The organism is Xanthomonas sp. LMG 12462 (assembly GCF_009192885.1).
Taxonomy (GTDB): domain Bacteria; phylum Pseudomonadota; class Gammaproteobacteria; order Xanthomonadales; family Xanthomonadaceae; genus Xanthomonas_A; species Xanthomonas_A sontii.
Genome location: NZ_NMPP01000001.1, coordinates 1 through 57,671 on the forward strand (window position 1 = coordinate 1; position 57,671 = coordinate 57,671).

Sequence of the window (57,671 nt, forward strand, 5' to 3'; positions counted from 1 at the left end):
GAAGTGGTCGATGTCCAGCAGGGCGATCAGCAGCGGTTCCTGCGTGCGCTCGGGCGTCGCGGCGGCCTCGCGCGCCTGCAGCCAGGCGGTGACGTAGCGGCGATTGCGCAGGCCGGTGAGGGCGTCTTCCTCGCTCTGGCGACGGATGGTGGCGGCGAGCTGTTCCAGTTCGCGGTGCTGCGCCTGGATCTCCTCGTTCTTGCGCGCCAGTTCCGCGTTGATGCGCCGGCGCGCGCGGCCTTCGCGCACCTTGAGCAGGAAAAAGCCGGCCAGCGCCAGCAGTGCGGCCAGCAGACCGTAGAGCACGCTGCGCTGGCGCTGCGCGCGCGCCTGCAGTTGCGCATACGCAACCTGTTCGGCGACACGGGTGCGGGCAAGTGCGGCCAGTTCGCTGTTCTTGCGCGCCAGGTCCACCGCCGATTCGAGCTCGGCGATCCGGGTCTTGGATTCGACGTTCACCGCCCTGTCGTTGACCGCCTTGTACTCGCGCATGAGGGCAAGCGCCTCGCGGTCGCGGCCGAGTGCGTCGAGGTTGTCGATCATGCGCGGGTACAGTTCCAGCCGCCGGGGGACGTTGTCCCACTGCGTGAACATCTGCCGCGCGCGCTCGAACGCGGCGGCCGCGGCGTCGCGTTGGCCGAGATCGGCCAGCACGTTGCCGAGCGTGGAATAGACGATGCCTCCCTCGCCATGGTCGCCGCCTGGCGCCGCCCCCTCCAGCATCGCGGCCGCTTCGCGCAACAAGGGCAACGCCTCCCGCGGGCGATGCTGCAGCGCAAGTACGTTGCCCAGGTTGTTCAGCAGTCCGATCAGCGACGTCTTGCCATCGGCACGCCCCGCCGCCAACGCCTGCCGGTAGATCGCTTCGGAGCGTTGCAGTTCGTTTGCGCCCTGATAGGCCGTGCCCAGGTTGTTGAGTATGTCCGCGCGCGTCAGGTCCTTGTACGGCATCGCATCGTAGGCAGCGAGCGCACGCTGGCCATAGGCGATCGCCTTTTTCCATTCGTGGGCATAGATGAACACGCCGGTGGCGTTGTGCAGCATGGAGACGTCGTCGGGCATGCCCAGCGCCTTGACCACACGCTCCGCCTCGAGCAGGGCGGCGATGGCATCGGGCATGCGCCCCTGCTGAGCCGACACCAGGAACACGGTCTGGTTGGCCTTGTACTCCACCGGATCCGGATGCCGACGTACTCTGGACAATGCGATGCGGGCGACCCGCAAGGCGTCGTCCTGCGCACCCATCTTGTAGTAGGAACGGGCCAGCAGTCGCCACAACTCGGCGATGTGCGGATCGTGCGGCAGTTCCGTTTCCAGCCGCTTCATCTCGCCTTCGAGCTGCGCGATGCGGAGCGCGTCGCGCGGCCGCCAGATCTCGGCATTGAGTTGCGTGAACAGGCGCACGCGCTGTTGCGGCGACAACGGCTGGGCGAGCAGCGCCGAGCCGATGGAAACCACCCTGTTCGGCTGGCCCGCGGCGGCAGCCGCATCGACCAGTTCCAGGCCGAGCGCGATCGAGCCTTGCTTGTCGGCCGCGGCGTCCCAGGCCGGCATGCCCATCTGCAGCGCGGCCGCCGGGTCTGCGGCACGCACCGCCGCCAAGCAGGCCGGCAACGCCTGCGCCGGTGCGCACCGCTGCATCGCGGCCGTGTGTGCCACCGCGGACGACACCAGCACACTCCCACACAGCAGCATCCTGAGCGACTGCAAGATCAAGCGACTGCGCACTGCCGTTCTCCCCAAGATGCCGCAGCACACGCCGGATCCGTGAATGCGGCGGATATCGTCGCAATCCGGTCCCACGCGCGCCGTTGCCAGCGTGCAGCGACGCCGACCCGTGCAAGGCTATCGGCCACACGGGCAATTTCTTGAGCTCTATCCCATGCAAGAAGCCACGTTACTCACGCTACGCCTGCACTCGCCTTTACCAGCGGTACCGCAACTAGCCCTTCTCCCACCGGAGAGGGGTTGGGGTGAGGGTCCGAGCACGCAGCACATCCATGCGTCCCCAACTCCAATCCCCAAGTCACATCACAGCGGCGTCAGCTGCCTGAGCTGCGCATCATCGGGAAACGCCCGCACGCGGTAACGCGGCGGATACAGCGGCGGCTGCGGCTCCATCAGGTCGCCGAACGCGGCAACAGCCTCGTCCCAGGACACCAGGACGACCGCTTCCTCCTCGGCGTCGTCGTGCGGGACGACCAGGGCGATCCGGTCGACCCTGGGCAGCAAGGTATCCACGCCCTTGGTCCAGGTGCAGAGCGAAAACTGCCGCGCGCCGTCGTCGCGCTCCTGGTAGACGCTGAACGATGCGACGAAGATGTCCTGGTCGGTCGCGTCGTGGAGCTTGTCCAGCGCCGCCTTCTGATCGGCATAGGCAGGCGCGTCCAGCAGCCGGCGCAGATCCGCCTGGCGCTGGCGATGCTCGGGCAACACCAGCGCGAACGGCACCATGCGGCGTGCCTCGTCGTAGGTGAACACCAGCGCGGAGACGTTGCGACCTTGCGCGGCCGCTTCCACGCTCAGTTCCAGCATCGCGCCGATGGCGGCGGCGTCGCGATCACCCACCACCAGCAGGCAGTCGCGCGCCGGCAGCATGAACAGCGGATTGCCCGCCACCGGTACGCGGTACAGCACGTCGGGCAGCAAGGCGCGGCTGGTGTCGTAGGCATCCTGCCATGCGCCACGGAACACGCCGGGTGCGACTTCGACGAAATGGTCGGCGGTCGCGTCACGCAGATTGTCGCGGGCGATCGCCAGGCCTTCGTCCAGGGTGATCCCCCATGCCGCGCGCGGCCCCTGGAACAGCGTGGAGATCGTATCCGGCAGATCCAACGCCAGCAGCTCGACGCAATCCTCGGCGATGTCGCGCCATGCATATGGGAATGGCGCATCGAGGCCTTTCTCCAGCAAGTGCTCCAGCCGCAGCTCCTCGAACATGCCGCGATTGCGGATCACCGGCATCAGCGTCGCGCGCACCTCGTCGAATGTCTTTTCCCGGCCACTCTCTTCCTGCGCGTTGAGCGAGGACGTCACATAGGCGCGCAATGCCTCGGCGCGGCCTTTGCGCGTCGCGGTCCTGTAGGCCTGATAGGCGTTGTGCAGATAGATGGTGTAGCCATTGCCGCCGACCAGTCGGAACGCGTCGGGCTGATAGACCAGACCCTCGCGATAGCCGCGCGCGCGCAGGGCATCGGTGTACAGCCTGGCGAAGGCGTCGGGGCTGGGCGTGCGGCGGAACAGCGTGTCGAACAGTGCAGAGAACATCGGCGGTCGTCCTTGTCGAGTGGCGGCATGCGGGCGCCGCGCGGAATGCTAGCGCAGCTTTGCGGCAGCCGCAGATGGACGCGGACTGCAGTGTCCGCAACGGCACTCCGGCAACTCCGATTGCATCGAGCAACCAGAAAGCGCGCGCACGCTGCTCGGTCAGCCGTCCCTCCCACGTGCATGCACGGCGCACCACATTACGCGTATCAGTGTGCGGCGCGAAATAAAAAGCCCCGCTGTCGCGGGGCTTTCTGGAGACTCGGCACTTCCTTCTCCCGCATGCGGGAGAAGGAGTCGCGTGCTGCCCGCCTCAGGCGAACGGATCCTGCAGCACCATGGTGTGCTCGCGGTCCGGGCCGGTGGAGACGATCGAGATCGGGCAGCCGGCCAATTCCTCCAGCGCACGCAGGTAGGCGCGGGCGGCGGGCGGCAGTTCGTCCCACACGGTGATGCCGTGGGTGTTCTCGCTCCAGCCCGGGAACTCCAGGTACACGGGGGTGCACTCTTCCCAGCCCTGCGCGTCCAGCGGCGCGTATTCGGTGCGCTTGCCGCGGTATTCGTAGGCGATGCACACCTTCAGCTTCTCCATGCCGTCGAGCACGTCGAGCTTGGTGATGCACAGGCCGGAGATGCCGTTGATGGCCACCGCGCGCTTGAGCGCGACGATGTCCATCCAGCCGCAGCGGCGCGGACGGCCGGTGGAAGCGCCGTACTCGGCGCCGCGGTCGCGGATGCCCTGGCCGATCTCGTCGTCCAGTTCGGTCGGGAACGGGCCGCCGCCGACGCGGGTGGCATAGGCCTTGGCGATGCCCAGCACGTAGTCGATGTCCTGCGCGCCCACGCCGGTGCCGGCCAGTGCGCCGCCGACGGTGGTGTTGGAACTGGTGACGTAGGGATAGGTGCCGTGGTCGATGTCCAGCAGCGCACCCTGCGCGCCTTCGAACAGCACGCGCTTGCCCTGCTTGCGCAGGTCGTGAAGGATGCCGGCGACGTCGGACTTCATCGGCTGCACGTACTCGCCGAAGGCCAGCGCTTCGTCGAAGGTCTTCTGGAAGTCGACCGCTTCCACGCCCAGGTACTTGGTCAGCACGAAGTTGTGGTAGTCCAGCGCGGTGCGCAGCAGCTCTTCCAGCTGCGGCGGGTAATGCAGGTCGGCGACGCGGATGCCGCGGCGCGCCACCTTGTCTTCGTAGGCCGGGCCGATGCCGCGGCCGGTGGTGCCGATGGCCTTGCCGCCAGCGGCCTTCTCGCGGGCCTGATCCAGGGCGATGTGGTACGGCATGATCAGCGGCGCGGCCGGCGAGATCTTCAGGCGCGACCGCACTTCCACGCCGGAGGTCTCCAGCTCCTCGATTTCCTTGCGCAGCGCGGCCGGGGAGATCACCACGCCGTTGCCGATCAGGCACAGCGCATCGTCGCGCAGGATGCCGGACGGGATCAGGTGCAGGACGGTCTTCTTGCCGTTGATGACGAGGGTGTGGCCTGCGTTGTGGCCGCCCTGGAAACGCACGACGGCACCGATTTCCTCGGTGAGCAGATCGACGATCTTGCCTTTGCCTTCATCGCCCCACTGGGCGCCGAGCACGACAACTGACTGACCCATGGCTGGGTAACTCCTGGTTTGCTGCGCGACCGTCGGGGCCACGCGGATGTGGTGGCCGTGCGGGGACCGGCCGACACCGGTGCGGCCGCTCCATCGGGGAGCGTCCAGGCGGCGGCAGGACCCATACACGGAAAAAGCCGGTCGAGACGCTCGCGTGGAGCGGGCCCGGCCGGCTTTTGTGCATTATCCGGGTTTTGGGTGGCGGTCACCACCCCTTCCCCTGCCGCGTTCAGCGACCTGCCCCGACAGCAGCGATGGCAGACGGGGTCAGGCGCGAACCCACAGCAAGGCCATCAATCCCACCGCCAGAGCTACGCCGCCAGCGATCCGCAACTGCGTGGTCGGCATGGCCAGCATCTGCTGCACCATCCGCTTCCAGGCCTCCGGCGCGACCAACAGGATCAGACCTTCGAAGACGACGACCAGGCACACCGCGGCGATCAGATCGTGCATGGGGGTCTCGGCAAGCGGGGATGGGTGGGCCGCGTCGACACTGAAGCGGCTTGATCGTTCAGGAGCGGCTGAAGTGGCGCAAGCCTTCCCGGTGAAGCCCGTCGCGACTGAAGTCGCTCCCACATAGGCTTCCTGCGCCGGGTACCGGCGTCTGCAACCGGCCATCCTGCACGCCGTCAGAGACCGGGGACCCGCCTTTGCGAATCCCCAATCCCGACTCCCCAATCCCGCCCTCAGCGATCGCTCTTGAGGTATTGCAGGAACGGATCGTTTTTGTCGAGCACGATCACGCCGTTGCCGTCGGCCATGGCGCCGCGGTAGGCCTCCAGGCTACGGTAGAAGGCGTAGAACGACGGGTCGGCGGAGCCGGCCTTGCCGTACACGCTGGCGGCCTCGGCATCGCCTTCGCCGCGCAGCTTCTGCGCGTCGCGCTCGGCCTCGGCGACCAGCACCGTGCTCTCGCGGTCGGCCTGGGCGCGGATGGTCAGTGCCTGCTCCTCGCCTTCGGCGCGCAGCTTGGCTGCTTCCTGCTTGCGCTGCGCGCGCATGCGTTCGTACACGTCGGTGATCACCTGGCTGTCGGTCGGCAGGTCGATCTGCTTGATGCGCAGATCGACGATCTGCATGCCCAGGGTCTTGCTGGCCGCGTTGATCGCCACCAGCTGCTTGGCGATCAGTTCGCTGCGATCGCCGGACACCAGCTGCTGCAGGGTGCGCGAGTTGATCTGGTTGCGCAGCGAGTCGGTGATGATCGGCGCCAGCAGGCTGTTGGCCACCTTCTCGTCGCCGCCGGTGGTGGCACGGTAGAAGGCGCGCACGTCGGAGATGTAGCCGATGGCGAAGAAGCTGACGCTGACGTCCTTCTGCTCGGCGGTGAAGTAGCGCGCCGGGTTGGTGTCGATCACCTGGAAACGGCGGTCGAACATGCGCACCGACTCGACCAGCGGCACCTTGAAGTGCAGGCCCGGCTTGAGATCGGCACGCACCACGCGGCCCAGGTTCAGCACCATCGCCGCCTTGTCCTCGGGCACCACGAACACCGAGCTGAGCAGCGCGAACAGCGCGACGACGGCAATGCCCGCCCACAATGACAGTTTCATCGCTGGATCTCCTCACGGCCGGTCGGGCGCGGCGTGCGCTCCGGGTTGCGGACACTCTCGGCCGAACTGCTGTTCAACGCCGGCATTAACACGTCCTGCGGCACCGTCGGCAGCGACGTGGTCGGCGCCGGCGGCGTCGCCGCGGCCGGCGCCTTGCTGTCGGCCGGCATCGGCACGTAGATCAGCTGGCGGCCGTCGCCGCCGATGACCTTGCGGTTCTCCGCCAGCACCTGCTGGATCGTCTCCAGCCACAGCCGCTTGCGGGTGACCTCCGGCGCGTTCTGGTACTGCTGCTGCAGCAGGGTGAAGCGCTCGGCGTCGCCCTGCGCGCGGGCGATCGCCGCTTCCTTGTAGCCTTCGGCGACGGTGCGGGTGCGTGCGGCCTGGCCACGCGCCTCCGGCACCACCTTGGCGGCGTAGGCCTGGGCCTCGTTGATCAGCCGCTCCTTGACCTGCTGGGCGCCGTTGACCTCGTCGAAGGCCGATTTCACTTCCTCCGGCGGACGCGCGTCGGGCAGGGTCAGGCCGGTCACGATCAGGCCGGTGTGATAGGCCTTCAGCGCGGCCTGCAGGCGCTCGCGCGCGGCCACCGCCATCGGCCCGCGGTTGTTGAGCACCGTATTGAGATCCGAGCGGCCGATCTGTTCGCGCACCGCGCTCTGCGCGGCCTGCTCCAGCACCAGGTCGGCGTTGCGCGCGCCGAACACGTAGGTGCGCGGGTCCTCGACCCGGTACTGCACATTGAGCGAGACGTTGACGATGTTCTCGTCGCCGGTCAGCACCGGCAGTTGGCTGTCGAAGGTCTTGATGCGGGTGGCATCGACCTTGCGCACGGTCTCGATCGGCCACGGCAGCTTGAAGTTCGGGCCCGGCTGCAGAATCCGCGAGAACTGACCGAAGCGCAGCACCACGCCGCGCTGCTGCTCGCCGATCAACTGGAAGCTGCTGAACAGCAGCACCAGCACCACCGCACCCAGGATCCAGCGGCCGATGCCGCCGCCATCGCCGAACAGGTCCTTCAACGGACCCGGCAACCCGCCCCACCTGCCTCCCCCATTGCCGCCACGCGGCGGCCAGGGACCGCGCCCGTGATTGTCGGGGCCGTCTCCGCCCTTGCCGCCAGGTGTGTTCCAGGCCATGCATGCTCCAAGAAGGAAGGTGGCGCCGCGTCGGTCACGCGCCGGTCACCGGATAATGAGTCGCCGATTCTACAAGATGGGGCAGACCCGCCGTTTCGAAAGGGTATCTTGGTGCATTCCTGCGTGCCGACCAAGGTGTTCCATGTCCGTTCCCGCCCAGTTCTCCGCCTTCCGCATCCACCAGGACGCCACCGGCTACCACGCCGGCCTCGCCCCGCTGTCGCTGGAGCAGCTCAGCGACGGCGAAGTGGTGATCCGCGCCGCCTGGTCGTCGGTGAACTTCAAGGACGCGCTGGCCGGCACCGGCCAGGGCAAGATCCTGCGCCGCTTCCCGCTGGTCGGCGGCATCGACGTGGCCGGGCACGTGGTCGCCTCCCGCGACCCGGCGTTCAAGGAAGGCGACGCGGTGCTGGTCACCGGCTGCGGCCTCAGCGAGACCCGCGACGGCGGCTACAGCGACTACGTGCGCCTGGAGTCCAAGTGGGTGGTGCCGCTGCCGGCCGGGCTGAGCCTGCGCGAGAGCATGGTGCTGGGCACCGCCGGCTTCACCGCGGCGCTGGCGCTGCTGCGCCTGCTCGACAACCGCCAGACCCCGGCGCACGGCCCGCTGTGCGTGACCGGCGCCACCGGCGGGGTCGGCTCGCTGGCGGTCGACATCTTCAGCCGCGCCGGCTTCGAGGTGCATGCGGTCAGCGGCAAGGCAGACCGCGCCGAGCAGCTCAAGGCCTGGGGCGCCACCCAGGTGCTCGGCCGCGAGGCCCTGCAGACCAGCCGGCCGCTGGAATCGGTGCGCTTCGGCGGCGGCCTGGACAACGTGGGCGGGGCGATGCTGACCAGCCTGCTGGCGCAGACGGCGCCGTACGGCAATGTCGCCAGTGCCGGCCTGGCCGCGACCGCGGAGCTGGACATGACGGTGATGCCCTTCATCCTGCGCGGGGTGTCGCTGCTGGGCATCGGCTCGGCCGGCACCGCCCGCGACCTGCGCGACCGCATCTGGCAGCACCTGGGCAGCGACTGGAAGCCGCGCCACCTGGAGACGATCTGCACCCGCGAAGTGGACCTGGCCGGCCTGCCGGAGGTGTTCGCGACGATGCTGGCCGGGCAGTCGTTCGGGCGCACCGTGGTGCGGCTGGATCCAAGCGCGTAGCCACGCCGACGCTTTGTGACACGCAACGCTTTCCGCCTTCGCGCCGCTGCCTCTACACTCGGAGCCTCCTAGGGGGAACTACATGGCACGCATTCTGATCGTCGACGATTCGCCGTCGCAGTTGCTGGGCATCCAGCGCATCGTCGAAAAACTGGGGCACGAAACGATCACCGCCACCGACGGCGCCGCCGGCGTGGAAGCGGCCAAGGCGGCCTTGCCGGATCTGGTGCTGATGGACGTGGTGATGCCGAACCTCAACGGTTTCCAGGCCACCCGCACCCTGCGCCGCGAGCCGACCACGCAGAACATCCCGGTGATCCTGGTCACCACCAAGGACCAGGACACCGACCGCATGTGGGGCATGCGCCAGGGCGCCCGCGCCTACATCACCAAGCCGTTCTCCGAGGACGAGCTGTACGAGGTGATCGAGCGTGTGTTCAGTGGCGAGGATGCGCCTTAAAAGCCGGGAATCGGGATTGGGGAGTGGGGAGTCGTAAGGGCGGGTTTCCGGGCGGCGTTTGCGCGCGCAGCGTGAGGCCGCATTGCACTCGGCGCCCTCCTACGACGCCACAGCGCGAGGGGAGCCCGCTTTTGCGAATCCCCAATCCCGACTCCCCAATCCCGCCTCACTTCACACGGCCTCGCCAAACGCCTTGGCCAACCCGCGATACGCCTTGCGCTGCGCTTCGGTTTCCGGCGCTGGCGCCAGCACTTCCAGTTCGACGATCTGGTCGCCCGGCGGGGTGCCGGGCAGGCCGCGGCCGCGCAGGCGCAGCTTGCGACCGGCGTCGGACTCCGGCGGGATCTTCAGTTCCACCGCCCCGCCCAGGGTCGGCACGCTGATGCTGGTACCCAGCGCCGCCTGCCACGGCGTCACCTGCAGGGTGTAGAGGATGTTGCGGCCGTCCACCTCGAACTGCGGGTGCGCGGCGTACTCGATCTCCAGCAGCAGGTTGCTGCCGCCGTTGCCCTGCCCGCCCAGCCGGATCACCTGGCCGGGGCGCACGCCCTTGGGCACGCGCACGTCCAGCTGCTTGCCGTTGATGGTGATGCGCACGCTGTCGCCGGCGTACACCGCCTCCAGCGGCACCGCCAGCTTGGCGCGGGTGTCGCCGCGCGGCGCGCCCGGTCCCGGACCGGGGCCGGCGCCGCCCTGGCGGGCACGCTGCTGGCGGGCGAACAGACTCTCGAAGAAATCGCTGAAGCCGCCGCCGGCGCCGCCGTTGCCGAACACTTCCTCGAAGTCGAAGCCCTGCCCACCGCCGTAGTTCGGCGGCGCGTGGAACTCCTCGCCCGGCCGATAGCCCTGCGCGCGCAACTGATCGTAGGCGGCGCGCTTGGGCGGGTCGCGCAAGGCCTCGTAGGCCTCGTTGATCGCCTTGAACTTCTCTTCGGCCCCAGGCTCCTTGCTGACATCGGGATGGTACTTGCGCGCCAGCCGCCGGTACGCGGTCTTGATCTCGGCATCGCCGGCGCTGGGTTCCACGCCCAGGGTCGCGTAGTAATCCTTGAATTCCATCCATCACCTCAAAAAGAGTCGGCCCGCCGCCTTGCGGCAACGGGCCGGTTGCATGCACTGCGCCATCGCCCGGCCATTCTACGGCCGGTGGCGAGGGCGCGGCGTCGCGGTGGCGACGCCGCTGCGAGCAGGCGCTTACTGCACGATCGTGGCCCCGGTATCGACCTGGATGCGACGCGGCGTGCTCGCCGGACGCTTGGGGATGCGCACTTCCAGCACCCCATGGTAGCCGGTGGCGGAAATGCCGTCCGGATCGGCGCTGTCGGGCAGCGCGAAGCGGCGGTGGAAGCTGCCGTAGCGGCGCTCGATGCGCGAGAAACGCTCGGTGTCGGCAGCCGATTCGCTCTTGCGCTCGCCCTTGATCGAGAGGATGCCCTTGTCCATCGACACCTCGATCTCCGACGGGTCGATGCCCGGCAGATCGGCGTACAGCACAAAACGCTCCGGCTCCTCCTTGATGTCCACGCGCGGCACCCACTGCGCGGTGACGACGGCCGATTCGTCGGTGCCGCCGTTGGGGTCGAAGAAGCGGTCGAACACCTGCTTGATCTCGTTCTGGAATGCGGCCTGGGCCGGCCACTGGCGATAACGGACGATGCTCATCGTGGTCTCCTGAAACGTGAATGAGGTACACCCCGGAGGGGACGGTTCGCGGCGGCGGGACCGGCCCGCCGTCCATGCCGGTCAGATAGGCCTGCCGCGGCGCTTTTCAAGGCGTTGACGCCACCTTCCCATTTCCGTTTCTAGACTCGGTTCATCCAAGGAGCCCGACATGCCCATCCAGACCGGCGAACGCATTCCCGAAGTGGTGCTGCAGCGCATCCGCGACGGCGTGGAAGCCGTGGACACGCGCACGTTGTTCGACGGCCGCCGCGCGCTGTTGTTCGCGGTGCCTGGCGCCTTCACCCCGACCTGTTCGGAGAAGCACCTGCCCGGCTATGTGGAGCACTTCGAAGAGTTCCGCAAGCGCGGCATCGAGGTGTACTGCATGGCGGTCAACGACCCGTTCGTGATGCAGGCCTGGGGCAAGAGCCAGTTGGTGCCGGACGGTCTGCAGATGCTGTCCGACGGCAATGGCGCCTTCGCCAAGGCGCTGGGCCTGGAACTGGACGCCAGCAGCTACGGCATGGGCGTGCGGGCGCGCCGCTTCGCGCTGTACGCCGACGACGGCGTGGTGCAGGCGCTGTTCGTCGAGGCGCCGGGCGAGTTCAAGGTCTCCGCCGCCGACTACGTGCTGCAGCACCTTCCCGACTGATCCCCTTACCCACCACAGGAAACGGCCAGCCATGTCCAACAAGCCAGCCACCCCGAAGACCGATGCCAAGCCGCTGCAGCACACCGCCGGCCTCACCGACACTGCCACGCTGCGCGCCAACGCCCGCCAGAGCATCGAAGACGGCGCGATCACCAAGAGCTACAGCGCCGACCGCGAGGCGGTGATCAAGATGCTCAACGACGCGCTCGCCACCGAGTACGTGTGCGTGCTGCGCTACTACCGCCACTACTTCATGGCCGCCGGCATGCTCGCCGATGCGGTCAAGGCCGAGTTCCTGGAGCACGCGCAGCAGGAGCAGGCGCACGCGCACAAGCTGGCCGAGCGCATCGTGCAGCTGGGTGGCGAGCCGGACCTCAATCCGGACACGCTGACCGCGCGCTCGCATGCCGAGTACAAGGAAGGCGAGGATCTGCGCGACATGGTCAAGGAGAATCTGATCGCCGAGCGCATCGCCATCGACAGCTATCGCGAGATGATCAATTTCGTCGGCGACAAGGACACCACCACCAAGCGCATCCTGGAAGACATCCTGGCCCAGGAGGAAGAGCATGCCGACGAGTTTTCGGACATGCTGGAAGGCTGGATCGGCAAGTAAGCCGGTTCCGCATTCAAGCGCTTTCGTGGGAGCGGCTTCAGCCGCGACAGGCCGTCTCGATGGCGCCTGCCGCGGCGGAAGCCGCTCCTGCTTTTTTTCTTTTCGCGCGATACGCAAATCTCAAGCGAAAGCGAAGGCTTTCGCCCTTGCGGGCGAGTCACTTTTCTTTGCTTGTGCAAAGAAAAGTAACCAAAAGAAAGCACACCCTGCCTCGCGCCCTCCGCGCTGACGCGCTCCGGGTCCGCGTCCAGCCCGGGGATCCGCGGAAGGGGCATCCTGCCCCTGCCGCGGACGGCGCACATCCTTGTGCGCCGCCCTTCGGGTGTTTCCCCGCGCTGGCCGCCGCTTCGGAAGGGAACCCGGCAAGTCAAAAGCAACAGCAAGAGCGACAGCAACAGCCAAAGCCGAAGCCGAAGCCGAAGCCAAGCGACAGCCCCCCAGGGACTCGCGGTTATCGGTGTCCGGGAGCGATTGTGGGAGGAACTTCAGTCCCGACTGCTTCCGAGGTCGGATCGCCCGCCTACTCTGATCGTCGTCGTTGCGTGACAGTTGGCTTCTACGAGCGCGCGCCACCGCTGCTCAACGCAACACCCGGAACCGCACCTGGGTCCAGGCGCCGTTGCTGGCCAGGGCGGTCAGGGTGTGGTCGCCGGCGTCGGCGAAGTCGCGCTGGAAGGTGCGTGCGCCCTCGGTGCGGGCGATCCAGCGGCCGTCCAGCAGCCAGTCCACCGGGGTGCTCGTGCCCAGCGCGCGTACCTGCAGACGCACCGTGGTGCTGCCCGGCGCGCGCGCCAGGGTGGCGCGGTCGTTGAGGCCTTCGATACGCAATACGTCGCTGCGGCCACGGCCGTCGTCGCGGCAGTCCGGCGACAGCGCCGGCAGTTGCCCGGCCTGGCGCTCGCTGGCGTGCAGCCACGGGGTCAGCAGCGCCGGCCAGCGCGCCAGGTCGCGGGTGACCGCCTCATGCGGCTGCGCGCAGTCAGGCGACAGGCGCAGGCCGCTGTGCGCGTCCACCTGCACGGTCTCGCGGCCGGCGCTCCACAGCCGCGCGTCGCGCTCGGCGAAGGTCGGCGGCACCGCGCCATCCAGCGCATAGGCGGAGAAACGGCGCTGGCACAAGGCCGGCGGCGTCTGCTCGGCGGCGATGCCCAGCGGCCAGCATACGTCCACCTGCTGCACCGTCGCCGGCATCGGCCGCGGTGCGTTGTCGCCGCGCAGGCGCGGCAGGCTGTCGATGGTCTCGAACATCAGCGGCAAGGCGGTCACCGCGCCGTATTGGCCGGGCAACGGCGTGCCGTCGGGACGGCCCACCCACACGCCGACGGTGTAGCGGCGGGTGCTGCCGATCGCCCAGGCATCGCGGTAGCCGTAGCTGGTGCCGGTCTTCCACGCTACCCGCGGGCGCGTCCCGACATCGAAGGTGCCGACGCCGTAGCCCGGACGCGGATTGGCCTCGAGCATCTCGCGCACGATCCAGGCCGCGCCGGGCGACATCAGGCGCCGTTCGATGCGCTTGTCGGTTGCGCTGTAGCGCACGTGGCCGGCGATGCCGTCGCGGTTGAGCGCGGCGAAGGCGCCGACCAGTTCCTCCAGCTTGGCGCCGGTGCCGCCGAGGATCAGCGCCAGGTTGGGCGTGCTGCCGCGCGGGAACTTCAGGCCGATGCCGGCGTTGCTCAGGCGCGCGGCGAAGCGCGCCGGGCCGACCCGGTCGAGCAGGTCCACCGCCGGCACGTTGAGCGACAAACGCAGGGCGCTGGCCGCGCCGATCGGGCCGTTGAAGGCTTCGTCGAAATTGCCCGGGCGGTAGTCGCCGAAACTCTGCGGCGCGTCGACCAGCAGGCTCTCCGAATGGATCAGGCCATCGTCCAGGGCCATGCCGTACAGGAACGGCTTGAGCGTGGAGCCTGGCGACCGCCAGGCCTGCACCATGTCCACGTCGCCGAGCCGGCGGCGGTCGCCGAACTGCACCGAGCCGATGTAGGCGCGCGCCTGCAGGTCGCGATTGTCCACCACCAGCAAGGCCGCGGAAGTGCGCTCGGGCAACTGCGAGAAGTAGGCGCTGACCCGGTCCTCCAGCGTGCGCTGCAGGTCGGCGTCGAGGGTGGAGACGATGTGCGCGGTATGCGGGTGCTGCTGACGCAGGCGCTCGGCCAGCAGCGCGGCGTGCAGCGGCGTCTGCAGCGAGCGCGCCACCACCGGTTCGATGCGCGCATCGTCGACCTGCGCGCGCGGCCACACGCGCAGCGCGACCATGCGTTCGAGCACCTTGTCGCGCGCGGCGCGCGCCGCCTCCGGATGCCGGTCCGGACGCAACCGGCTTGGCGCCTGCGGCAGTACCGCCAGCAACGCCGCCTCGGCCTGCGACAGACGCGCGGCCGGCTTGCCCAGGTAGGCCCAGCTCGCCGCCTCCACGCCTTCGATGGTGCCGCCGTAAGGCGCGCGCTCCAGGTACAGCTGCAGGATCTGCCGCTTGCTCAGGTGCGCTTCCAGCTGCAGCGCACGCAGCGCCTGCTGCGCCTTGCCCCACGGCGTGCGCGTACTGACCTCGGGCGGCATCAGGATGCGCGCCACCTGCATGGTCAGGGTGGAACCACCGGAGACGATGTGGCGCGAGAACAGCCACTGCTTGGCCGCGCGCAGCAGCGCCCAGGGATTGACCCCGGGGTGCTGCCAGAACCAGCGGTCCTCGTAGTTCAGCAGCGCCTGCAGGTACAGCGGCGAGACGCTGTCCGGGGTGGCCGGATAGCGCCAGACGCCGTTGCTGTCGGCGAAAGCACGCAGCGGGGTGCCGTCGGCGGCCACCACCAGGGTCGAGGTGTCGCGCGACTTCGGCAGCGGCAGCGGAAACGCCAGGTCCAGCAACAACAGACTCGACAGCAGCGCCACCGTGCCCCAGCGCAGCCACGGCAGCAGGCGCGTCCAGCGCCGGGGGCGCCGCGCGACGTGCGAGGCGGCGGTGTCGTCCAGTGGCATGCGGGCTCCCGATGGAAGCGGCCATTTTGCCTGTTGCGGCGACGGCGCGGCGAGCGGGATATCCCCTGCCCGTTCGGTATCGCCGACGATGGGTGCCCAACTGCTCCGGGGCACCAGCAACAAAGCGCTCCTTCTGCCACTACGCCAGCGGCAATCGCAGCGTCGCCACGCTGCCTTGCGCGTCCGTACGGGCCTCCAGGCTCAGGCTGCCGCCCTGCGCTTCCAGGATCTGCCGCGATAGCACCAGGCCGATACCCGAACCGCCGGGCTTGGTGGTGAAGAACGGCACGAACAGATTGTCGCTGGGCGGCAGGCCGGCACCGCCGTCGCACACCTCGATCGACACGCTGGCGCCGTCGGCACTCGTGCGCAGCGTCACCGGCGCGCTGCCGCCAGCTTCCAGCGCGTTGCGCAGCAGGTTGATCAGCACCTGTTCGAGCTGGTCGGCGTCGGCGCACGCATGCAGCGACGGCGCGACCTCGACCTGCACTCGTGCATCGTCCAGCAGCCGCTGCACACGCGCGCAAAGCGGCGCCAGCGCCACTGGCGCCGGGACCGGCGCGGGCAGCCTGGCCAACCGCGCGTAGCCGCCCAGGAAGCGCTGCAGCGCCGCGCTGCGCTGTTCGATCACGCCCAGTCCGTTGTGCAGATCGGCCTGCAGCTCGGCGTCGAGCGCCTGCGGCGCGGCCGCCAGCAGCCGCGCGAGCGTGTCGGCGATCGAGGCGATCGGCGTCAGCGAGTTGTTGATCTCGTGACTGAGCACGCGCAGCAGGCGACGGAAGGCCTGCGCCTCCTCCTCGCGCAGTGCGCGCTCCATCGGCTGCACCAGCAGCAGGCGCCCGGCCTGGCTGCGGCTGCGCAAGGCGGCGTGGCCGATCTGCCAGCGCCCCTGCTGTCCGGCGAACGCATGCGCCTGGATGCTGCCCGACGGCACATCGAACAGGGCGGCCAGTCCCAATGCCTGCGCGGATTGCCCGATCGCCTGCTGCGCGGCGACGCCGAGCAGGCGCTCGCCGGCCGGATTGACCAGGCGCAGGCGCTGGTCCTGTTCGAAGGCGAACACCGCCCCGTCCAGCGCCGCCAGGGTCTTGCTCAGCAGTTGCAGGCTCTCGTGCGAATCGCGCTGTTCGTCCTGCAGGCGTTGCGCCAGGGCGTTGAACCGCGCCAGCAGGCCGTCGGCATCGCGCGCGTCCTGCGCCGCACGCACGCTGTAGTCGCCCTCGCGCAGCGCGTCCAGCAGGCCACCGAGGGTGCGCAGACGCTGCCCGGCGTCGCGCTGCTGCCAGCGCCACAGCGCAGCGGTCAGCAGCAGCACGCACAGCAGCAACAGCAACGCCTCGGGCCACCGCGGCGCGCCGGCGGCGAGCACCAGCACCAAGGCCAGCGCGGCCGGCGCCACCAGCCACAGCGGCCGGAAGCGCTGTCGCTCAGCCGGCGTCATCGCTGCGCAGCCCGTGCTTGCCCAGGCGCCGGTACAGGCTCTGCCGGGTGATGCCGAGCTGGTCGGCGGTGCGCTGCAGGTTGCCCTGGTGCTGTGCCAGCGCCTGCTTCAGCAGCAGCGCCTCGGCTTCTTCCAGGGTGAGTTGCGTCGACAGTGCCGGCGCGGCATTCGTCGCCGGCTGCAGGCGCAGGTCGTCGCTGCCCAGGGTGCTGCCATCGGCCAGCAGCGCCGCACGCTCCATCGCATGCGCCAGTTCGCGCACGTTGCCGGGCCAGGCGTAACCGAGCAGCGCGCGCTCGGCGTCGCGCGCCAGCGTCGGCAGCGGCCGCCGGTAGCGGGTGCAGGCGGCGGCCAGGTAATGCCGCGCCAGCGGCAGGATGTCGGCGCCGCGCTCGCGCAGCGGCGGCACGCGTACCTGGAAGGTGTTGAGCCGGTACAGCAGATCCTGGCGGAAGCGGCCGGCCGCCACGTCCGCCTCCAGATCGGCATTGGTCGCCGCGACGATGCGCACGTCCACCCGTTGCGTGCGCGAGGAGCCGAGCCGCTCGAACTCGCCGTCCTCGATCGCGCGCAGCAGCTTGGGCTGCTGCTGCAGCGGCAGGTTGCCGATTTCGTCCAGGAACAGGGTGCCGCCGTCGGCCAGTTCGAAACGGCCGGCGCGGTCCTGGCGCGCGTCGGTGTAGGCGCCGCGCACGTGACCGAACAGTTCGGCCTCGAACAGGGTGGGCGCCAGGCCGCCGATGTTGACCTTGACGAAGGCCTGCGTGCGGCGCGGCGACCACTGGTGCAGCAGCTGCGCCAGCAAACTCTTGCCAGTGCCGTTCTCGCCCAGCAGCAGCACGTTGGCGCCGCTGCCGGCGATGCGCAGCAGATCCTCGACCAGCTGCTGCATCGGTGCCGATTCGGCGACGAAGCCGGCGGCGCCGTCCTGCAGCAACAGCGCCTGCGCCTCGCCCAGCCGTTGCGCAGCGCGGCGGCTGCGATCCAACGCGATGCGGCTCTCCAGCACCGCCAGGACCCGCGCGTTCTGCCAGGGCTTTTCGATGAAATCCACCGCGCCCTCGCGCATCGCCGCCACCGCCAGTTCGATGCTGGCCCAGGCGGTCATCGCGATCACCGGCAGCCCCGGCCACTGCGCGGCGATCTGCGCGATCAATGCCAGGCCTTCGGCGCCGGAGGTGGTGTCGCGGGCATAGTTCATGTCCACCAGCACCGCGGCGAACGCGTCGCCGCGCAGGCAGGCCAGCGCCAGCTCCGGCGACTCGGCGCCGACCATGCCGTAGCCGGCGCTCTTGAGCAGCATGCGCAAGGCCTCGCGTACGTCGGCCTGGTCGTCAACGACGAGGATGCGCGGCAGCGGCGGTGTGCGGGCGTCGGTCATGGCGCAGAGTCTAGCGGCCAGGCGTGGCGGACAGGCGCCACGGCGCCTGTGGTGGCGTACCCGCATCGGAACGCAAAGCGCATCATTCGGCGCGCAAGGCCTGCATCGGCGGCACCCGCGCCGCGCGCCGCGCCGGTGCCAGCGCGGCGAGCAGGCCGGCCGCGGCCAGCACCAGCAGCACCGCACCGATCGCCAGCGGGTCGGCCACGCGCACCTCGAACAAGTACCGCTGCAACAGTCGCGACAGCGCCATCGCCACGCCCAGGCCCAGCAGCAGGCCCACCCCGATCTGCACGCCGGCCTCGCCCAACACCTGCCGCCGCAACCGCGCCGGCGGCGCGCCGAGCGCGGCGCGCACGCCGAACTCATGCTGGCGCGCGGCCACCGCCACCGCCATCACCGCATACAGGCCGACCGCCGCCAGCAACAAGGCCAGCCCCGCGAACAGGCCCACCAGCAGCAGGTTGAGCTTCTGTTCGCCGGTGGTGCTGGCGACCAGCGTCTGCATCGGTTGCAGCTCGGCGATCGGCTGCTGCGGCGCCACTTCGTCGATGGCGGCACGCAGCGTGCGATCGTCGGCACCCAGTGCGCCGGCTCGCAGATGCACCGCATAGGTCAGCGCGCAGAAGCCGCGGAGGATCTGCCACATCGGCTCGCTCATCTGTGCCAGCGGCTGGTACACGGTCGGCTCCGGTGGCTCGGCCGGGCTGGTGTGGCGCACGTCGCCGACCACGCCGACCACGCGCATCGACATGCGGTGGTCGCCGCCGTCGTCGGGCAAGCTGACGATCTTGCCGAGCGCCTGCCCGTGCAGGTAACGCGCAGCGAAGCTGGCGCTGACCACGCAGACACGCTCGCCTCCGGCCACATCGCTGTCGGCAATCCCGCGCCCGGCCAGCAAGGGAATGCGGAAGACCTCCAGGAACTGCGGCGTGGCCAACCGGTACTGGCTATCGACGGACGGCGCGCCATCGATCTCCACACTCCAGCTCAACCGCGTCGCCGTCGGCGGATTGGTCGACACCCCCACGCGGTCGATGCCAGGCACCTGCTGCAAGCGCGCGACGATGCGCCGGGTCTGCTCCACCGCATCGGCCGCGGTGACGTAGCGCTCCTTCACCGGCGCCAGAGTGAACACCACCGCCGAGCGGCTCTCGAAGCCCATCGGCACCTCCGCCAGCTTCTGCAGGGTGCGGGTGAACAGGGCCGCGCCGATCAGCAGCACCACGGCGATGGCCACCTGCGCGATCACCAGGACGCGGCCAAGACGGCCGGCCTGCAGGCTCCAGCCGCCGCGCCCACCGCCAGCCAGTTCAGTCACCAGATTGCGGCGGCGGCCGCGGACGATGCCCAGCGCTGCGGCCAACAGCGCCGTCGCACCGCCGGCCAGCAGCGCAAACAGCACGCTGGCGCCGCTCAGATGCGGCGCCTCGCCGCGCATCCACATCAGCGGCACCCAGCCGCCGAGCAGACGCAGCCCCAGCCAGGCCAGCACCAGGCCGGCCAGGCTGCCGAGCGCGCCGATCAGCACGCCTTCGGCCAATGCCGGCAGGCTCAAGCGCAGCCACGAGGCGCCCAGTGCGGCACGCACCGCGCTGTCGTGGCTGCGCCCGAGCGCGCGCAACAACATCAGGCTGGTCAGGTTGATCGCGGCGATCAGCAGCACGCAGGCGGCCGCGGCGAAGAACAGCCACAGGGTGTTGCCGCTGTTGGCGTCGTACAGGCTGTCCTGCAACGGCAGCGCATTGGGCGGCCGTCGCTGCAGCGACGCCCACCACGACGCGTCCATGTGCGGGCTGTTGCGCAACAGGGCCTGGAGCGTCGTCGCGGTCTGCGCGGACGCGGCGGCCGCGCTGACGCCGGGCCGCAACCGCGCCACCACGATCTCGTTGGTGGACAGGTTGGTCGCGGCCAGGTCCGGCTGCATGTTGCGGATCAGATCGAACGGCTCGGCCCAGGGGAAGGCCGCCGGCAGCACGCCGACGATCTGCACCGGCTTGCCTTCCACCTGCAGGGTGCGTCCCACCGCAGACGGGTCGCCATCGAAATAGCGCTGCCAGAAGCGGTGGCTGAGGATCACCGCCTGCGGCCCGCCAGGCCGGCTTTCCTCGTCGTTGAAGTTGCGCCCGGCCGCCATCGGCAGGCCGAGCGTGCGCAGGAAGCCGGCATCGGCACTGATCGACGCGACCACCTCGCTGGCAGCGCCGCGGGCGACGTTGGCCGGCACCGGGAACCCGCGCGCGATGCCCACCGACTGCAGGCTCGACATGCGCCGCAACACCGGGTAATAGCCGGGCGCAGCGACATTGCGGCCAGGGTCGCTGGACAGGCCGAGGGTGACCAGTCGCTCCGGCTGCGGGAACGGCAGCGGCTTCAGCAAGGCCTGGTCGAGCAGCGCGAACACCGCGGTGGTGGTGGCCACGCCCAGCGCCAGGGTCAGCACCGCCAGCAGCAGATAGCCCGGCTTGCGCGCGAGCGTGCGCCAGGATTGCCGCATCTCGGCCCACTGCAGGGCGGCGCTCATCGTGCCTGCCCCACAGCGCGCGCCGGCAGCGCCACGTCCTGTTCGTGGCGCAACCGCTCGAAGGTGTCTTCGTCGACGATGCGGCCGTCGAGCATGTGCACGATGCGCTGCGCGCGCCGCGCGAACGCCGGATCGTGGGTGACCATGCACAAGGTGGTGCCGTGGTCGTGCAGTTGTTCCAGCAACTGCATCACCGCCTCGCCGTTGCGGCTGTCCAGGTTGCCGGTCGGTTCGTCGGCGAGCAGGATCGCCGGGTTGCCGGCCAGTGCGCGCGCCACCGCCACGCGCTGCTGCTGGCCGCCGGACAACTGCCCCGGATAGTGCTTGTGGCGATGCTGCATGCCGACCAGCTCCAGCACCTCGCGCACGCGCTGGCGGATCTGGCCGCGCTGGGCGCCCTCGCGGTAGGTCAGCGGCAGCGCCACGTTCTCTTCCACGGTGAGGTCGGCGATCAGGTTGAAGGCCTGGAAGATGAAGCCGATCTCGGCGTTGCGGATGCGTGCGCGGCCGACCGTGTCCAGCTCGGCGACGCTGCGGCCGTTGAGCCGGTAGGTGCCGCCGCTGGGCGCATCGAGCAGGCCCAGGATCGACAGCAGGGTCGACTTGCCGCAGCCGGACGGGCCGGTGATGGCGACGAAATCGCCAGGCGCCACGTCCAGTGCGATCTCGGCCAGGGCGTGGGTTTCCACTTCCTCGGTGTGGAACACCTTGCTGAGCCCGTGCAGGTGGATCAGCGGCGCGGCGGATGGTGCGGGAACTGCGGTCATGCGGGATCTCTCCTGGTGAGGCTAGCGTAAGCGCAAGGTGGCGTCGGCATTCCACTGGCTGGTGTCGGACAGCACGACGCGGTCGCCGGCGCGCAGGCCGGCGCGGACTTCGATACGGTCGCTGGAGGCGGCGCCGAAGCGCACGCGGATGCGCTGCGCGGTGTCGCCGCCGTCGCGCAGCACGAACAGGCTGCCGGCGGCGTTGGGCACGGCCAGCGCCGGGCGCGGGATGCTGACCACGTCTCGCAGCGTGCCGAGCACGATGCGGCCATCCACCGACAGGTCCGGGCGCACGCCGGGCGGCAACGGCGGCGTCAGCCGCACGTCGACCGCCACGCTGCCGCTGCGCACCGCCGGATCGATCCGCGCCACCTGCCCGCCGACCACACCGTTGTGCGTGTCCACCGCCACCGGCAGGCCTTCGATCACGTCCTTGGCCAGGACTTCGGGCACCTGCAGGCGCGCCAGCAGATCGTCCGGGCGCGCCACCCGCGCCAGCTTGGCGCCGGCCTCGACGCGCTGACCGGGCTCCACGTCCACCTGCTGCAGGATGCCGTCGCTGCCGGCACGCACCTGCAGCGAGTCGGCCTGTTGCGTGGCGATGGCCAGCGCACTGGCGGCCTGCTCGCGCCGTGCCTGTGCCGCACGCAGTTGCGCCGCCATGTTCTGCCGGAACGCGGCGACGCGCTTGCGTTCGATATCGGCACGGCCGCGTTGCTGCGCCTCGACGATCTGGCTCTGGGTCAGGTCGATCGCCGAGATCGCGCCGCCGTCGTGGCCGCGCCGGTAGGCCTTGGCCTTGATCTGCGCGATCTGCAACTCGGACTCGGCCTGCGCCTGCAGCGCCTGCTGGTCCAGCAGTTGCGAGGCCAACGCGGCGTGCAGTGCGGCCAAGTCGGCATCGGCGCCGGCCAGCGCGGCGCGTGCGCGATCCAGGCCGGCCTCCAGTTCCGGGTTGACCAGTTGCAGGATCGGCGTATCGGCCAGCACGCGCGCGCCGGCCTCGACCCGTTGCTGTTGCACGGTGGCCGGCGCCCCGGCGGTGATCCAGCGGATCTGCCGTGGCACCAGCACGCCGTTGGCGCGGACCTCGCGACGCATCTCGCCGCGCGTGGCCGCATCGATCCACACTTCGCTGCGCGCCACCCTTGGTGCGGCGCGGCCGCTGCCGAGCAGCGCAACGCCCAACAGCACCACGCCGATGGCGGCCGCCACCAGCCAGCGGCGGCGGCGGTGCCAGAACGAACGGTTCGGGGATTTCGCGATATCCATGCCTGCTGTACAGCAGGCCGCATGCCAATCGGCGAACCGCGCTAACCCATTGAATCCGTTGCGCCGCGACCGCTGCGCGCGCGGTCGCGGCGTCCGCAAGCGGTCGCGCAGCGACCGATTACGGACAGTTGAACGGCCATGCGCCGGTCAGGGCTTTTCCAGCGACGCGCGATAGCGCAGCAGCGCTTCCGGTTCGTCGGTCTGGAAGGCGCCGATGCCGGCGCGGTACAGCCGCCCCCACACCGCCTCCGGATCGCGCACCGCATCGGCATCGCCACCGACGTCGGCGACGAAGCCCTCCCACAGCGTATTGACCAGCAGCCGCACCTGTCGCTGCCTGGCCAGCGCTGTCACCGCCGGCAACTGGGCCAGACGCATCCGCGGCAGTTCGATCGCCACCGGCCGCACCTTGCCGTCGGTCTGGGTGCGCACGGTCTGCACCAGGTCGTCGGTGCCCGGCGGGTTGAGCAGCACCGGGGTGAAGTTGATCCGGTCGAACGGCGGCATCGACGCCAGGTCCTGGCTGGCGACGCCAACTTCGGTCTTCACCACCACCTGCCGCTCCATGCCGGCGCGGCGCACCGCGTCGACCACCTCGGCGTAGATCGGCGCCTTGACGTCGAGATTGAGCATGATCCGGCCCTTGGCCGCGGCCAGCATCTGCTGCAGGGTCAGCGGATGCTGGTCGGTGAGCGGCGCGTCGGCGCCGCCCTCGTCGTCGCGCAGGCGCAACCGCGACAGTTGCGGCCAGGTCAGTTCGGCGACCTTGCCGGTGCCGTCGGTGGTGCGGTCGACGGTGGCGTCATGGAACATCACCAGGGTGCCATCGCCGGCGCGGCGGATGTCGGTTTCGAGCATGTCCACGCCCAGCGCCACGCAGCGCTCCAGCCCCAGCAGCGAGTTCTCCGGTGCGTGCCCGGGAAAGCCGTGCGCCGGCGCGGGATTGTGGCAGCCGCGGTGGGCGACGACGAAGATGCCGCCGTCGGGTGCGGCCAGGCGCGCCTGGATCGGGGCGATGGCGGCGATGGCCGGGGCCGTCGCGGTCAGCAGTGCGGCAATGATCGCGCCGCGCGAGAAAAGCAGGTTCATGGAAGGTCTCCGGCAACGGTCACAGCGACGGGGTGAAGCGCAGGCCGAGCCAGTAGGTGGTCGGCATCGAATAACTGTCCTTCAGCAGGTTCTCGCCGGGGCCGGTGAAGCTGGTGAGGCGGCTGTGGGTGACATTGCTGATCTGGCCGACCACGCTGAGCTGCTTGCTCACCGCCCAGGTCGCCGACAGGTCCAGCTGCGAACGCGGCGCCCAGTACAGATCCTGCCAGGCGATGTTGCTGACGATGGCGCGCAGCGCCTTGCCCTGGCGGTTGTAGGCCGCACGCAGTTCGACGCCGCCGACGGTGTAGAACAGCGAGGCGTTGGCGGTGTAGTCCGGCTGCCCGACCAGGCGATCGACGGTGCGCTGGCTCTGCACCAGGTTGGGCGCGCCGCCGCTGGTGAACGGCACGTCCATGCCGCCATCGAGCAGGGCCAGGTTGGCGCTGGCGCCCAGGCCGGACAGCGCCGGCACGCCCGGGAACAAGGTGTTGAACACTGCGCTCAGTTCCAGGCCGCGCACGTGCGCCTTGGCGGCGTTGGCCGGAGTGCTGATCAGCACGTTGGAATAGGTGGTGCCGTTGAAGCTGAACTGGTCGGTGCGCGAGAGGGTGAAGATCTCGTCCTGGATGCGCTTGTCGAACAGTGCCGCGGCGAGCATGCCGTCGAAATCGTCGGGCAGGCGCCATTCCAGCGACAGGTCCAGGTTGGTGGACACGCGCGGCTTGATGTCGGGGTTGCCGATGGTGACGGTCACGCCCTGCGCGTTGGGATTGCCCATGTCGCTGCTGTTGACGAAGCCGATCGAGGTGCGCGCGGCGTAGGCGTCGTAGGGCGGGCGGCCGAGCGTGCGGCTGGCGCCGGCGCGCAGGTCGAGGCGGTCGTTGACGTGGTAGGTCATCACCGCCGACGGCAGCACCTTGGCATAACGCGACTCGGTCGGCGCATCGACGTAGACGTAGCTACCGGTGGCCGCGTCCAGTTGCCGCTGGCGGCCGACGGTGGACTGGTCGGTATGGTCGTAGTGCAGGCCGGCTTCCACATCGAAATCGTCGGCGCGATAGCCGACCAGGCCGTAGGCACCGAAGATTTCTTCGCGATGGCTGAAGTTGTCCTGGTTGCTGAAGGCGCTCTGGTCGGTGCGGTTGAACGCGCTCAGCGGCGTGGCGCCCAGCACCTGGTTGGCCTTGTCCGGATCGATCGCGATCAGGTTCAGGCCCAGGTAGCGCATCGGCGCATTGGACGGCGCCAGCACGTCGGCGATCTTCAGCGGCGGCGCGCTGCGGTTGGGCTGGTATTCGACGCGGTAGATATCGAAACCGGGTTCGTCGCGGGTGTAGCTCAGGCCGCTGCCGAAGCCGAAGCCGCGGTCCATCTCGCCACGGTTGAAGGCGTAGTCCAGGCGCCCGGTGAGCACCTTGTCGCGCGCATTGCGCTGGTAGTCCGGACGCCAGTACAGCAGGCTGTAGTTGTCGTAGTTGTAGTACGCCTGCGCCGCCATCGGGAAGCGCTGGTTGAGTGCGGAGGTGTCGTAGTTGAAGCCATAGGCTGCCGTCGGCACCACGGTGACGCCGGGGCCGGTCTGCCCGGTCGGCACCGCCGCCGGGCGCTGCGCGCCGGTGACGTACTTGATCATCTTGATCGGTTCGGCATAGGTGGCATCGGACCAGGACGCGCGCGCCGACAGCACCTGGCGGTCGTCCGGGCGCCATTCGAAACCGGTCTGGCCGAGCTTGGTGCGGGTGGTGGTGATCTGGTTGGAGTAGCCCACTTCCACGTCGCCGACCGGGTACGTGCCGCTGGTGGCGGTCTGGTTGTAGACGCGGTTGCGGTTGCGCGGATCGAGGATGACCTCGTTGCGCTCCATGTTGTCGCGGAAATAGTAGTAGCCGGCCATGGCGTAGGCCTGCAGGGATTCGCTCAGCCGCGCCTCGAACTTGCCGGTGAGGCCGTAGCGGTCGCGCTTGTCCATCACGTACCAGTACTTGTCCTGCTGCGGCACGGCCCAGCCGTTGCCCAGGTTGGTGCCGCTCTGCAGTGCGCCGCTGTTGTCGTAGAACCCGTAGTGCACCGTGTCGGTGGTCATGTGGGTTTCGGTGTAGCTGCTCAGCGTCTGGTAGTTGCCGGACAGGGTCAGGCCGTACTGCCCTTCGCTGCCGAAGGTGCGGCTGCCGGTGGCGAGCAGGCGATAGCCCGGGTCGTCCTGGTCGCGCGGCTTGCCGACGTCGTTGGCATGGCCCAGCGAGGCCTCGGCGGTGAAGAACGGCTTGCCGCCGTTCTCGAACGCGCTGCGGGTCTTGAGGTTGATCGCGCCGCCGGTGGCGTTCGGGTCCAGGTCCGGGGTGAAGGTCTTGATGACCTGCAGTTCGCTGACCATCGAGGCCGGCAGGATGTCCAGGCGCACGCCGCGGGTGATCGAGCCCAGCGTGCCGTTGGGCGTGCCCGGCGAGGCCACGGTCAGGCCGTCGATGGTGACGTTGTTGTAGGACGGGCCGAGGCCGCGCAGCACCGGGGTGGCGGCTTCGTCGCGCGGATGTTCGTTGTCGGTGGCCGGCAGCACCGACAGGCCGGGGATGCGGCGCAGCGCCTCGACGATGGTGGTGTCCGGCAGCGCACGCACGTCGGTGGAGCTGACCACGTCGGTGATGTTGGTGGCCGCGCGCTTGCTCTCGATCGCGGCGGCGTTGGCCTTGCGCACGCCGGTGACCATCACGCTGGACAGCGTGGTGGTGCCGTCGTCGCTGGCGGCGGCGTTGGGCGTGGTGTCGGGCGTGGCGTCGCCGACGGCCGGTGCGGTGGCGGCCGCGACGGCGCTGGCGTCGGCAGCGAGCGTCGCCGTGGTGGACGCGGCGTCCTGCGCGAGCGCGGCCTGGCAGCTGGCGGCGAGCGCGCAGACGATCAGCGCGCGGCGCCGATGGGTGAGTGGTTGCATGGCGATGTCCCCTGGTTGACCGAATTAAGTAACTTAAAGTTCGTTATTTAATCCCAGGGATATGACGCTGCGATGGCGGCCAGCGGAAAGCCTGGCGACAGCGCCCGCGCGGCAGTGGCCACGGCGTTTCGTACGGCATCGGCCAACGGCCGGCCGCTCGCAGGGCGTGGAGCGGCCAATGGCATCGCTGCCGGCGCAACGGCGCCGGCACCGTGATCGCCAGGGCGCGGCGACGGCGCGGCGCGGATCAGGGCGCTGGCGCGCGCGGCGGCAGCAGGCCCAGCGCGACCAGGTCCTCGCGCAAGGTGACGGCGTCGCGGAACTGCAGCGCATGCATGCCGGTGGTCGCGGCGGCGTGCACGTTGCGCGGCGCGTCGTCGATGAACACCGCCCGCGCCGGGTCGATCGCATAGCGTTCGCACAGCAGCGCGAAGATCGCCGGATCCGGTTTGACCAGGCGCTCCTCGCCCGACACCAGCACGCCCTCGAACCACTGCAGGAACGGGTAGCGCTCGCGCGCGATCGGGAAGGTCTCGTGCGACCAGTTGGTCAACGCGTACAGCCGCACGCCCTGCCCGCGCAGTTCGTCCAGCACCGCCACTGTGGCATCCAGCGCCCCACCGAGCATCTCCGGCCAGCGCGCGTGGTAGGCGGCGATCATCGGCGCATGCGTCGGATGCAGCGCGCTCAGTTCGGCCACCGCCTCCTGCCATGGACGTCCGGCATCCTGGCGCTCGTTCCACTGCGGGCTGCACACCTCGCGCAGGAAGGTTTCCATCGCTGCCTCGTCGTCGAACAGGCGGCGGTACAGATGGCGCGGATTCCAGTCGATCAGGACACCGCCGAGATCGAACACCACGGTGTCCAGGTGGGGGGCAGCGGACGGCGAGGATGCGGGGGGCATGACTGGCTCCAGGAACGAGAGGGTGGACGCAGCGGCGGACCAGGCGTGCGCCGGCGGCGGCGCGCTGGGTGCGGCGGTCATGGTAGCCGTCCCTTCTGGCTGACAGTGCTGGCCGGCGTCCCTTCATCCCCGGCCCCTGGGGGCTGGTGCGGGGTTGCTGGTGGGGTTCTCTGGCGGTCGGACCCTCACCCCCTGCCCCTCTCCCGGGGGGAGAGGGGAGTTGGTGCGGCGTTGCTGTTAGGCGCCCTGGCGGTCGGACCCTCACCCCCGGCCCCTCTCCCGAAGGGAGAGGGGAGCAGGTCAGGGCTGCACGACGTTGATCGTGCCGGGGTTGCTGCGCCCCACCCCGCGCAGGTCGGGACGGTACATGTCCTCGACCAGCGACGGCGGCACCGTGTAGGTGCCCGGGGTCACCGCGCGCACCAGGTAGAACACCTGCGCCTTGCTGCCCGCCGACAGGCTCAGCGCGGCCACGTAGCGGTCGTCGCGGAACTCCTCGTGCTTGACGTCGGCGGCGTTGGAGCGGTCGCTGATCTCGATGCCGTCCACCACCACGTCGGCCCACTGCTTGGCGTCGCCCAGGTTGAAGTTCTCGATCTCCAGGCCAGCCGGCAGCAGGTCGGTCAGCAACGCGTCGGGCATGCTGGTGTCGGAGGTGATGGTGACGCGCACGATCAGCGCCTCGCCCTCCTTCAGCGGCTGCGGCGTCCACGGCTTGCCGTCGGTGCCGTAGAAGCTGCGCTCCACCTTCAGCGTGCTGTCGTCGGCCGCCGGCGGGGTGCGCGGCACGCCGGCGATCTCCAGGCTGGCGTACAGCGGCGGCTGGCCCTGCGGCACGAAGTGCACGCCGCGCGCCAGCTCGGCCTCGCCGAACTGGCGGCCGAAGGCCTTGGCCGGGGCGATCGCCTCGCTGCTGTCGCCGATGCTCAACTGCCCGGACACCTGCGCGGTCTGGCTGTTGAGCAAGGCCTTGCCCATGCGCGCCAGCGCCACTTGCTCCTGCGTGCTCAGCCACAGCCAGCCGCCGCGGCGGCGCGCGTCCAGCTCGCGGCCCAGCGCCATCACCCGCGCGTCGTACTCGGGCTTGGCCAGGCCGCGCTCGTGCAGCAGCGCGACCATCAGCGCATCGTCGCGGACCACGCTGCCGTAGTCGCCGAAGTAACGCGGCCGGTCGGCGCTGTCCTTGGCGAAACCGGCGGCGATCGCCGCTTCGCCGCGCTTCTTGTCGCCCTGCAGCGACAGCGCCACGCCCAGGTGCACCAGCGACAGGCCGGTCAGCGCCTTGCTGCGGTCGTTGTCGTACAGCGCGCGCAGCGTGCCCAGCGGCGCGCGGTTGACCCGCGCCAGCACGTAGCCGGACCAGGCCTGATTGGCGAACTTCAGGTTCTCGCGGCGGTCCTGGCCGTAGAAGTTGTTGCCGCCGGACAGCAGATCCTCGCTGAGCCGGTTCAACGCCTTCTGCAGCACGTTGTCGGGCACCGCGAAACCGGCGTCCTTGGCATCGAGCAGGAACTCGGCGATGTACGGGGTCAGCCCCGGATTGACGTAGCCGTCGTCGCCCCACATCGAGAAGTGGCCGCTGGACACCTGCATCGAAGCCAGCCGCCCGAACGCACCTTCCATGCGCGCGCGGCGCGTGGCCGCATCCAGGCCCTTGACCCCGAGCAGGCGCGCGGTGGCGTCGTCGAGCAGCAGCGCGGCGTAGCCCTTGCTGGTGGTCTGCTCGGCGCAGCCGTAGGGGTATTCCAGCGCGCCCTGCAGGGCGCTGGCGAACGGGATCGGCGGCAAGGCGCTGACCAGCATGCGCGCGTTGACCGAGCCGGCCATCAGGCCTTCGGCATCGCTGGCGCCCAGGGTCACCGGCGCCAGCGTGTCCAGCACGCGGGTCTGCGTGCGCAGCACCGACGGCCACGCCGCGCGCACCGGCAGGTCGTAGCGGCGGTCGGCGGCATAGCCATTGCCTTCCACCCGCACCCGCACCTTGGCCACGGTGTAGCCTTCCTGCGCCACCAGCGGGAAGCTCAGCGTGGCCTTGCCGTCCTTGCCCAGCTTGGCGCTGCGCGCGTTGTCAGCGATCGCCAGCGGGCCTTCGCCATCCACCCGCACCTTGAACTCGCCCGGCTGGCCGGTGAAGTTCTGCACGTCCAGGGTCACGGTGCTGCGGTCGCCCGGCGCCATCACCCGCGGCATGCTGGCCTCGGCCACGATCGGCGCGCGCACCAGGGTCTCCACGTCGCGGTTGCCGTAGCGCTCGTCCGAATAGACCAGCGCCGACACGCGCAGGGTGCCGTTGAAGTCCGGCACCGGCAGTTGCACGCGGGCGTTGCCCTTGGCGTCCAGTTGCACCGGGCCCGAGAACAGGTCCACGGTCTGCACCCGCGCGGTCGGCCGCTTGGCCTGCGGCAACGCCGCCAGCGCCATGTCGCCGCCGAAGCGCAGCTTGCCGGTGCCGCCCTCGAAGCTCTCGATGACCCGGCCGTAGATGTCGTACGCATCCACGCCCAGGCGCCGCTGCGCGAAGAACTGCGCATTGGCGTCGGGCACCGGGAAGCGGGTGATGTTGAGGATGCCCACGTCCACCGCGGAGATGGTCACGTGCGCCTGCTTGCCGGCCAGTTCCGGCACGCTCACCGTCACCGGCAGCGGCTGCTCCGGACGCATCTGCTTGGGCGCGACCAGGCCCACCGCCACGCGCCGGGCCTTGCGGTCCATCGGCACGTAGGCCACGCCGACCGCGCGCGCCGGGGTGATCTTGCTCGGCGCCGAGCCGCCGCGGAACACCAGCGCGGTGACATAGACGTCGTGGCGCTCCCAGTCCTTGGTCACCGGGATCTCAAACGTGCTGCCCGGCTTCACGTCGATGTCCTGCACGTACAGCATGCGGTCGCTCTCGACCATCAGCAGGCCGGGGCCGGCGTGCGGCGGGGTCAGAGTGACCTTGAGCGTGTCGCCGGCCTTGTAGCCGGTCTTGTCCAGCGCCAGCTTGACCTTGTCCGGACGCGCATCGAGGCCGCGGTTGTCGTCGTTCCAGCTCCAGCCGGCATGGAACGGATAACGCGTGGTCAGGCCGGTGGCCGGGTCGAACACGTCCACCCGGTACTCGCCCCACTCCACCGGGAAGTCGAACTTGGCGGCGCTGGCGCCGGCATCGACGGTGAGCGTCTGCTTGTTCTCGAAGCGACGGGTGAAGTCGTAGTCCCAGCGGTTGTCGGTGAACGCCCAGTGGTAGTCGCGCAGCTCGCGCACCAGGGTCACCTTCAGGCCCTTGGCCGGCTGCGGCTTGCCCTGCGCATCCACGCGCATCAGTTCGAAGCGCGCGTTGGCGTTGGCGTCGGCACCGTCCTTGTCGTCGAACAGCGGGCGCACGCCGACCAGCGCCGGCGCCGGCCACAGCACGCGCTTGAGCGTGCGGGTGACGGTGCGGCCGCCGGTCTCGTACACGCTGGCCGAGACCAGCGCGGCGATGGTGCTGGTCGGCTTGGCCTCGTCGGGCAGCGCCAGGTCCTCGCTGAGCTTGCCGTCGGCGCCGAATTCGGTATCGACCACGTCCTTGGCTTCGCGCGGCAACTGCAGGGTCGGGTCGCCGAAGAAGTAGCCCGGCAACGCCTCCACCGGATGCTGCTCCACCGCCACCGCCAGCTTGGCGGTGAAGCGGTTGCCCGCCGCCGGCGCGCCGTACAGGTAGGCGGCGGTGGCCTGCAGCTTGAACGGCTCGCCCGGCTTGAGCGTCTTCTGCGTGCTGTCCAGGTCCAGCTTCATCCGCTCGGGCAGGAACTCCTCGATGCGCAGGGTCATGCCCTGCACCGCTTCCTTGCTGGTCGGGTCGGTGCGGAACTCCACCTGCCAGCGCCCGGTCGGCGCATCGGCGGGGATCAGCTGCTCGAAACTGAAGTAGCCCTGCTCGCCCGGCTGCAGCCGGGTCTCGCGGAAGATCTTGCCGTCGGGCTGCTTGAGCCGTAGGAACACCGGCTGCGCGCCCTTGCCGGTGGTCGGCACCGGCTTGCCGTCGTTGTCGCGCAGCAGCGCCGACACCCGCACGGTCTCGCCGGGGCGGTACAGGTCGCGGCCGGACCAGGCGAACACGTCGAACCAGGCGTTCTCGCGCCCGGCCACCGCGAACTCGCTCAGGTCCAGCGCCGGCTGGTTGAACGGCAGCATCGACAGGTCGGTGCCGCTGCGCGCCACCAGCACCTGGCCGGCGTCGAGCGTGTAGTTCAGCAGCGCGTTGCCGTTGTCGTCGGTCTGGCCCTTCAGGAACAGCTCGCCGTCGGCGCCGAGCACGCGCAGCTCCACCTTCTTCAGCGGCTCGCCGCTCTGCAGCGAGGCGGTGTGCACGAACAGCTTGTCCTTGTAGGCGCGCGCGTGCAGGCCGATGTCGCTGACGGTGAAGAAGGCGGTGTCGTATTCGTTGTCGAACTTGCCGGGGCGGCGCAGCACCGCGAAGTACAGGCCCGGTGCCTGCAGTTCCTTGATCTCCTGGATCGGCAGGTAGGTCAGCGCGCGCTCGTTCTTGTCGCCGCCGAGCACGAAGCGGTTGACGTAGACCGAGTCGGCCATCTGCGAGATCGGGGTGTGCTCGCCATAGTCGCTGTCCAGCTCCCAGGTGCCGCGGCGGCCGCCGCGCTGGTACTGGGCGAAGAACGTCGGCAGCGCGCCCTCCTTGACCCGCATGAACTCCACGTCCACTTCCGGCACGTTGAGCGAGACCACCGGCAGCCCGCGGCTCTCGCGCGCCGGCAGCACGCTGCCCTGCGAGGCGAAGCCGACCGCCGGGGTCAGTTCGCCGGTGTAGACCTTCTGCTTGAGCGGCTTGCCCAGGCGGCTGCCGTCGGCGGCCAGCAGGTCGGCCGAGATCACCACGGTGTAGTCCTTGGCCGCCTCCACGTAGGGGTAGCGCAGGGTCTTGCCGTCGTCGGACAGCGACCAGGCGCTCTCGTCGGTGCCGACCTTCTCCTCGAAGCGCAGCAGCTTGTCGAAATCCTGGGTGCCGACCAGCGGCCGCGAGAACTCCAGCGCCAGCGACAGCCCGTCGCTCTTCTGGTCGGGATAGGCGCGGACCAGGCCGAAGCCCTTCATCGCTTCCTTCTGCCCCTTCACCGGCTCGCCGCTGGCTTCGGGCAACTGCCCGGATTCGTTGCGCTTGCAGCCGCCCAGCGCCAACGCCAGGCCCAGCAGCAAGAACGTCCCCATCAACCCCGCGCGCAGGCCCGCCCAGCGCCGCTTCGAATCCGTGTGCATGCGTTCGCTCCGTGAATGTGGCGCGAGTATAAAGCGCCGGCGCGACGGCTGGAGAGGCGAAGGTGCGCCATCCGTCGGCGTGTGCGCGGCAGGCCGCCGTCGGCGCGGAAGCACGTCCCGCAACCGCGCCACCGGCCGCCGTGGAGCCCCCAGCTCTACATGGCCCCAGGCCATCGGCCGCGACAGGCATCCCCGGGAACGCCCGTCGCGGCCGAAGCCGCTTCTACCCTGAGTACCCGCGCACCTTCGTTCGAGGTCATGCGGGAGGGACTTCGGTGCCGGCGCGGCGGCAGTGGATGCGCCGATGGCTCCACTCGTCGGGACTGAAGTCCCTCCCACAGGAGAGTCAATCCGATCGCTCATGCCGACAGCACCCGCGGCGCGCGCCCCATGTGGGAGGGACTTCAGTCCCGACTGCAGTGCAACGGATCAGCCCACTGCCCCGCTTGTCGCGACCACACGTCAGCGCAGCAGCCGCTGCATGTACAGCGCGATCAGCCGCGGCCGGTCCAGTGCCAGGCAGACCTGCGCTTTGGCCGCGGCGCCCGGCGCGTCTGCCGTCGGCATCTCGCGGGTATAGCCCTTGTCGTCGACCACGATGCGCAGCGGCACGGTGGGGCACAGGCCGGGATCCAGCAACTGCGCCACCGGCACCACGTCGAACAGGGTCGGGGTGGCGCTGGCCCAGGGCTGGTCGGTGTCGCGCCACTGGTAGTAGAGCTGCGCCAGCGCGTCGGTCAGCGGTTCGCCATGGGCGAACAGCGCCACCCGCTCCGGCTCCTCCAGGGTCACCTGGGTGGCGTCCAGCGGCAGCATCACGATCGGCACGCCGGCGCCGAACACGCGCTGCGCAGCGGGGATGTCGGCGGCGATGTTGTACTCGGCCGCCGGCGGACTCGGCGGGCGGTAGCGCGACTTGCCGTAGCCCGCGCGCACCGAGCCACCCATCAGCACCACCTGCTTGAGCTGGGCGAAGCCGGCCGGGTCGCGCTGCTGCGCGCGCGCCGCGTCGGTCAGCGGGCCGAGCACCAGCAGGGTGACTTCGCCGGGATGGCGCCGCGCCTGGTCCAGGATGAACTGCGCCGCATCCGGCGCCTTGCGCGGCAGCGTGCCCTTGGCTGCCCAGCGTGCCTGGCTGAAGGGAATCGTGCTGTCGGTGCGCTGGCCGATCGCCAGCGGGATGTCGCTGCGGCCGGCCTGCTGCAGCAGCCGCTGCAGCAGCTGCGCGCGCAGGCCGGTATCGCCCCAGGCCGAGGCGATGCCCAGCACCTGCAGCTCCGGACTGCGCAACAGCAGCGCCAGCGCGAACGCATCGTCGATGTCGTCGCCGACGTCGGTGGACACCACCACCTTCTGCAGCGACGCGGCCGTTGTTGCCGCCGTGGCCGCCGTCGCATCGTTCACCCACACGGCCGCGATCAGCAGCGCCGACGCCGCCCATTGCTTCAGCACGCGCATGCGCGTCTCCCAAAAAAGAACCGCCGGCATGATAGCCGGCGGTCGGTGTTGCAACGGCGAGGCCGCGGATCAGAAGTTGGCGCGGAACTGTGCGCCGACGATGCGCGGATCGTTGATGAAGCCGGTGAGGTTGTTGAAGTCGATCGCACCGGTGGCGCGGATCTGGTTGGTGCAGTTGCGGCAGAACACAGAGACCTCGTACGCGCCGGCGCCCCAGTTGTAGCCGATCTTGGCACCGCCCTCGAGCAGCGGCTGGCCGACGAACTCGCGCGAGTCGTACAGGAAGAAGTTGATCTCGCTGCGGTAGGACCAGTCGGTGAAGAAGAAGAACTCGGCATCGTCGCCGACCGGGATGCCGTAGCGCAGGGTCGCGTTGCCCATCCACTTGGCCGCCTGCGGCAGCACGTTGCCGTCGATCAGCGCGCGGCCGGAGGCGTTGATCGGATCGGTCACGGTGCAGGTGCGGCACACGCCCACCGACAGGGTCGGGTCCTCGATGCGGGTCCAGTTGTAGGCGCCGCCCAAGGTCATGCGCAGGTTCTGGGTCAGCAGCGCTTCGAAGTCGAACTCGGCGCCGCGCGCCTTGGAGGCCTTGGCGTTGAGCAGGCGCACGTCGTTGGAGGCGCCGCCGACCGCGGTCAGCTGCTGGTTCTTCACCTTGAAGTCGTAGACGTCGAAGCTCAGGCGCGCGCGCTTGTCGAACAGGTCGGACTTGATGCCGATCTCATAGGAGTCCACGGTCTCCGGTGCGGCCACGGTCAGCGGCGCGGTGGCCGACGGCACGCCGAAGCTGGCGCCGCGGAAGCCGCGGGCGGCGCGCGCATAGACGTTGACGTCGTCGTTGATGGTGTAGGTAGCGCTGAGATCGCCGGTGACCTTGGAATTGTCGGTGCTGCCGCTGGAGGGCTGCTGCAGGGTCACGCGGTCCAGCGCGAGCACGTCGAAGGTCTTCTTGTCGTAGGTGTAGCGGATGCCGGCGCGCAGGTTCAGGCGCTCGGTGGCCGCGTAGTTCAGCGAGCCGAACGCCGCCCACGACGTGTTGCGCTGGCGGGTCAGCTGGTAGCTGGACAGGGTGCCGCCGGCCAGGGTGTTGTAGGTGTAGTTCTCGCCTTCCACCGAATCGTTGAAGTAGTACAGGCCGGCCTGCCAGTTCAGCGGCCCGGCGTACTGCGACTCGGCGCGCAGCTCCTGCGAATACTGGTCCAGGTTCTTGATGCCGCCGGCGGTCTCCACCGGGAACGGGATCACGCCGGGGCCGGACGGCGGCGCGAACACCGCGCCGTAGCCGCCGTCGATGTCGCCGCGGCTGTAGTACTTGCCGATGCCCTCGTAGCCGGTGATCGAGTGCAGCACGATGTCGCCCAGGTCCCAGGTCAGGTTGGCGCTGCCGCCGTAGGTCTGCAGTTCCTGGGTGTTCTTGCCGTCGATGGACACCTTGTCCGGATCGAAGCCGGCGACCAGCTGGTTGGTGCCCGGCTGGAAGATGTTGGCGCGGAACAGCCGCGCGGTGCCGTCGAGGTGGCGCGCGTGCGCGTTGAACAGCGCGCTGAAGTCCTCGCCCGGCTGGAACAGCACCTGCAGGCGCACCGCCGAGTCCATGTAGCCTTCGAAGGAGCGGTTGTCGATGGTGTTGTCGACCCAGTCGCCGCGGCGCTGGCCCAGCGCCGACAGGCGCGCGGCCCACTTGTCGCCCATCGCCACGCTCAGGCCGGTTTCCATGGTCATGGTGCCGTAGGTGCCGTAGGACAGGCTGGCGTAGCCGTCGTTGGCGCCGATGGTCGGCTTGACCGAGTTGAACTTGACCACGCCGGCGGGGGTGTTGCGGCCGAACAGCGTGCCCTGCGGACCGCGCAGCACTTCCAGGCTCTGCAGGTCGAAGATCGGGAAGCCCTTCAGGAACGCGTTCTCGGCGACCACGTCGTCATAGATCAGCGACACCGGCTGCGAGGCGTAGGTGTTGAAGTCGGTGTTGCCGTAGCCGCGGATGTAGAAGCGCGGGAACACGCGGCCGTTGGACGACTCGACGTTGAGGCTGGGCGCCTTGCCAGCCAGCACGCGCACGTCCGAGCCGCTGGTGGCGATGGCGTCCAAGTATTCCGGGCGCAGCACGCTGGCCGACACCGGCACGTCCTTGGAGTCCTCGGCGCGGCGCTCGGCGGTGACCTTGATCGTGTCCAGACGGGCGACCCCGTCGGTGCTGTCCGCCTGCTGGGCGACGGCGGGGAACGAAAGCGCGGAAACGACGGCAACGGCAAGCGCACTGGCGCGCAGCGACCAACTGGCAGACATGGGAACTCCGGGATGGGTGGGCGTAATCGGGAGCGCGCCGAGTCCTTGCCGCGCCGCAGCATAATTAACACAAAATATACAACCTGCGGCGGCCGGCGTCACCTGGGGAGGCGGGGATTTGGGATTGGGGAGTCGGGATTGGCAAAAGCGGGGCCGTTGCGGGGCTGCTCGCCTGCCGGCCCCGGCCGGCTTCCCTTTTCGGATGGCCGCAGCCGCTTTTGGTTGCGTCGGGACTGAAGTCCCTCCCACAAGGGCATGCACAGCGCACAGTCGCAGTCGCCGGTGGCGATGGCGATGGCGATGGCGGTGGCAGTGGCAGTGGCAGTGGCAGTGGCGGCGGAGCATGGAACCGCGAGATGCCTTGTGGGAGGGACTTCAGTCCCGACGCGCGAAGTCCTCAGGCTGCAGGCCGTTTTTGAGCGCCGGTGGAAGCAACACGCCACGGCAATGCTTCAACCATGCCACGCCGCTCCTCCGAGCGCCCATGCCAAACCGCATGTCCTGCGCCCGCGGCCGAAAGGCCAGCAGCAAAAGGCCATCCCGCTGCCGCAAGCCCAACCGGGCAGCACGAAATGGCATCGCATCCGACGCGCCGCTTCACACAGCGACCGCTACTGACGTCTGAAGAACGCGCATCCGCGCTGCCTTTGGAGAGACCCCGATGTTCACACCCCGATCCCTGTCCCTCGTCGCCGCGTTCTGCGCGACGCTGGTCGCCTGCTCCGCCCAAGCCCTCACCCCCTGCGCCGACAAGGACAACATCATTGCCAGCGCCGCGTCCGATACCGCCAACCGCGCTGCCGGCGGCCAGGGCGGCCATGTCGGCCTGCACATGCGCGATGCACGGAGCCCGCTTCCGAAAAGCGGCGACCAGAGCCAGCTTGGGAAATCGGCCTTCGCCAACTGGGCGACCTTCAAGGGCGCGTTCGACGCCTGGCGTGGCGCAGCCGGCACACATGCCGAATGCGGCACCAGCGGCGGCAAAAGGGACATCGCCGATGCGGCCACCGTCGGCGTCACGTCGGGCTGGACCTGCACCGCAGTCGGCAAGAACAACATCTGCACCGAGTGGACCGAGTTCACCCCGGTCAAGGTCTGCTTCTGGTACGCCAACTCTTCGGGCGCGAAAGGCACGGCGGGCAAGTGGCTGCTCAACACGGCCTACCCGTCGCTCAACGCGGACTGCAGTTGAGCGGTCCCGCCACCGTTGATTGCGCCGTGCGGCGCTGGCGCCTCCGCACGGCCTGCCGGCTCAACCCGCCGGCGTCTCCGGCACCCGCACCCAGCCTTCCATCAGCACGCGCGCGCTGCGGCTCATCAAGGCCTTGGTGACGGTCCACTGGCCGTCCACCTGGCGCGCCTCGGCACCGACCCGCAAGGTGCCCGAGGGGTGGCCGAAGCGCACCGCGGTGCGTTCGCCGCCGCCGGCGGCACGGTTGACCAGGGTGCCGGGGATCGCCGCGGCGGTGCCGATCGCCACCGCCGCGGTGCCCATCATCGCGTGGTGCAGCTTGCCCATCGACATCGCCCGCACCAGCAGGTCGATGTCGGCGGCCGCCACCGGCTTGCCGCTGGAGGCGATGTAGTCGGCCGGCGGCGCGACGAAGGCGACCTTGGGCGTGTGCTGGCGGGTCGCCGCGTCTTTCAGCGTGGCGATCAGGCCCATGCGCAGCGCGCCGTATGCGCGGATGGTCTCGAAGCGCTGCAGCGCCTGCGCATCGCCATTGATCGCGTCCTGCAGTTCGGTGCCCTGGTAACCCAGCGCCTGCGCCTCGAGGAAGATCGTGGGAATGCCGGCGTTGATCAGGGTCGCCTGGAAGCTGCCGACGCCGGGCACCTCCAGCGTGTCGACCAGGTGGCCGGTGGGGAACATGGCACCGCCGGCGCCATCCTCGTCGGCGGCCGGGTCGAGGAATTCCAGCGCGATCTCCGCCGCCGGGAAGGTCACCCCGTCCAGCTCGAAATCGCCGGTTTCCTGCACTGCGCCGTCGGTCATCGGCACCTGCGCGACGATGGTCTTGCCGATGTTGGCCTGCCAGATCCGCACCGTGGCCACGCCATCGCGCGGAATCCGCGCCGGATCCACCAGCCCGGCGGCGATCGCGAACGGCCCCACCGCCGCGGAGAGGTTGCCGCAGTTGCCGCTCCAGTCCACGAAGGCGCGCTCGATCGCCACCTGGCCGAACAGATAGTCCACGTCGTGGTCCGGGCGCGTGCTCGGCGCCACGATCACGGTCTTGCTGGTACTGGAGGTCGCCCCGCCCATACCGTCGATCTGCTTGGCATAGGGATCGGGGCTGCCGATCACCCGCTGCAGCAGCGCATCGCGCGCCGGGCCCGGCGTCTGCGCCGTCGCGGGCAGGTCCTGCAGGCGGAAGAACACGCCCTTGGAGGTGCCGCCGCGCATGTAGGTGGCGGGGATGCGGAGTTGCGGAGCGTGGGCCATGGCGGTTCCGGGTGCGTACGAAAAGAAGAGACGGCGGATCAGGGCGAATCGGGAATCTCGGGCTCGACCAGTTGCGTCAGCAGGGTCAGCGACTCCTGCCAGCCGAGATGGCAGAACTCCACCGGGATCTGCGGCGGGATGCCTTCCTGCACGATCTCCAGCGCGGTACCGCAGGCCACCGGCCGCAGCCGCACGGTCACGATCATCTCGCCGGGCAGGTCCGGGTTGTCGAAGCGGTCGGTGTGGCGGATCAGCTGGCCGGGCACCAGTTCCAGGTAGGTTCCACCGAAGGCGCTGCTGGTGCCGGTGCCGAGGTTGGTGAAGCTCATCCGGTAACTGCCGCCCACCCGCGCGTCCAGCGCATGCACGGTGGCGACGAAGCCATGCGGCGGCAGCCATTTGACCAGCGCCGCCGGCTCCAGGAAGGCGCGGTAGACGCGCTCGGCCGGCGCGCGCAGCACGCGATGCAGGTGGACGGTCGCGGTGGTGGCGGCGGACGTGGTCATGGCGGTCTCCTCGGCGGTGGCGGGCGCGGCCAGCATGGCACGCGCCCGATGACAGCGGCAGCCGGCTCAGGCGCTGCGGGCGTCCTCGAGGAAATCCTGGGCGAAGCGCTGCAGCACGCCGCCAGCCTCGTAGATGGACACTTCCTCGTTGCTGTCCAGGCGGCACAGCACCGGCACCTCCACCACGGCGCCGTCCTTGCGCACGATGCGCAGGGTCAGCGTGGCGCCCGGCGTGCGCGCGCCGACCACGTCGAAGGTCTCGCTGCCGTCGATGCCCAGGGTCGTACGCGTGGTGCCCGGCAGGAACTGCAGCGGCAGCACGCCCATGCCGATCAGGTTGGTGCGGTGGATGCGCTCGAAGCCCTCGGCCACGATCGCCTCGACCCCGGCCAGGCGCACGCCCTTGGCCGCCCAGTCGCGCGAGGAACCCTGGCCGTAGTCGGCGCCGGCGATCACGATCAGCGGCTGCTTGCGCGCCATGTAGGTTTCGATCGCCTCCCACATGCGCAGCACCTGCCCGTCCGGCTCCAGCCGGGCCAGCGAGCCCTGCTTCACCTTGCCATCGACCACCGCCATTTCGTTGATCAGCTTCGGGTTGGCGAAAGTGGCGCGCTGCGCGGTGAGGTGGTCGCCGCGATGGGTGGCGTAGGAATTGAAGTCCTCCTCCGGCACGCCCATGTGCGCCAGGTATTCGCCGGCGGCGCTGTCGGCCAGGATCGCGTTGGACGGGGACAGGTGGTCGGTGGTGATGTTGTCGCCGAGCACCGCCAGCGCGCGCATGCCGCGCAGCGTGCGCGCGCCGGCCAGCGCGCCTTCCCAGTACGGCGGGCGGCGGATGTAGGTGCTGCGCGGGCGCCAGGCGTACAGCGGCGCCACCGGCGCGCCCTGCTCCACGCGCACGTTGAACATCGGCGCATAGACGCGGCGGAACTGCTCCGGCTTCACCGCGGCACGCACCGCCGCATCGATCTCGGCGTCGCTGGGCCAGATGTCCTTCAGCCGCACCGCGCGGCCGTCGGCGTCGGTGCCCAGCACGTCCTTCTCGATGTCGAAGCGCACCGTGCCGGCGATGGCGTAGGCGATCACCAGCGGCGGCGAGGCCAGGAACGCCTGCTTGGCGTAGGGATGGATGCGCCCGTCGAAGTTGCGGTTGCCCGACAGCACCGCGGTGGCGTACAGGTCGCGCTCCACGATCTCCTGCTGGATGCGCGGATCCAGCGCGCCGCTCATGCCGTTGCAGGTGGTGCAGGCGAAGGCGACGATGCCGAAGCCCAACGCCTCCAGGTCCGGCAGCAGGCCGGCCTCTTCCAGGTACAGCTGCACCGCCTTGGAACCGGGCGCCAGCGAGGTCTTCACCCATGGCTTGCGGGCCAGGCCGCGTGCGCGCGCATTGCGCGCCAGCAGGCCGGCGGCGATGACGTTGCGCGGGTTGGAGGTGTTGGTGCAACTGGTGATGGCGGCGATGATCACCGCACCGTCGGGCATGCGCCCCTGCGCCTGCTCGGCCTGGCCGGCGGCCAGCTTGGTGGCGTCGGCGATGCCGCGCGCGGCCAGCTCGGTGGTCGCCACGCGCTTGTGCGGATTGCTGGGGCCGGCCATGTTGCGCACGACCTGCGACAGGTCGAAGCGCAGCACGCGCTCGTACTGCGCGGTGGCCAGCGCATCGGCCCACAGCCCGGTGGTGCGCGCGTACTGCTCCACCAGCGCCACCTGCGCTTCCTCGCGCCCGGTCAGGCGCAGGTAGTCCAGGGTCTGCTGGTCGATGTAGAACATCGCCGCGGTGGCGCCGTATTCCGGGCACATGTTGGAGATGGTGGCGCGGTCGCCGATGGTCAGCGCGGCGGCGCCTTCGCCGAAGAATTCCAGGTACGCACCGACCACACGCTCCTGGCGCAGGAACTCGGTCAGCGCCAGCACCACGTCGGTGGCGGTGATGCCGGGCTGCGGCCGGCCGCTCAGCTCCACGCCGACGATGTCCGGCAGGCGCATCCACGAGGCGCGGCCGAGCATCACGCTTTCCGCTTCCAGCCCGCCGACGCCGATCGCGATCACCCCCAGCGCATCCACGTGCGGGGTGTGGCTGTCGGTGCCCACGCAGGTATCGGGGAAGGCGACGCCGTCGTGCACGTAGATCACCGGCGACATCTTCTCCAGATTGATCTGATGCATGATGCCGTTGCCCGGCGGGATCACGTCCACGTTGCGGAACGCGCGCTTGCTCCAGTCGATGAAGTGGAAGCGGTCCTCGTTGCGGCGATCCTCGATCGCGCGGTTCTTGGCGAAGGCCTGCGGATCGTCGCCGCCGCACTCCACCGCCAGCGAGTGATCGACGATCAACTGCACCGGCACCACCGGATTGACTTTGGCCGGATCGCCGCCCTGCTCGGCGATGGCATCGCGAAGTCCCGCCAGGTCGACCAGCGCGGTCTGGCCGAGGATGTCGTGGCACACCACCCGCGCCGGAAACCACGGAAAATCCAGGTCGCGGCGGCGCTCGATCAACTGCAGCAAGGCGTCGTGCAGCAGATCCGGATCGCAGCGACGCACCAGGTTCTCGGCGAACACCCGCGACACGTAAGGCAGGCCGGCATAGGCGCCCGGGCTGATCGCATCGACTGCGGCCTGCGCGTCGAAGTAGTCCAGCGCGGTGCCGGGAAGGGATTTACGGTAGTGGCTGTTCATGGCTGGCTACAGTAGAAAAAAAGCGAAGACAGGACCCTCCTTCTCCCACCGGGAGAAGGTGCCCCGAAGGGGCGGATGAGGGTACGAGCGAAGCCTAGTGAAATCCGATTCCTCATGAGGGGCGGATGAGGGTACGGGCGAAGCTCTTGCGACCGAACACCACGAGGCTGCGCCCGTACCCTCACCCCCGACCCCTCTCCCGACGGGAGAGGGGAGTGTCACGCGGAGTCGAGGCGTACAGGCGCATCACTTGCGCTGATCGATCGGCACGAACGCCTGATCCTCCGGCCCCACGTAGTTCGCGCTGGGGCGGATGATCTTGCCGTCGACGCGCTGCTCGATGATGTGCGCGCTCCAGCCAGCGGTGCGGGCGATCACGAACAGCGGGGTGAACATCGCCGTCGGCACGCCCATCATGTGGTAGCTGACCGCGCTGAACCAGTCCAGGTTGGGGAACATCTTCTTGATGTCCCACATCACCGTCTCCAGGCGCTCGGCGATGTCGTACATCTTGCGGCTGCCCTGCGCCTCGGACAGTTCGCGCGCCACGTCCTTGATGACCTGGTTGCGCGGATCGGACACCGTGTACACCGGGTGGCCGAAGCCGATGATGACTTCCTTGCGCTCGACCCGCGCGCGGATGTCGGCCTCGGCCTCGTCCGGCGTGTCGTAGCGCTTCTGCACCTCGAAGGCGACCTCGTTGGCGCCGCCGTGCTTGGGCCCGCGCAGCGCGCCGATGCCGCCGGCGATGGCGCTGTACATGTCGCTGCCGGTGCCGGCGATGACTCGGCAGGCGAAGGTGGACGCGTTGAACTCGTGTTCGGCGTAGAGGATCAGGCTGGTGTGCATCGCCTGCACCCATTCCTCGTGCGGCTTGAACCCGTGCAGCAGGCGCAGGAAGTGCCCGCCGATCGAATCGTCGTCGGTCTCCACCTCGATGCGCCGGCCGTTGTGGCTGTAGTGGTACCAGTACAGCAGCATCGAACCGAGGCTGGCCATCAGCTTGTCGGCGATGTCGCGCGCGCCGGGATGGTTGTGGTCGTCCTTCTCCGGCTGCACGCAGCCCAGCACCGACACGCCGGTGCGCATCACGTCCATCGGATGTGCCGACGGCGGCAACTGCTCCAGCGCGGCCTTGACCGCGGCCGGAATGCCACGCAGCGAGCGCAGCTTGGCCTTGTAGCCGCGCAGCTCGCTGTTGCTGGGCAGCTTGCCGTGCACCAGCAGGTAGGCGATCTCCTCGAACTGGCTGCTGCGCGCCAGGTCCAGGATGTCGTAGCCGCGGTAGTGCAGGTCGTTGCCGCTGCGGCCCACCGTGCACAGCGCGGTGTTGCCGGCGGCGGTGCCGGACAGGGCCACCGATTTCTTCGGCTTGAAGGCGGGGGCGGTCTGCGGAGCGGTGTCGTTCATGGCGAATCTCCCGGTGTTGCGGTCGGATGGACGCAGTGGATCAGGGGGCGTGCGGCGCCGGTGGCCAGGCCCCGGCGCGCTCGAGCAGTTGCTGCAGCATGGCGATCTGGCGGTTCTGCTGATCCACCAGCGTCGCCCAGTCCTGCTCGCGCAGCTGATTGAGCTTCTCGTGCACCTGCAGGATTTCCAGTTCGGATTTGATGTTCACTTCGTAGTCGTTCTGCGCGCGCAGGCGGTCCACCGCCGCCTGGCGGTTCTGGCTCATCATGATCACCGGCGCCTGGATCGCGGCCAGGCACGACAGGCACAGGTTGAGCAGGATGTAGGGATACGGATCGAAGGCGTGCGCCAGCACCAGACTGTTGAGCGCGATCCAGCCCAGCAGCACCACGCAGAAGCCGATGATGAAGCTCCAGCTGCCGCCGATCTCGGCGACGCGGTCGGCGACGCGCTCGCCCAGCGAGCGATCGCGGTCGGCCTGCTTGACGATGTCGCGGGCCACGTGGCGCTTGGCGATGAAGCGCTCCACCACCTCGCGCTCGGCTTCGGGCAGCTTCTCCAGTTCTGTCTGCAGCAGTTGCCGCGCGGTCTGGCGGCGATCGATGCGGCTGCGCAGCGACGAAGAGGGACCGGCATTGGGATTCATGGACGGACTCGGGCGGGAAAATCGCCGCCGATCATGCGCCCTTGCCGGCGAACAGCGCATCCAGGCGCTGCTCGAAGGCGTGGTAGCCGATGCGCTCGTACAGCTCCTCGCGGGTCTGCATGCGCTCGAGCACTCCCTGCTGATGGCCGTCGCGGCGGATCGCGGTGTACACGTCCTCGGCGGCCTTGTTGGCGGCGCGGAACGCCGACAGCGGGAACAACTGGATCGCCACGCCGGCCGACGCCAGTTCGTCGCGGGTGAACAGCGGGGTCTTGCCGAACTCGGTGATGTTGGCCAGCACCGGCACCTTCACCGCGTCGACGAAACGGCGGTAGGTGTCCAGGTCGTACGCGGCCTCGGCGAAGATGCCGTCGGCGCCGGCCTCCACGCAGGCGATGGCGCGTTCGATCGCCGCGTCCACGCCCTCGGCCTGGATCGCGTCGGTGCGCGCGATCAGGAAGAAGTCCGGATCGGTCTTGGCGTCGGCCGCGGCCTTGACCCGGTCCACCATCTCGCCCTGGCTGACGATCTCCTTGCCCGGACGGTGGCCGCAGCGCTTGGCGCCGACCTGGTCCTCGATATGGCAGGCGGCCGCGCCGGCCTTGATCAGCGCCTTGATCGTGCGCTCGATGTTGAACGCGCTCGGCCCGAAGCCGGTGTCGATGTCCACCAGCAGCGGCAGCGGGCACACGTCGGTGATGCGGCGCACGTCGATCAGCACATCGTCCAGGGTGTTGATGCCCAGGTCCGGCAGGCCCAGCGAACCAGCCGCGACGCCGCCGCCGGACAGGTAGATGGCCTTGTAGCCGGCGCGCTGCGCCAGCAGCGCATGGTTGGCGTTGATCGCACCGATCACCTGCAACGGCGCTTCGGCGGCCAGGGCGGCGCGGAAACCGGCGCTGGGGGAAACGAGGGACATGGACGGCTCCTGACGAAGAGGCGGCGGCGCCCTGCCAGGCGTTCCGCGATGGGCGCCAATCTGGCACTCTCGCCGGCACGGATCAATCTTGATTCAATGAATCAACCTATCGTCCCTTCATGTCCGACAGCCCCGACCGCAACCTGATCTCCGCCGCGGAGGCCTGCGCCCTACTCGGCATCAGCAGCGCCACCCTGTATGCCTACGTCAGCCGCGGCCTGCTCAGCTCGCGCGCCGGTCCCGACCACCGCAGCCGCGCCTACCTGCGCGCCGAAGTGGAGCGGCTGGCGCAGCGCAAGCGCGCCGGCCGCGGCGCCGCGCGCGGTGCCGCGCAGAGCCTGGACCGCGGCCTGCCGGTGCTGGAGACGCGGATCTCGCTGATCCGCCCCGACGGCCCGTACTACCGCGGGCGTTCGGCGGTGGCCATGGTCCGCGCCGGTGCCAGCCTGGAGGACGTCGCGCGGCTGCTGTGGGACTGCCCCGAGGGCGAAGACCCGTTCGCCAGCGCGCCGGTCGCGCCGTGGCCGGCGGTGCTGGCGCCGCTGGCCGGGCATGCCGCGCTGCCACCGCTGGAACGCGCCATGGCCTGCATCCCGCTGCTGGCCCTGGAGCTGCGCCAGTCGCTCAACGCCGCCCCCGGCGTGCGCCGCGAGATCGCCGCCACCCTGCTGCGGCAGAACGCCGCGCTGCTGGTCGGCACCGCGCCGGACGCGCGCCCGCTGCATCGCCTGATCGCCGACCACTGGCGTCCCGGCGACGCCGACTTCGCCGAACTGGTGCGCGCAGCGCTGCTGCTGTGCGCCGACCACGAACTCAACGTCTCCGCCTTCGCCGCCCGCGTGGTCGCCTCCACTGGCGCGCCGCTGCACGCCACCGTCAGCGCCGGCCTGGCCGCGCTGTCCGGCCCGCGCCACGGCGGCGCCACCGCCCGCGCCCACGCCCTGCTGCGCGACGCCCAGGACGCGCCCAGCGCCACCGCCCTGATCGCCGAACGCTGGCAGCGCGGCGACGACCTGCCCGGCTTCCACCACGCCCTGTACCCCGACGGCGACCCGCGCGCGGCCGAAGTGCTGCGCCTGCTGCGCGAACGCAGCGGCGGCAGCGCGCGCATGCAGCACGTGGATTCGGTGATCGCCGCCGCCCAGGACTGCAGCGGCCAGCGCCCGAACATCGACTGCCTGCTCGCCGCACTCTGCTTCGTCCACGATTTGCCCGCCGCGCACGCCCTGGTGCTGTTCGCCGCCGCCCGCCAGGCCGGCTGGCTGGCCCACGCCCTGGAGCAGCAGGCCCTGGGCAAGCTGATCCGACCACGGGCGCGCTACACCGGGGCGATGCCGGAGGATGCGGCCGGACGCAGCTGACACCACCGGGAGACGCCAAACCCGTTCAGCGCCCCCATCTCGCCAAGGTCGCGCCATCGGTGTACAAATGTACACCATGACCACCCTGTCCCCGCAGCGCGCCGCCATCCTCGCCTACGTCCATGCCTGCATCGAGCAGGACGGGCGGCCGCCAAGCCTGGCCGAGATCGCCGAACGCTTCGGCTTCGCCTCGCGCAATGCCGCGCGCAAGCATGTGCAGGCGCTGGTCGAGGCCGGGCTGCTGGCGCAGGTGCCGCAGCAGGCGCGCAGCCTGCGCCCGGCGCAGGCCGGCAGCCGCAGCGAACTGCTGCAGTTGCCGGTGCTGGGCCGGGTCGCCGCCGGTGCGCCGATCGGCGCCGACATCGGCCTGGACCAGCAGTTGCGCCTGGACCGTGCGGTGTTCGCGCTGCGTCCGGACTACCTGCTGCGGGTGCAGGGCGACTCGATGATCGACGACGGCATCCTCGACGGCGACCTGGTCGGGGTGCGCCGCGCCGCCGACGCGCGCAACGGCCAGATCGTGGTGGCGCGGCTGGACGGCGAACTCACCATCAAGCGCTACCGCGCCGATGGCGACGGCATCGCGCTGCTGCCGCGCAATCCCGCCTATGCGCCGATCGTGGTCGCTCCCGGGCAGGACTTCGCCATCGAAGGGCATTACTGCGGCCTGATCCGGCCCGGCTGATGGCCGCCGTCGTCGCCCTCGACCGCCTGCTGGCCGAGCGCCGGGTCTGGCGCGGCCAGCCGACGGCGCTGCCGCCCAGCGCGCAGCCCACCGGGCACGCCGCGCTGGACGCGGTGCTGCCCGCGCGCGGCTGGCCGGAGATGGCGCTGACCGAACTGCTGCACGCCGCCGACGGCATCGGCGAACTGCAGCTGCTGTGGCCGACCCTGGCACGGCTGTCGCAGGGCGGCGGCCGCATCGTGCTGGTCGATCCGCCGTACCTGCCCTACCCCGCCGCCTGGGCGCAGGCCGGGGTGGCGCTGGCGCAGGTGCAGATCGTCCGTGCCGGTGCGGATGCGGCCTGGGCCGCCGAGCAGTGCCTGCGCGCCGGCAGTTGCGCGGCGGTGCTGTGCTGGCCGGGGCTGGCCGGCGACAAGACCCTGCGCCGGCTGCAGGTGGCCGCCGAGACCGGACGCACCCTGGGCTTCGCCTATCGGCCGCTGAAGGCCGCCGCCAATCCGTCGCCGGCCGCGCTGCGCATCGCCATCGACGCCGCGCCGGCGCAACTGCGCGTGCTCAAGTGCCGCGGCGGGCTGCCGCCGGCGCAGCCGATCGCGCTGTCCGCCCTGGCGACCGGGTGAGACCGCTGCCATGCACTGGGCCTGCATCCTGTTGCCGCAACTGGCGCTGGACACCGTCCTGCGCCGCTGGCCGTCGCCGGACGAACCGCTGGCACTGCTCGACGGTCCGCCGCAGCGGCGCACGCTGAAGGCGGTCAACGCCGCCGCGCGCGCCCGCGGCCTGCGCCCCGGACAATCGCTGGTCACCGCGCAGGCGCTGTGCGATCGCTTCGCCACCGCCCTGCACGATGCCGAAGAAAGCCGCCGCAGCCAGCAGTTCCTCGCCGCCTGGGCCTACCGCTTCAGTTCGCTGGTCAGCACCGACTACCCCGGCGCGCTGCTACTCGAGATCGAAGCCAGCCTCGGCCTGTTCGGGCCGTGGCCGCGCTTCGAGGCGCGACTGCGCGAGGAACTGACCGCGCTGGGCTTCCGCCACCGCATCGTGGTCGCGCCGCACCCGTTGGCCGCGCGCGCGCTGGTCAATGCCCACGACGGCATCGCCCTGCTCGACAACGCCGCGCTGCAGCGCGCGCTGGGGCAGTTGCCGATCGCCCGCGCCGGGCTGTCGCCGGCCCTGGCCGAGGGCTTCGCGCGGATGGGCCTGCGCCGCCTGCAGCAGCTGTTCGCACTGCCGCGCACCGCGCTGGCGCGGCGCTATCCGCCCGCCCTGCTGCAGCACCTGGACGCGTTGCGCGGGCAGGCGCCGCTGCCGCTGCAGTACTACCTGCCGCCGGACCGCTTCGATGCGCGCTTGGAACTGGGCTATGCCACCGAATCCAACCAGGCGCTGCTGTTCCCGCTGCGCCGGCTGACCCAGGACCTGGCCGCGTTCCTGGCCGGACGCGACGGCGGCGTGCAGCGCTTCCGTCTGCTGCTGGAACACGAAGACCTGGAACCGAGCGTGGTGCCGGTGGGCCTGCTCGCCGCCGAGCGCGATGCGGCGATGCTGTTCGAACTGGCGCGCGGGCGCCTGCAGCAGGCCAGCGTGCCGGCATCGGTGCAGGCGCTGCGCCTGTGCGCCGACGAACTGCCGCCGTTCGTGCCGGCCGCGCGCGAACTGTTCGACGAACGCGCGCAGCAGGCGCTGCCGTGGGAGCAACTGCGCGAACGCCTGCGTGCGCGCCTGGGCGACGACGCCGTGCACGGCCTACGCGCGCATGCCGACCATCGCCCGGAACTGGCCTGGCGCGCCGAGTCCACCCCGGCGCGCAGCACGGCCACGCCCGCCGCCAACGCGCCGCCACGCCCCGGCTGGCTGCTGGCGCGGCCGGTGCCGCTGCGCGAACGCGCGCCCGAGCGCCTGGCCGGGCCGGAACGCATCGAGAGCGGCTGGTGGGACGACGGCGACGTGCGCCGCGATTACTACGTGGTGCGCACCCGCCAGGGCCAGCGCGCCTGGGCCTTCGCCCCGGCCGACGCGCCGGACGCACTGATGCTGCACGGCTGGTTCGCATGAGCCACACCCCGCCGCATCCACGCATGCCGCCGCGCCTGCGGCTGCTGCCGACGCCTGCCCCTGCGCCAACCAGTGCACCCGCCGCCAACGTGCCGCGCACGCCAGCGGACTCCACCCTGCCCGACTACGCCGAACTGCATTGCCTGTCCAACTTCAGCTTCCAGCGTGGCGCCTCGCACCCCTGGGAACTGTGCGAACGCGCGCTGCACCATGGCTACCGCGCCCTGGCGATCACCGACGAATGCAGCCTGGCCGGCATCGTGCGCGCCTGGCAGGCGGCCCGGGACATGGGCCTGCACCTCATCGTCGGCAGCGAGATGCAGTTCGAGCATGGCCCCAAGCTGGTGCTGCTGGCCGAGACCCTGCATGGCTACCAGCGCCTGTGCCGATTGATCACCCTGGCCCGGCGCCGCGCCGACAAAGGCAGCTACCGCGCGCTGCGCGAGGATCTGGCCAGCGCGGACGACGGCGCCGGCCTGCTGTGCCTGTGGCTGCCGCGCGGCGACGCCGACGACGCCGCGGACGGCGCCTGGCTGCAGGCGCGCTTCCCGCATCGGCTGTGGCTGGCGGTGGAACTGCTGCGCGGCCCCGACGACGCCGCGCTGCTGCAGGCGCGCCTACAGTTGGCGCAGCGCCTGCAACTGCCCGCCGTGGCCAGCGGCGACGTGCACATGCATGCGCGCGGCCGCCGCGCGTTGCAGGACACCTTGACCGCGATCCGCCAGCGCCTGCCGCTGCACGAGGCCGGTGCACACCTGTATCCCAATGGCGAACGCCACCTGCGCCCGCGCGCCACGCTGGCGTCGCTGTATCCGCCGGCGCTGCTGGCCGAAACCGTGCGCATCGCCCAGCGCTGCACGTTCAACCTCGGCCAACTGCAGTACGAATACCCGCACGAACTGGTGCCCCCCGGGCACACGCCCACGCAATGGCTGCGCATCCTCACCGAACGCGGCGTGGCCGAGCGCTGGCCACACGGCGTGCCGGACAAGGCGCGGCGCCTGATCGAACACGAACTCGGCGTGATCGAGCGGCTGAAATACGAGTCCTATTTCCTCACCGTCTACGACCTGGTGCGCTTCGCGCGCTCCAAGGACATCCTGTGCCAGGGTCGCGGCTCGGCGGCGAACTCGGCGGTGTGCTACGCACTGGGCATCACCGCGATCGATCCTGACCGCATCGGCATGCTGTTCGAGCGCTTCATTTCCGAAGAGCGCAAGGAGCGGCCGGACATCGACATCGATTTCGAGCACGACCGCCGCGAGGAAGTGATCCAGTACATCTTCCGCCACTACGGCCGCGAGCGCGCCGCGCTGGCCGCGGTGGCGATCAGCTACCACACGCGCAGCGCGGTGCGCGACGTGGCGCGCGCACTGGGCCTGCCCAGCGACACCGTCGATGCACTGTCGTCCGCACTGGGCCAGCGCGACCCGGTGGAGTCGGCGCAGGAATTGCTGCGCGAACGCGGCTTCGACCCGGACACGCCGGTGATGCGCCGGCTGCTGGTGCTCGCCAGCCAACTGATCGGCTTCCCACGGCACCTGTCGCAGCATCCCGGCGGCTTCGTCATCTCCGAGCATGCGCTGCACACGCTGGTGCCGGTGGAGAACGCGACCATGGCCGAGCGCACGGTGATCCAGTGGGACAAGGACGACCTGGAACTGGTCGGGCTGATGAAGGTCGACGTGCTCGCGCTGGGCATGCTCAGCGCGCTGCGGCGCACCCTGGACCTGCTGCGCGCGCACCGCGGCCGCGACTACACGCTCGCCACTATTCCCGCCGAAGACCCGCAGACCTACGCGATGATCCAGCGTGCCGACACCATCGGCGTGTTCCAGATCGAATCGCGCGCGCAGATGGCGATGCTGCCGCGGCTGCAGCCGAAAGAGTTCTACGACCTGGTCATCCAGGTGGCGATCGTGCGCCCCGGCCCGATCCAGGGCGGCATGGTGCATCCGTATCTGCGCCGGCGCAGCGGCGAGGAGGCCACCGACGATCTGCCAGACGAGTTGCGCGAGGTGTTCAAGCGCACGCTCGGCGTGCCGCTGTTCCAGGAACAGGTGATGCAACTCGCGGTGGTCGCCGCCGGCTACACGCCGGGCCAGGCCGATCAATTGCGCCGTTCGATGGCGGCCTGGAAACGCCACGGCGGGCTGGAACCGCATCGCGACAAGTTGCTGCAGGGCATGCTGGAGAGGAACTACAGCGCCGAATTCGCCGGACGCATCTTCGAGCAGATCAAGGGCTTCGGCAGCTACGGGTTTCCCGAAAGCCACGCCGCCAGTTTCGCCCTGCTCACCTACGCCAGTTGCTGGCTCAAGTGCCACGAACCGGCGGCATTCACCTGCGCGCTCATCAACAGCTGGCCGATGGGCTTCTACAGCCCAGATCAATTGCTGCAGGACGCGCGCCGTCACGGCCTGCAGGTGCGGCCGGTGGACGTGCGCTACAGCGACTGGGACTGCAGCCTGGAAGCGCATAGTCCCGACCCGCAGGTGCAGCCGGCGATCCGCCTGGGCCTGCGTCTGGTCCGCGGCCTGGCCGAGGACGCCGCACTGCGCCTGCAGCAGGCGCGCGCGCAGGCGCCGTTCCACGACCTCGCCGACCTCTGTCACCGCGCCGCGCTCGACGACAAGGCCCGTGCCGCGCTCGCCGACGCCGGCGCGTTGAAAGCGCTGGCCGGCCATCGCCACCGCGCTCGCTGGGCCGTGGCCGGCGTCGAAGCGCAACGGCCGCTGTTCGAAGCGTTGTCGGCCACGCCCGAACAGCAGGTCGCGCTTCCGCTGCCCAGCCAGGGCGAAGACATCCGCGCCGACTACGCGACGCTCGGCACCACCCTGGGCAAGCACCCGTTGACCCTGCTGCGCACGCAGCTGCGCGCGCGCCGCTACCGCCATTCCGGCGAACTGCGCGCGTTGCCGCATGCCAGTGCCGTCGCCATCGCCGGCCTGGTGACCATGCGCCAGCGCCCGCAGACCGCCAGCGGCGTCACCTTCGTCACCCTCGAGGACGAGCACGGCCTGGTCAACGTGGTGGTGTGGCGGCGTCTGGCCGAACGCCAGCGCCAGGCCCTGCTCGAATCCCGGCTGCTGCTGGTGCGCGGCCGCGTCGAGACCGAGGGCAAGGTCCGCCACCTGATCGCCGCCCATCTGGAAGACCTGACGCCCATGCTGCTTGGCCTGGATATCCGTAGTCGGGATTTTCATTGAGGCAGTCACATGCGTCACAGCAACCCGGCGACAATTCGATTTGATTGCCTAACGAAGGCAACACCATCAAGGCCTGCGGTCAAACTGGTTGGAGACAACGTAAACTTTGCGGCGTAATGCGCTAGTCTCCGCCGCCACTACAACGACGACTAACGTGACATCCAAATCCCGGCGATGTCGTTTCTCCCCGCGCAGTCGACATTGTCTGCCGCGTAACGGACCACAAGCGATTTCTGGTTTGTAACAGCCATAGAGACAACGGCAAGCGTCGGATTAAAGTCAGGATCCGACTGCCTGATGATGCCGGCTCCGCCTTCCACCCAATCCACCCAAAGCATACTGTCGCCGACGTAGAACGCTTTTGGCGTCACCATGCATTCCGTCACCGCCATGGCTGGCGATGCGATGACGCACAGAAGAAGCCCAAACGCTAACGAAAATAAAGAAACCCGAAATTTCATATCACCCCCTGTTCTGATGAAAATCAATCAGCAACGCTCACACGCCCCTTCTTGCCCAGTGAGCGATCTCTTTGTGGAGCCGTCGATCACTGTACACGACACTGATGTCGCCCCCCGTGTTGACAGCGAGGAAATCGACCCAGTCAATATGCCAACATGAATTCCACGCAGCAAGCGCCTTACGACGATCTTTGCACTACGTTGTGGACGCGCCGGCCCCAATTGGCGTTGGATCAATTATCGTCCAGTACGTACCGCCGTTGGCAGTGCTCGCAGAAAAACGCGCGCCGCTGCGCCTTGCCGAGTTGCTTGCGATACGTGAGCAAATGACCGTCGCGCGGACACACCGTCTTGGTGTGCACCTGGTAGTTTTTCTTCAGTTCGTAGGCTTTCTTCCAACGATAGAAATCGAAGCTGTACTCACGCGCCTGTGTCACCAGTTCGCCCAGCTTGCGCGGCGGCAACGCGCCGATCTCGCTCTCGGGATGCACACGGATGCGGTGCAGCACCTCGTTCTTGATGATGTTGCCGACACCGGCGAACACATCCTGATCCAGCAAGGCATCGGCGGCGAGTGTATGCGGCCGCAGCCGCAACTTGCGCCGCGCCTGCGCCGCATCCCAGTCGGGATTCATGACGTCCGCGGTCCAGTCGTAGGCCGCATCCAACGGACCGTCGATGAACTTGATCGAACACGCGTAGAAGTTCAGCTCCTCGCCCTTGGCGAAGCCCAGGCTCAGACGCGCCGACGCGTCCTTACGTGCATTGATCCGGTAGCTACCGAACAGCAGGAAATGGATGCGCACACTGAACGCATCGAACTCGATCAGGAAATGCTTGCCCCAACTGCGCAGCGACAGGATCTTGCGACCGCGCATCCGCTCCAGGTCCAGCTTGCTGTTGCCGGACACCCGCAACACCTTGCGCCCGGCGAACGCGGCGGCTTCTTCCTTCAGGATGACGATCGAGGGACCTTCGGGCATGCGTGGAGTATCGAGCGATGTTGTGATCGGGTCGTGAGCCGGTCGCATCCAAGTGGTCATCGCTTGGTGACTCCACCCAGAATCTCCACGCATCCGGTCAAGGGATGCCCGTTGACAGGGGCACACGTGAGCGTACAATTTATTGTACAACTCGGAGCCATCATGGACACCATCACCTACAGCGCCGCACGTGCCGCTCTCGCGGACACCATGGACCGCGTGGTCAACAACCACGAGCCGGTGATCATTACGCGCAGCCGCGAGCAAGCCGTCGTCATGCTGTCGCTGGAGGACTACAAGGCGATGGAAGAAACCGCTTATTTGCTGCGTAGCCCGAAGAACGCGCAGCGCCTGCTGGAATCCATCGCACAACTCGAATCCGGTCGCGGCAAGGCGCGGGAACTGAGCGAGTGACGCTGCAGTTCTCGGACAACGCCTGGGAGGATTATCTCTACTGGCAACAGGCCGACAAAAAGATGCTCAAGCGCATCAACGACCTGATCAAGGCCATTCAACGCGATCCCTCCCAGGGCATCGGCAAGCCCGAACCGCTACGCCATGCCCTGGCCGGCTACTGGTCGCGACGCATCAACGACGAACACCGGATCGTCTACAAGGTCGAGCATAGCGTCCTGTTGATTGCACAACTGCGGTATCACTACGTGTAGCAATTTTGTTGGCTCAAGCACTTTGAATACGAGCGGCGGGCGAGAATTCTAAATTCCTCCATTTCGACCAGTAGCCATCTGGAATTCCTTTAGGTGCTCAGTCACAAGTTGCTCGTGTGCATCAGAGCCATATGCCCTTGAGGCGAATAGGAACGACAATCCCGTCCTATAAATAACATTCCAAATATCATAGGCATGATCGAAAACTCGTGGAGTACCGAGCATTCCACGAACAGCAAAGCCACACAGATCAGGGTTATAAATATCCATGATGTGGTTCGCCGCTCCATGGACAAAACCTGAGTACATCTTATGGATAACATCGGAAAGCTTTACTGACCGACTTGGATCCTCTAGGTAGCTGGCATTGTAGGCATGAATTTTCTTTCTTCTTACCTGATCGCGACTTCTGTGTGATTCAGTCACATTGGAAAAGTCATCAAATTCTTCAGCCCAGAACGCATCCAAATATCGCCTATGAAGATCTGTCAAATCATCATTGGCGATACCAAGAACCAAGAATAAAACATCCTCATTCGCCTCATCAATCATCCTCTGCAAAGCAGCCTGTTCAAGAACATGCCCGTTCTGAAGCAACAAAAAAGCTGCATTCAATCCACTTAGCGCCATTGCCAGCTTAAGCACAATTGCATGTTCAGCGTCACGCCGTGGAAAGCGGAGAATCCAGTTTCCATCGCCCAGCTCAACGCGCACCGGCCTAGTCATCCCGCCTTCAAAATCACGAAGAACCCCTTCATAGATATGAAGCATTCTGGCGTGCGGACCCAGGTCAATTCTTGCAGGCATAGACTTACTCACATATCCCACTTGCGATGTGCCTAGATTTAGCATCTGATCGCCATTTCATAGCCATGGCCTCGAGCGCAAGACCACTGATAATTTGATCGCCAATTCTAAAATTGTCCCAAGGCAGAAATCGACAATAGCGACCAAGCAGCTTGGACTTCAAGCAACAAAAAAGCCGGCACTAGGCCGGCTTCTTCGTTGACGCTCAAATTCGTGGTGGGCGGTGCAGGGTTCGAACCTGCGACCCTTGCCGTGTGAAGGCAATGCTCTACCGCTGAGCTAACCGCCCGTGTCGCGAGCCGCACATTATAGGGCTGTGGCGCGCGGCGTCAATGGGGCCTGTCGAGGTCCGTTGCGCGGCGCCGCCGCTACATGGTCTGGGTGGGCTTGTCGGCGTTGAGGATGCCGGCCAGCTGGGTCTCGATCTTGGTGCGGATGGTCTCGCCTTCGCTGTTGTCCGGCAGCTGCACGCCGATGCCGGCGGCGCGGTTGCCCTGGGCGCCGACCGGGGTCACCCAGACCACCTTGCCGGCCACCGGCAGGCGCTCGCTGGAATCGGGCAGGGTCAGCAGCAGGAACACTTCGTCGCCGAGGAAGTAGCGCTTGGGCGTGGGCACGAAGATGCCGCCGTTCTTCACGAACGGCATGTAGGCGTTGTACAGCGCCGCCTTGTCCTTCACCGCCAGCGACAGGATGCCCTGGCGTCCGCTCATCGCGCTCATCGTTGTGCCCCTCTCCGGGCCGGGCGATCGCCATCGCGCCAGGCCAGCAACAGTTCCGCGATCGCCAGGTCGGCGCGCACGGTGGTCCGCAGCAGATCGCGGGTGCGATTGGCGGCGTCGAACCACGCGGCCAGCTTGTGCAATCGCGCCGGGTCGGTCAAGCCGGCCTGCGACGCCTGGGCAAGCGCCAGGTCGGCGGCATGGCCCAGGCGCTGCTCGGCCAGCGCGTCGCTGCTCCAGCGCTGCGCGGCGTCCAGCGCGCCGAGCTTGCCGGCGGCGACTTGCTCCAGGTCCGCGACCACCTGCCGGCGCAGCTTCAATCCGTCCTCGCGCAGCCAGTGCGCGGCCAGGCCGGGATGGCCGCGCGCGGCGTCCAGCGCTTCGCGTGCGGTCTTCTCGGGAAAGTCCTGGGCCAGCAGCCACGCGATCGCCTCGTCGGCCGGCGGCAACTTGAATTCCAGCCGCTGGCAACGGCTGCGGATGGTCGCCGGCAGCCTCGCCGGCTGCGCGCTGATCAGCCACAGATAGCGGCCGGGCTGCGGTTCTTCCAGCGTCTTCAGCAGGGCGTTGCAGGCGGCGCGGTTGATCGCGTCGGCCGGGTCCACCACCACTACCTGGGCCACGCCGTACTGCGGGGTCAGCGCCAGCTTCTGCGAGATCTCGCGCACCTGCTCGATGACGATCTCGGTGCGCAGCTTGTCGCCGGTGCGGTTGGGGATGAACGAGATCAGCTGCAGGTCCGGATGGGTGCCGGCGGCGATCAGCTGCGCGCTGCGCAGGGCCGCGGCCGGCTCGCCCTGACCGAGTACGTGCGCGGCCAGCTTCAGCGCCACCGCACGCTTGCCCAGGCCTTCCGGCCCACAGATCAGCAGGCCGTGGCCGAGGCGGCCCGCATCGAGCGCGGCCACGGTCTGGTCGTAGGCGCGCTGCTGCCACGGCGCGAACGGCACGTCGCTCATGGCGTCGGCTCCTGTTGCTGCTGCACCCACGCCGCCAGTGCGGCGGCGACCGCCTGCGCCACCGCCTGCGGCGGCTGGCTGGCGTCGATGACGCGGAAGCGCTGCGGGTCCTGCGCGGCGCGCTGGCGGAAGCCGGCACGCACGCGCTGGAAGAAATCGTCCTGCTCGCTCTCGATCCGGTCCGGCCACAGATCGCGGCCGCTGGTGCGGGCACGGCCGATCTGCACGTCCAGGTCCAGCAGCAGGGTCAGGCCCGGCTGCAGGCCGACCGCGCGCCGCTCCAGGTCGGCGATCCAGGCACGATCCAGGCCGCGGCCTTCGCCCTGGTAGGCGTAGCTGGAATCGGTGAAGCGGTCGCTGACCACATAGGCGCCGCGCTGCAGCGCCGGCCGGATCACCTCGCGCACGTGCTGCGCGCGCGCGGCGAACACCAGCAGCAGTTCGGTCTCGGCGGCCAGCGGCTCGGCGACTTCGCCGGGGGTCTTGTCCAGCAGCAGCGCGCGGATGCGCTCGGCCAGCGGCGTGCCGCCCGGTTCGCGGGTCAGCACCACTTCGTGGCCCTGCGCCTGCAACGCATCGCGGATCGCGTTGATCGCGGTGGTCTTGCCGGCGCCCTCGCCGCCTTCCAGGCTGACGAAGCGATGGTGACGCAGCACGGCCTCGCTCATGGCGACACCGCCGCGTCGCTGCGCGCCTGGCGCAGGCGCTGCAGGTAGCGCGCCACCGCCGCGTTGTGCTCGGCGTAGTTGGCGGAGAACGCATGCGCGCCGCTGCCGTCGCCGATG

Annotated in this window: 45 protein-coding genes and 1 tRNA gene (1 of these 46 running past the window's edge); 12 read left to right on the plus strand and 34 right to left on the minus strand. The window is 69.2% G+C overall.

From position 1 onward, the window contains the following. From CEK69_RS00005 to hflK, 6 genes are all read right to left on the minus strand, one after another. A partial coding sequence (locus CEK69_RS00005) for a GGDEF domain-containing protein (RefSeq protein WP_193313843.1) occupies positions 1-1,659 on the minus strand: 1,659 nt, incomplete at its 3' end. A gap of 372 nt (positions 1,660-2,031) precedes the next feature. After that, positions 2,032-3,267, minus strand: coding sequence for a hypothetical protein (locus CEK69_RS00010; protein ID WP_150410232.1), 1,236 nt, complete (start codon positions 3,265-3,267; stop codon positions 2,032-2,034). A gap of 310 nt (positions 3,268-3,577) precedes the next feature. After that, complete coding sequence (locus tag CEK69_RS00015; protein ID WP_026144396.1) at positions 3,578-4,870, minus strand: adenylosuccinate synthase; 1,293 nt, start codon at positions 4,868-4,870, stop codon at positions 3,578-3,580. Positions 4,871-5,137: 267 nt separating this feature from the next. Continuing rightward, the gene (locus CEK69_RS00020; RefSeq protein ID WP_017912772.1) at positions 5,138-5,323 is read right to left on the minus strand and encodes a DUF2065 family protein; all 186 of its coding nucleotides are present in this window, start codon (positions 5,321-5,323) and stop codon (positions 5,138-5,140) included. Between the two features lie 233 nt (positions 5,324-5,556). Further along, complete coding sequence (locus tag CEK69_RS00025; RefSeq protein WP_026144397.1) at positions 5,557-6,423, minus strand: protease modulator HflC; 867 nt, start codon at positions 6,421-6,423, stop codon at positions 5,557-5,559. Next, positions 6,420-7,562 carry an FtsH protease activity modulator HflK gene (hflK, locus tag CEK69_RS00030; RefSeq protein WP_026143730.1) on the minus strand — a complete coding sequence of 381 codons (1,143 nt, stop codon included), beginning with the start codon at positions 7,560-7,562 and terminating at the stop codon, positions 6,420-6,422. Before hflK ends, CEK69_RS00025 begins: the two co-directional genes overlap by 4 nt. A 142-nt stretch (positions 7,563-7,704) precedes the next feature. On the opposite strand from hflK, the gene CEK69_RS00035 reads away from it, so the two are divergent. Together CEK69_RS00035 and pilH are read left to right on the plus strand one after the other, a co-directional pair. After that, positions 7,705-8,709: an acryloyl-CoA reductase gene (locus tag CEK69_RS00035; protein ID WP_152243054.1), complete on the plus strand. Its 1,005-nt coding sequence runs from the start codon at positions 7,705-7,707 to the stop codon at positions 8,707-8,709. Between the two features lie 82 nt (positions 8,710-8,791). Beyond that, positions 8,792-9,169, plus strand: coding sequence for a twitching motility response regulator PilH (gene pilH / locus CEK69_RS00040; protein ID WP_010340114.1), 378 nt, complete (start codon positions 8,792-8,794; stop codon positions 9,167-9,169). A gap of 171 nt (positions 9,170-9,340) precedes the next feature. Here pilH and CEK69_RS00045 read toward each other — a convergent pair whose 3' ends face one another. Then, on the minus strand, positions 9,341-10,228 hold the full coding sequence (locus CEK69_RS00045) for a DnaJ C-terminal domain-containing protein (protein ID WP_152243056.1): 888 nt from the start codon (positions 10,226-10,228) through the stop codon (positions 9,341-9,343). A gap of 135 nt (positions 10,229-10,363) precedes the next feature. Further along, entirely contained in the window at positions 10,364-10,831 is a 468-nt protein-coding gene (locus CEK69_RS00050) for an Hsp20/alpha crystallin family protein (RefSeq protein ID WP_010341349.1), read from the minus strand. 169 nt (positions 10,832-11,000) lie between these two features. Here CEK69_RS00050 and CEK69_RS00055 point away from each other — a divergent pair, with 169 nt between their 5' ends. Continuing rightward, the gene (locus CEK69_RS00055) at positions 11,001-11,483 is read left to right on the plus strand and encodes a peroxiredoxin (protein ID WP_150410228.1); all 483 of its coding nucleotides are present in this window, start codon (positions 11,001-11,003) and stop codon (positions 11,481-11,483) included. Between the two features lie 31 nt (positions 11,484-11,514). Beyond that, positions 11,515-12,099 (plus strand): ferritin-like domain-containing protein, encoded by a 585-nt coding sequence (locus CEK69_RS00060; protein WP_017909166.1) that lies wholly within the window; start codon positions 11,515-11,517, stop codon positions 12,097-12,099. Between the two features lie 579 nt (positions 12,100-12,678). Here CEK69_RS00060 and pbpC read toward each other — a convergent pair. From pbpC to CEK69_RS00130, 12 genes are all read right to left on the minus strand, one after another. Beyond that, entirely contained in the window at positions 12,679-15,072 is a 2,394-nt protein-coding gene (gene pbpC / locus CEK69_RS00075; RefSeq protein WP_152243060.1) for a penicillin-binding protein 1C, read from the minus strand. A gap of 139 nt (positions 15,073-15,211) precedes the next feature. Beyond that, entirely contained in the window at positions 15,212-15,700 is a 489-nt protein-coding gene (locus CEK69_RS21150; RefSeq protein WP_226974986.1) for a HAMP domain-containing sensor histidine kinase, read from the minus strand. 799 nt (positions 15,701-16,499) lie between these two features. After that, positions 16,500-17,894, minus strand: a complete 1,395-nt coding sequence (locus tag CEK69_RS00085) for a sigma-54 dependent transcriptional regulator (RefSeq protein ID WP_152243064.1) — start codon at positions 17,892-17,894, stop codon at positions 16,500-16,502. Between the two features lie 82 nt (positions 17,895-17,976). Further along, positions 17,977-20,418 carry an ADOP family duplicated permease gene (locus tag CEK69_RS00090; protein ID WP_152243066.1) on the minus strand — a complete coding sequence of 814 codons (2,442 nt, stop codon included), beginning with the start codon at positions 20,416-20,418 and terminating at the stop codon, positions 17,977-17,979. After that, positions 20,415-21,185 (minus strand): ABC transporter ATP-binding protein, encoded by a 771-nt coding sequence (locus CEK69_RS00095; RefSeq protein ID WP_017910819.1) that lies wholly within the window; start codon positions 21,183-21,185, stop codon positions 20,415-20,417. The genes CEK69_RS00090 and CEK69_RS00095 overlap by 4 nt, the downstream gene beginning before the upstream one ends. 21 nt (positions 21,186-21,206) lie before the next feature. Continuing rightward, positions 21,207-22,457, minus strand: coding sequence for an efflux RND transporter periplasmic adaptor subunit (locus CEK69_RS00100; protein ID WP_152243068.1), 1,251 nt, complete (start codon positions 22,455-22,457; stop codon positions 21,207-21,209). A 147-nt stretch (positions 22,458-22,604) separates the two neighbouring features. Continuing rightward, positions 22,605-23,546 carry a glycerophosphodiester phosphodiesterase family protein gene (locus CEK69_RS00105; protein WP_152181536.1) on the minus strand — a complete coding sequence of 314 codons (942 nt, stop codon included), beginning with the start codon at positions 23,544-23,546 and terminating at the stop codon, positions 22,605-22,607. 19 nt (positions 23,547-23,565) lie between these two features. Further along, positions 23,566-26,478, minus strand: a complete 2,913-nt coding sequence (locus tag CEK69_RS00110) for a TonB-dependent receptor (protein ID WP_152243070.1) — start codon at positions 26,476-26,478, stop codon at positions 23,566-23,568. A 247-nt stretch (positions 26,479-26,725) separates the two neighbouring features. Beyond that, a complete protein-coding gene (locus CEK69_RS00115) occupies positions 26,726-27,382 on the minus strand; it encodes an HAD family phosphatase (protein WP_193313844.1) in 657 nt (218 codons plus the stop codon). 300 nt (positions 27,383-27,682) lie between these two features. Further along, positions 27,683-32,572 (minus strand): alpha-2-macroglobulin, encoded by a 4,890-nt coding sequence (locus tag CEK69_RS00120; RefSeq protein ID WP_193313846.1) that lies wholly within the window; start codon positions 32,570-32,572, stop codon positions 27,683-27,685. Between the two features lie 510 nt (positions 32,573-33,082). Then, positions 33,083-34,078: a nucleoside hydrolase gene (locus tag CEK69_RS00125; RefSeq protein WP_152243074.1), complete on the minus strand. Its 996-nt coding sequence runs from the start codon at positions 34,076-34,078 to the stop codon at positions 33,083-33,085. A gap of 69 nt (positions 34,079-34,147) precedes the next feature. Next, positions 34,148-36,367 carry a TonB-dependent receptor gene (locus tag CEK69_RS00130; RefSeq protein ID WP_152243076.1) on the minus strand — a complete coding sequence of 740 codons (2,220 nt, stop codon included), beginning with the start codon at positions 36,365-36,367 and terminating at the stop codon, positions 34,148-34,150. 661 nt (positions 36,368-37,028) lie between these two features. On the opposite strand from CEK69_RS00130, the gene CEK69_RS00135 reads away from it, so the two are divergent. Beyond that, positions 37,029-37,559 (plus strand): hypothetical protein, encoded by a 531-nt coding sequence (locus CEK69_RS00135; RefSeq protein ID WP_152243078.1) that lies wholly within the window; start codon positions 37,029-37,031, stop codon positions 37,557-37,559. 60 nt (positions 37,560-37,619) lie between these two features. Here the strand turns inward: CEK69_RS00135 and prpF are convergent, their stop codons facing one another. From prpF to prpB, 6 genes are all read right to left on the minus strand, one after another. Further along, on the minus strand, positions 37,620-38,813 hold the full coding sequence (gene prpF / locus CEK69_RS00140) for a 2-methylaconitate cis-trans isomerase PrpF (RefSeq protein WP_152243080.1): 1,194 nt from the start codon (positions 38,811-38,813) through the stop codon (positions 37,620-37,622). Between the two features lie 38 nt (positions 38,814-38,851). Further along, positions 38,852-39,319, minus strand: a complete 468-nt coding sequence (locus tag CEK69_RS00145; RefSeq protein ID WP_225851712.1) for an SRPBCC family protein — start codon at positions 39,317-39,319, stop codon at positions 38,852-38,854. Positions 39,320-39,385: 66 nt separating this feature from the next. After that, positions 39,386-42,001: a Fe/S-dependent 2-methylisocitrate dehydratase AcnD gene (acnD, locus tag CEK69_RS00150; protein WP_152243082.1), complete on the minus strand. Its 2,616-nt coding sequence runs from the start codon at positions 41,999-42,001 to the stop codon at positions 39,386-39,388. A 246-nt stretch (positions 42,002-42,247) separates the two neighbouring features. Continuing rightward, positions 42,248-43,411 carry a 2-methylcitrate synthase gene (gene prpC / locus CEK69_RS00160; protein WP_152181527.1) on the minus strand — a complete coding sequence of 388 codons (1,164 nt, stop codon included), beginning with the start codon at positions 43,409-43,411 and terminating at the stop codon, positions 42,248-42,250. Positions 43,412-43,451: 40 nt separating this feature from the next. Further along, complete coding sequence (locus CEK69_RS00165; RefSeq protein ID WP_152243086.1) at positions 43,452-44,057, minus strand: DUF1003 domain-containing protein; 606 nt, start codon at positions 44,055-44,057, stop codon at positions 43,452-43,454. A 31-nt stretch (positions 44,058-44,088) separates the two neighbouring features. Beyond that, positions 44,089-44,976 (minus strand): methylisocitrate lyase, encoded by an 888-nt coding sequence (gene prpB / locus CEK69_RS00170; protein ID WP_152243088.1) that lies wholly within the window; start codon positions 44,974-44,976, stop codon positions 44,089-44,091. Between the two features lie 119 nt (positions 44,977-45,095). Here prpB and CEK69_RS00175 point away from each other — a divergent pair, with 119 nt between their 5' ends. The 5 genes from CEK69_RS00175 (at position 45,096) to CEK69_RS00195 (ending at position 52,286) form a co-directional block, all read left to right on the plus strand. Next, positions 45,096-46,337 carry a citrate synthase family protein gene (locus CEK69_RS00175; protein ID WP_152243090.1) on the plus strand — a complete coding sequence of 414 codons (1,242 nt, stop codon included), beginning with the start codon at positions 45,096-45,098 and terminating at the stop codon, positions 46,335-46,337. 76 nt (positions 46,338-46,413) lie between these two features. Continuing rightward, positions 46,414-47,022: a transcriptional repressor LexA gene (lexA, locus tag CEK69_RS00180; protein WP_152243092.1), complete on the plus strand. Its 609-nt coding sequence runs from the start codon at positions 46,414-46,416 to the stop codon at positions 47,020-47,022. Further along, positions 47,022-47,642: a translesion DNA synthesis-associated protein ImuA gene (imuA, locus tag CEK69_RS00185; RefSeq protein ID WP_152243094.1), complete on the plus strand. Its 621-nt coding sequence runs from the start codon at positions 47,022-47,024 to the stop codon at positions 47,640-47,642. Before lexA ends, imuA begins: the two co-directional genes overlap by 1 nt. A gap of 10 nt (positions 47,643-47,652) precedes the next feature. Further along, entirely contained in the window at positions 47,653-49,077 is a 1,425-nt protein-coding gene (locus CEK69_RS00190; protein WP_152243096.1) for a DNA polymerase Y family protein, read from the plus strand. Further along, entirely contained in the window at positions 49,074-52,286 is a 3,213-nt protein-coding gene (locus CEK69_RS00195) for an error-prone DNA polymerase (protein WP_152243098.1), read from the plus strand. Before CEK69_RS00190 ends, CEK69_RS00195 begins: the two co-directional genes overlap by 4 nt. 149 nt (positions 52,287-52,435) lie before the next feature. On the opposite strand, the gene CEK69_RS00200 is transcribed toward CEK69_RS00195, so the two are convergent. Further along, positions 52,436-52,747: a hypothetical protein gene (locus tag CEK69_RS00200; protein WP_150410534.1), complete on the minus strand. Its 312-nt coding sequence runs from the start codon at positions 52,745-52,747 to the stop codon at positions 52,436-52,438. Positions 52,748-52,980: 233 nt separating this feature from the next. Continuing rightward, a complete protein-coding gene (locus CEK69_RS00205; protein ID WP_152243100.1) occupies positions 52,981-53,730 on the minus strand; it encodes a DNA-formamidopyrimidine glycosylase family protein in 750 nt (249 codons plus the stop codon). Positions 53,731-53,892: 162 nt separating this feature from the next. Here CEK69_RS00205 and CEK69_RS00210 point away from each other — a divergent pair, with 162 nt between their 5' ends. Continuing rightward, on the plus strand, positions 53,893-54,144 hold the full coding sequence (locus CEK69_RS00210) for a type II toxin-antitoxin system prevent-host-death family antitoxin (protein ID WP_017907919.1): 252 nt from the start codon (positions 53,893-53,895) through the stop codon (positions 54,142-54,144). Then, positions 54,141-54,398, plus strand: coding sequence for a Txe/YoeB family addiction module toxin (locus tag CEK69_RS00215; protein ID WP_152243102.1), 258 nt, complete (start codon positions 54,141-54,143; stop codon positions 54,396-54,398). The genes CEK69_RS00210 and CEK69_RS00215 overlap by 4 nt, the downstream gene beginning before the upstream one ends. Positions 54,399-54,446: 48 nt before the next feature. On the opposite strand, the gene CEK69_RS00220 is transcribed toward CEK69_RS00215, so the two are convergent. The 6 genes from CEK69_RS00220 to mltG all read right to left on the minus strand — a co-directional run. Continuing rightward, on the minus strand, positions 54,447-55,169 hold the full coding sequence (locus tag CEK69_RS00220; RefSeq protein WP_152243104.1) for a hypothetical protein: 723 nt from the start codon (positions 55,167-55,169) through the stop codon (positions 54,447-54,449). A 250-nt stretch (positions 55,170-55,419) separates the two neighbouring features. After that, a tRNA-Val gene (locus CEK69_RS00225) sits at positions 55,420-55,494 on the minus strand. 79 nt (positions 55,495-55,573) lie between these two features. Further along, on the minus strand, positions 55,574-55,927 hold the full coding sequence (locus tag CEK69_RS00230) for a PilZ domain-containing protein (protein WP_152181518.1): 354 nt from the start codon (positions 55,925-55,927) through the stop codon (positions 55,574-55,576). Continuing rightward, a complete protein-coding gene (locus CEK69_RS00235) occupies positions 55,924-56,886 on the minus strand; it encodes a DNA polymerase III subunit delta' (protein ID WP_152243106.1) in 963 nt (320 codons plus the stop codon). The genes CEK69_RS00230 and CEK69_RS00235 overlap by 4 nt, the downstream gene beginning before the upstream one ends. Then, complete coding sequence (gene tmk / locus CEK69_RS00240) at positions 56,883-57,554, minus strand: dTMP kinase (RefSeq protein ID WP_017917512.1); 672 nt, start codon at positions 57,552-57,554, stop codon at positions 56,883-56,885. The genes CEK69_RS00235 and tmk overlap by 4 nt, the downstream gene beginning before the upstream one ends. Beyond that, positions 57,551-57,671, minus strand: the final stretch of a protein-coding gene (gene mltG, locus CEK69_RS00245) for an endolytic transglycosylase MltG (protein ID WP_152243108.1). 941 nt of this gene lie beyond the right edge of the window; 121 of the gene's 1,062 nt are visible here — the last part of the coding sequence; its start codon lies off the right edge, out of view; the stop codon is at positions 57,551-57,553. Before mltG ends, tmk begins: the two co-directional genes overlap by 4 nt.

What these genes read in the sequence shown, in the direction of transcription:
- CEK69_RS00205 (WP_152243100.1), bottom strand. Translation starts at nt 53,730, where the DNA reads ATGCCCGAAGGTCCCTCGATCGTCATCCTGAAGGAAGAAGCCGCCGCG.
- CEK69_RS00230 (WP_152181518.1), bottom strand. Translation starts at nt 55,927, where the DNA reads ATGAGCGCGATGAGCGGACGCCAGGGCATCCTGTCGCTGGCGGTGAAG.
- CEK69_RS00165 (WP_152243086.1), bottom strand. Translation starts at nt 44,057, where the DNA reads ATGAATCCCAATGCCGGTCCCTCTTCGTCGCTGCGCAGCCGCATCGAT.
- CEK69_RS00050 (WP_010341349.1), bottom strand. Translation starts at nt 10,831, where the DNA reads ATGAGCATCGTCCGTTATCGCCAGTGGCCGGCCCAGGCCGCATTCCAG.
- pilH (WP_010340114.1), top strand. Translation starts at nt 8,792, where the DNA reads ATGGCACGCATTCTGATCGTCGACGATTCGCCGTCGCAGTTGCTGGGC.
- CEK69_RS00145 (WP_225851712.1), bottom strand. Translation starts at nt 39,319, where the DNA reads ATGACCACGTCCGCCGCCACCACCGCGACCGTCCACCTGCATCGCGTG.
- CEK69_RS00015 (WP_026144396.1), bottom strand. Translation starts at nt 4,870, where the DNA reads ATGGGTCAGTCAGTTGTCGTGCTCGGCGCCCAGTGGGGCGATGAAGGC.
- CEK69_RS00025 (WP_026144397.1), bottom strand. Translation starts at nt 6,423, where the DNA reads ATGAAACTGTCATTGTGGGCGGGCATTGCCGTCGTCGCGCTGTTCGCG.
- imuA (WP_152243094.1), top strand. Translation starts at nt 47,022, where the DNA reads ATGGCCGCCGTCGTCGCCCTCGACCGCCTGCTGGCCGAGCGCCGGGTC.
- CEK69_RS00135 (WP_152243078.1), top strand. Translation starts at nt 37,029, where the DNA reads ATGTTCACACCCCGATCCCTGTCCCTCGTCGCCGCGTTCTGCGCGACG.
- hflK (WP_026143730.1), bottom strand. Translation starts at nt 7,562, where the DNA reads ATGGCCTGGAACACACCTGGCGGCAAGGGCGGAGACGGCCCCGACAAT.
- CEK69_RS00085 (WP_152243064.1), bottom strand. Translation starts at nt 17,894, where the DNA reads ATGACCGACGCCCGCACACCGCCGCTGCCGCGCATCCTCGTCGTTGAC.
- CEK69_RS00125 (WP_152243074.1), bottom strand. Translation starts at nt 34,078, where the DNA reads ATGCGCGTGCTGAAGCAATGGGCGGCGTCGGCGCTGCTGATCGCGGCC.
- CEK69_RS00235 (WP_152243106.1), bottom strand. Translation starts at nt 56,886, where the DNA reads ATGAGCGACGTGCCGTTCGCGCCGTGGCAGCAGCGCGCCTACGACCAG.
- tmk (WP_017917512.1), bottom strand. Translation starts at nt 57,554, where the DNA reads ATGAGCGAGGCCGTGCTGCGTCACCATCGCTTCGTCAGCCTGGAAGGC.
- CEK69_RS00200 (WP_150410534.1), bottom strand. Translation starts at nt 52,747, where the DNA reads ATGAAATTTCGGGTTTCTTTATTTTCGTTAGCGTTTGGGCTTCTTCTG.
- CEK69_RS00130 (WP_152243076.1), bottom strand. Translation starts at nt 36,367, where the DNA reads ATGTCTGCCAGTTGGTCGCTGCGCGCCAGTGCGCTTGCCGTTGCCGTC.
- prpF (WP_152243080.1), bottom strand. Translation starts at nt 38,813, where the DNA reads ATGGCCCACGCTCCGCAACTCCGCATCCCCGCCACCTACATGCGCGGC.
- CEK69_RS00020 (WP_017912772.1), bottom strand. Translation starts at nt 5,323, where the DNA reads ATGCACGATCTGATCGCCGCGGTGTGCCTGGTCGTCGTCTTCGAAGGT.
- acnD (WP_152243082.1), bottom strand. Translation starts at nt 42,001, where the DNA reads ATGAACAGCCACTACCGTAAATCCCTTCCCGGCACCGCGCTGGACTAC.
- CEK69_RS00175 (WP_152243090.1), top strand. Translation starts at nt 45,096, where the DNA reads ATGTCCGACAGCCCCGACCGCAACCTGATCTCCGCCGCGGAGGCCTGC.
- CEK69_RS00105 (WP_152181536.1), bottom strand. Translation starts at nt 23,546, where the DNA reads ATGAACCTGCTTTTCTCGCGCGGCGCGATCATTGCCGCACTGCTGACC.
- pbpC (WP_152243060.1), bottom strand. Translation starts at nt 15,072, where the DNA reads ATGCCACTGGACGACACCGCCGCCTCGCACGTCGCGCGGCGCCCCCGG.
- CEK69_RS00090 (WP_152243066.1), bottom strand. Translation starts at nt 20,418, where the DNA reads ATGAGCGCCGCCCTGCAGTGGGCCGAGATGCGGCAATCCTGGCGCACG.
- CEK69_RS00045 (WP_152243056.1), bottom strand. Translation starts at nt 10,228, where the DNA reads ATGGAATTCAAGGATTACTACGCGACCCTGGGCGTGGAACCCAGCGCC.
- CEK69_RS00195 (WP_152243098.1), top strand. Translation starts at nt 49,074, where the DNA reads ATGAGCCACACCCCGCCGCATCCACGCATGCCGCCGCGCCTGCGGCTG.
- CEK69_RS00220 (WP_152243104.1), bottom strand. Translation starts at nt 55,169, where the DNA reads ATGCTTCATATCTATGAAGGGGTTCTTCGTGATTTTGAAGGCGGGATG.
- prpB (WP_152243088.1), bottom strand. Translation starts at nt 44,976, where the DNA reads ATGTCCCTCGTTTCCCCCAGCGCCGGTTTCCGCGCCGCCCTGGCCGCC.
- prpC (WP_152181527.1), bottom strand. Translation starts at nt 43,411, where the DNA reads ATGAACGACACCGCTCCGCAGACCGCCCCCGCCTTCAAGCCGAAGAAA.
- CEK69_RS00115 (WP_193313844.1), bottom strand. Translation starts at nt 27,382, where the DNA reads ATGCCCCCCGCATCCTCGCCGTCCGCTGCCCCCCACCTGGACACCGTG.
- lexA (WP_152243092.1), top strand. Translation starts at nt 46,414, where the DNA reads ATGACCACCCTGTCCCCGCAGCGCGCCGCCATCCTCGCCTACGTCCAT.
- CEK69_RS00055 (WP_150410228.1), top strand. Translation starts at nt 11,001, where the DNA reads ATGCCCATCCAGACCGGCGAACGCATTCCCGAAGTGGTGCTGCAGCGC.
- CEK69_RS00190 (WP_152243096.1), top strand. Translation starts at nt 47,653, where the DNA reads ATGCACTGGGCCTGCATCCTGTTGCCGCAACTGGCGCTGGACACCGTC.
- CEK69_RS00100 (WP_152243068.1), bottom strand. Translation starts at nt 22,457, where the DNA reads ATGGATATCGCGAAATCCCCGAACCGTTCGTTCTGGCACCGCCGCCGC.
- CEK69_RS00110 (WP_152243070.1), bottom strand. Translation starts at nt 26,478, where the DNA reads ATGCAACCACTCACCCATCGGCGCCGCGCGCTGATCGTCTGCGCGCTC.
- CEK69_RS00210 (WP_017907919.1), top strand. Translation starts at nt 53,893, where the DNA reads ATGGACACCATCACCTACAGCGCCGCACGTGCCGCTCTCGCGGACACC.
- CEK69_RS00010 (WP_150410232.1), bottom strand. Translation starts at nt 3,267, where the DNA reads ATGTTCTCTGCACTGTTCGACACGCTGTTCCGCCGCACGCCCAGCCCC.
- CEK69_RS00060 (WP_017909166.1), top strand. Translation starts at nt 11,515, where the DNA reads ATGTCCAACAAGCCAGCCACCCCGAAGACCGATGCCAAGCCGCTGCAG.
- CEK69_RS00120 (WP_193313846.1), bottom strand. Translation starts at nt 32,572, where the DNA reads ATGGGGACGTTCTTGCTGCTGGGCCTGGCGTTGGCGCTGGGCGGCTGC.
- CEK69_RS00095 (WP_017910819.1), bottom strand. Translation starts at nt 21,185, where the DNA reads ATGACCGCAGTTCCCGCACCATCCGCCGCGCCGCTGATCCACCTGCAC.
- CEK69_RS00035 (WP_152243054.1), top strand. Translation starts at nt 7,705, where the DNA reads ATGTCCGTTCCCGCCCAGTTCTCCGCCTTCCGCATCCACCAGGACGCC.